Below are 57,671 nucleotides of genomic sequence, written 5' to 3' on the forward strand. Positions count from 1 at the left end.
CAGCTTGCCATCCACCCCTCTCACCCCAGAGTTTATTCCCTTACTCAGACACAAGCGGGCTTGCTCGCGAATGCGTCAAGTCAGCCAACATCACCGTCGAATGACACACCGCTTTCGTGAGCAAGCCCACTCCCACATTGGCTTTGCGGTGTTTTAAAGGTCGACTTTGTGTCGCGCGGCGTACAGGCAGAGCATTTCCATCGCCAGGGTGGCCGCTGCCAGCGACGTCACGTCCGCATGATCATAGGCCGGCGCCACTTCCACCACGTCCATGCCCACCAGATTGATCCCGCGCAAACCACCGAGGATTTCCAGCGCCTGCAACGTGCTCAGCCCGCCACACACCGGAGTGCCAGTGCCCGGGGCAAAGGCCGGATCCAGGCAATCGATATCAAACGTCAGGTACACCGGGTGATCGCCGACCCGCGCGCGAATCGCCTCGACAATCGCCTCGCAGCCACGCCGATGCACCTGGCGGGCGTCGAGCACGGCAAAGCCCTGATGATCGTCATTGGTGGTGCGCAAACCGATCTGCACCGAGCGCGCCGGATCTACCAGCCCTTCCCTGGCCGCGTGCCAGAACATGGTGCCGTGATCGACACGTTTGCCGCCCTCGTCCGGCCAAGTGTCGCTGTGCGCATCGAAGTGGATGAGCGACAGCGCGCCGTGTTTACGCGCATGGGCCTTGAGCAACGGATAAGTGATGAAGTGGTCGCCGCCAAACGTCAGCATCGCGCTGCCGGCATCAAGAATGAGCTCGGCGTGGGCCTCGATGCTTTCCGGAATGGTGTGCGGCGAGCCGTAATCGAAGTCGCAGTCGCCGTAGTCGATCACCGCCAGATGATCGAACGGATCGAACGCCCACGGCCAGTGGCGTTCCCAGGCGATCCCGGTGGAGGCGGCGCGAATCCCCCGTGGCCCGAAGCGTGCGCCCGGGCGGTTGCTGGTGGCGGTGTCGAACGGAACCCCGCTGACCGCCACGTCGACGCCGCGCAAATCACGGCTGTAGCGACGACGCATGAAACTGGTGATCCCGGCGTAGGTGCTTTCGGCGGCAGTGCCGTACAGGCTGTCGCGGGTCATGGCTTGGTCATTGAGCATCGGCACGTCCATCGGTGTGCTCCTTTTATTATTGATGGCTACGGAAAGTGGTCCACAGACGCGTGCGCTGGCGCATGTCCTTGAGACTCATGCTGCGGTCGGCGTACAGGCGTTCGCGCATTTCGGCGGGCGGATAGATGTCCGGATCGTTGCGCACCGCCTCATCCACCAGCGGCGTCGCGGCCTGGTTGGCGGTGGCGAAAAACAGCGTATTGGTCAGCTCGGCCACCGACTCGGGACGCAGCATGAATTCGATGAACGCCCGCGCCGCTTGCGGGTTCGGCGCGTCCTTGGGGATGGCCAGATTGTCCTGCCAGATCAACGTGCCCTCGCGCGGAATCCGGTAGGCGACTTCGTAGGTTTTGTTGGCCTTGTGCGCCTGATCGGCGGCCATGCTCACGTCGCCGTTGTAGGTCAGCGCCAGACAGACACTGCCATTGGCCAGATCGTTGATCTGCCGGCCGGTGGCGACATACAGCACCGACGGCTGGAGTTTCTGCAGCAAGGCTTCGGCAGCGGCCAGATCATGCTGGTCGGTGCTGTAGGGATCCTTGCCGAGGTAATGCAGCGCCAGACCAATGACTTCCTGCGGCGAATCGAGCACGGCAATCCCGCAGTCCTTGAGCTTGCTGGCGTACTCGGGTTTGAACAGGAGATCGAGGCTGTTCAGCGGCACGTCCGGCAAGCGCTTTTTCACCGCTTCGACGTTTAGCCCCAAACCGAGTGTGCCCCAGGTATAGGGCACGGCGTAGCGATTGCCGGGATCGACGGCGGCGAGTTTTTCCAGCAGATCGGGATCAAGGTTGGCGTAGCCCTTGAGGCCTTGATGCGGGATTTCCTTCAACGCGCCCGCTGCCAATCCTCGGGCCAGCACGCTGGACGACGGCACCACCACGTCATAACCGCTGCCACCGGTCAGCAATTTGGTTTCCAGCACTTCGGAGGTATCGAAGGTGTCGTAGCGCACATGAATACCGGTCTCCTGCTCGAAACGCTGCAGGGTTTGCGCCGGCACGTAATCGGCCCAGCTGTAGAGATTGAGGGTTTTGTCCTCGGCCTGGGCATTGAGGGCCACGGACAGCAACAGCGCGGGAAAACACAGCTTGAACACGGGAGCCATGACGAACACCTGACCGGAGGAAGTGGTGGCAGGATGCGCCGTCGGATACATTGCAGAAATATCAAGTTTGTTAACCTGACTTTATCCCGGAGTAATGCAATGCTCGGTCAGCTTCACGACGTCGATTTGCAGTTGCTGCGCCTGTTTGTGCGGGTCGTGGAATGTGGCGGCTTCAGCGCGGCGCAAGGTGAACTGGGCCTCAGCCAGTCGAGTATCAGCCAGCAAATGGCCAAACTGGAAACCCGTCTCGGCTATCGCCTGTGCAGCCGTGGCAAGGGCGGTTTCAGTGTGACGCCCAAGGGTGAGCAACTGCTGATCGCTATTCGCGCACTGTTCCAGTCCATCGAGACGTTCCGGCATCAATCCAACGGCGTTGCCGGACGGCTGATCGGTGAGGTGCGGCTGGGCTTGTCCGAGGCGGTTGATCAGTCGGTGCTGCTGCGTGTGGCGGATGCGATCCGGCGCTTTCGCGAGCGCGATGAGTCGGTGCGCATCGAGTTGATCAGCGCGATGCCTGGGGAGATGGAGCGCTTGCTGCTGCAACAGCGACTGGATCTGGCCATCGGTTATTTCTCTCAAGTGCAGAGCGCGTTCGATTACCGCGAACTGTTCCGGGAAACCCAGCATTTGTATTGCGCGCAGGGGCATCCGCTGTTCAGCGTCGATGCGCCGGATGACGCGGCGTTGCAGGCCTGCGACCGGGTGGATCATCCGTATCGATTCATGCGCACGGGCGAGCCGTTCCCGGACAAGCGCTTTTCTGCGCGTTCGGAGCAGGTCGAAGGCACCCTCGCCTTCATTCTTTCCGGCAAGCATGTCGATTATCTCCCCGATCACTACGCGCGCGTCTGGGAGGACAAGGGCTTGCTGCGCGCGCTGCGGCCTGGGGAATTGAGTTTCGAAGTGGCGTTTCATCTGGCCCGGCACCGCGCGCAGGTGCCGGGGGATGCGCAGAAGGCGTTTGAAGAGGATTTGCTCAGCGCGTTTACATGACTTCTAAGCTTTTGTGGCGAGGGAGCTTGCTCCCGCTGGGGTGCGAAGCAGCCCTCCGCATTATCCAGTCAATAGTGTTTTACGACTGCTACGCAGCCGAACGGGAGCAAGCTCCCTCGCCACAACAATGTGTGGCAGGGTGCGCGGATTACCGCCAACACCAATAAAACCTGACCTTTCAGGCAATTTTTGCTCGTTGCCCTCGCCGCCCTCTTCCGGCATCCTGCGCCTCCATTTTCTGACCCGGCCCCGCCTCACGGCGCGCAAAACACCATGACCGCCTCTGAAAAAGTCCCGCGCAACAACGATCTGCTCTACGGCCTCAACGACCGTCCGCACCTCACCGCCACCGTCTTCGCCGCGCTGCAACACGTGCTGGCGAGCTTCGTCGGCATCATCACCCCGACCCTGATCATGGGCGGCGCCCTCGGTCTGCAAAGTGAAATTCCGTACCTGATCAGCATGGCGCTGTTCGTTTCGGGCCTCGGCACGTTCGTTCAAGCCAAGCGTTTCGGCCCGGTCGGTTCCGGTCTGCTGTGCCTGCAAGGCACCAGTTTTTCCTTTATCAGCGTGATTCTCAGCGCCGGGTTCATGGTCAAGGCCCGGGGCGGCGGCACCGATGAAATCCTTTCGACGATTTTCGGCGTGTGCTTTTTCGCCGCGTTCATCGAAGTGGTGCTGAGCCAGTTCATCGGCAAACTGCGGATGCTGATCACTCCGGTGGTCACCGGCACCATCATCACCCTGATGGGCCTGTCGCTGATCAAAGTGGCGATGACCGACATTGCCGGCGGCTTCGGCGCGCCCGATCTGGGCGCCGCCAGCCATGTGTTTCTGGCCGCGTTGGTGATCGGCACTATCGTTGTGCTGAACCGCGTCGACGTGCCGTTTCTGCGCCTGGGCGCGATCGTCATCGGCCTGACCCTCGGCTACGTGGTCGCCTGGCTGATGGGCACGGTGGATTTCGCCTCGATGCCCGAAGTGCCGCTGGTCAGCGTGCCGGTGCCGTTCAAGTACGGCTTCAATTTCGACTGGGTGGCGTTCGTGCCGGTGGCGGTGATCTTCCTGGTTTCGCCGCTGGAAGCGGCCGGTGACCTGACCGCCAACTCGATGATCTCGCGGCAACCGGTCAAGGGTCCGCTGTACATCCGCCGAATCAAATCCGGTCTGCTCGCCGATGGCCTCAACTCGGCGATGGCAGCGGTGTTCAACAGCATGCCGATGGTCACGTTCGCGCAGAATAACGGCGTGATCCAGTTGACTGGCGTGGCCAGCCGCTACGTGGCGTTCTTCATCGCCGGCCTGCTGGTGCTGCTGGGGCTGTTCCCGATGATCGGCGCGGTGCTGCAACTGATGCCTAAACCGGTACTCGGCGGCGCGGAACTGGTGATGTTCGGCACCGTGGCAGTGGCCGGGATCAAAATTCTCGCCGAGGCCGGCCTGCATCGGCGCAACATGCTGATCGTGGCGATCTCGGTGGGCATGGGCCTGGGCATTGCCGCCGTGCCGGAAGTGCTGCGCGAGTTGCCGCAAGCGCTGCGTAACATCTTCGAATCGCCGATCACCGTCGGTGCGTTGTGCGCTATCGTGCTGAATATCTTCCTGCCGGAAGAATTCATTGAGCTGGAAGAAGACGATTTCGATCCGGAAGCGTCGATTCTGCAGGTCATGGAAAACCCCGATCTGCCGGCCAAAGCTGAACCTGCAACGGCAGCGGCGGTCGCACAGTTGAACCGCTGACGCTGCGCCATGAAAAAAGGGCTGAGCCGGCAACGGTTCAGCCCTTTTTCGTTGAGAGACTGTTTATGCGCCGCGTCCACGCCGTCATCCTGTCCCTGCTGCTGTTGTCCCTGAGCGCCTGCGCGCTGTTTCCCAACCGCGATCCAGTGAACATCAACGTGGTCGGCCTCGAACCGTTGCCGAGCCAGGATCTGGAAGTGCGTTTCGCGATCAAGTTGCGGGTGCAGAACCCCAATGAGACGGCCATCGATTACAACGGCATCGCCCTGGATCTGGAGGTCAATGGCCGTCCACTGGCCTCGGGCGTCAGCGATCAGACCGGCTCGATCCCGCGCTTCTCGGAAACCGTGGTCAGCGTGCCGGTCAGCGTTTCCGCGTTCTCGGTACTGCGCCAGACCCTCGGCCTGAGCCAGACACAAACCCTCGACAACCTGCCCTACGTGCTGCGCGGCAAACTCGCGGGCGGCGTGTTCGGCACCATGCGATTTGTCGACAGCGGCAAGCTGAGTTTGCCGAAGGCCACTGCTGCGACGTGGTAACCCACTAAACACACAAGTCTCCTGTAGGAGTGAGCCTGCTCGCGATAGCGTCACGTCAGTCAATAAAGGGGTTGGCTGATCAGACGCCATCGCGAGCAGGCTCACTCCTACAGGTTATGTGTCAGTCCCGAAGTTATGCGGTGAAGCGTACGCCCGGTCTGGCCCGCTCATCGACACTCAGCTCAAACACATCCGGCCGCGCATAGTGGCCGACCACGTCATAGTCGTACCGCGCCCGCACCAGCTCATCAGTATCGATCTCAGCCGTCAGCAACCCGGCCTCCCCGCGCAACGGCCCGGCCAGCACATCGCCCATCGGCCCGACAATCACACTGCCGCCGGCAATCAGCGGCCGATCCGCCGGCCAGTTGGCAATCTCCACGCCCAGCTCGTTCGGCGAAGCCTGCACCTGACAGGCGCTGACCACAAAGCAGCGGCCCTCGTGGGCGATGTGGCGCATGCTGACCTGCCACATCTCGCGCTCGTCCACGGTCGGCGCGCACCAGACTTCAATGCCCTTGGCGTACATCGCCGTGCGCAGCAGCGGCATCATGTTTTCCCAGCACACCACCGCGCCGAGTTTACCGACCTGAGTGTCGAGCACTGGCAGCGTCGAGCCGTCGCCCTTGCCCCAGATCAATCGTTCGGTGCCGGTCGGCATCAGTTTGCGATGCTTGGCCACCAGCCCTGCCTGCGGATCGAAATACAGCGCCGTGCAATACAACGTGCTGCCGGCACGCTCGATCACGCCGATCACCAGATTGGCCCCGGTGCGCGCCGACAAACCGGCCAGTGCCTCGGTTTCTGCCCCCGGCACGTCAATGGCGTTGGCGAAGTAGCGGGCGTAGGCCTCACGCCCCTCGGGCAAGCGATAGCCCAACTGCGTGCCGAAGCCCTCACCTTTCGGATAGCCACCGAGCAACGCTTCAGGCATCACCACCAGTGCCGCGCCGGACTCGCTGATCGCGTCTTCCCAGCTCAGGATCTGTTCCAGGGTTTCACCCTTGCCACCGGGCAAGGCGCCGATCTGCAGGGCGGCGACGATTGATTTGGGCATTGCGGTCACTCCATCGGGTTCAAGTGTTGCCGATTCTGCGGCGGCGCGGGATCATGAATAAACACCGACTCACTGCTGAATGATATGAACCAAATGAATATCGCAACCGTCGACCTCAACCTGCTGAAAGTCTTCGAAGCCCTGCATGAGGAGTCCAGCGCCAGCCGTGCGGCGCTGCGTCTGGGCGTGACGCAATCGGCGGTCAGCGCGGCGTTGCGCCGGTTACGCGAGGTGTATGGCGATCAATTGTTCGTGCGCACTGGTCGCGGGTTGGCGCCGACGCTCAAGGCCAATCAACTGAAACCGGTGGTCAGTGAAGCGCTGAACAAATGTCGGCAGAGCCTGGCGATGGTCGATCCGGCGGCCCACCACTATGACGGCCGATCAGTCACCGTCGGCCTGTCGGATGATTTCGAAATCGCTTATGGCCGGCGCCTGATCGAAGATATTGCCCGCCGTGCGCCGAAATTACGCCTGATCTTCCGCCAGACCCACAGCCAGATCGTCGCCCGCGCCCTGATGGAGCGCAGCATCGACCTGGCGATCACCGCCGGTGGGTTCGCCGAGCGTCTGCTCAGTCGTCAAGTGCTGGGTGAAGGGGATTATGCGTGTCTGGTCGATCCGGGCAGTCTGGCGCCCGGCCAGCAGAACATCGATTTGCCGGAGTTCGTCGCCCGCGAGCACATTCTGGTGTCCTCGGGCGGTTTTATCGGCATCACCGATGAAGGCCTGGCGGCGCTGGGTCTGAGCCGGCGGGTCTGCGCCTCGACCACGCACTTTGCCGCGCTGCCGCATCTGCTCAAGAGCAGCGGCGCGGTGGCAACCATCCCCCGCCATGCCGCGCAGGCCATTGCCGAGCTCAGCGGACTGGTGCTGCTGCCCTGCCCGCTGGCGTTGCCGCGTTACCCGATCGAACTGGGCTGGCGCACCAGCACGCAGATCGATCCGGTGGTGATCAAGGTGCGTGAGGCGATTGTCGGATGTTTCAATGCGGACTGAGGCGGGTGTTACTTGTTGGCTGCCATCAGTCGATTGACCTCACTGCGCACCATGTTGGCGAATTCCGGCGGGGACATGCCATCCAGCTCGGCGCGCACCCACTCGGCCCATTTGCCCTTGCGCTTGGAGCGTTCGCCGAACAACCGCGCGGCTTCGCCTTTGGCTTTGCCCAGATTGTTCTGCCAGAGTTCGAACAGACGGGATTTCTCGTCTTCCAGCGCTGCGCGCTCGGCGAGGGATTTGTCGGCCAGATTGAAACTCATGGGGAAATACCTGCTGCGTAAAATGGCGACATCTTACACGCTCGGCGGAAATCTCCCGCGCAGGTTTTTCTTTCGCACCTAAAATCAGTGCAACTTTTCAGTCAGCGCCACACTCCATTGATCACTGTTCATCCATCTGCAAGGAGTCACCCAATGGCCCGCAAATCCCGCGTGCAAGCCGTCGAAGACCAAATCAAGGATCAGGCATTCAGCGAACTTCAGGCTTTGATCGAAGAGTCCGACAAACTGCTCAAGAGCAGCGCCTCACTGGTGGGCGAAGAAGCCGAGACCCTGCGCGGACAAATCGCCCTGAAACTGCAACAGGCGCTGGATTCTGTTTCGAGCGTGCGTGAGCGCACCAAACCGGCGGTCGAGGCCACCGAGAGCTACATTGGCGGCCATCCATGGCAGACCGTAGCGATTTCCGCCGGTTTCGGTCTGGTGGTGGGCCTGCTGCTCGGTCGTCGTTAAGTGACATTTGCCTGATCCCATTCTGTGGGATCAGGCAGTAAACCTGTGGCGAGGGAGCTTGCTCCCGCTGGACTGCGCAGCAGTACCTCTGCTCTCAAGCAGACAACGGGGGGCCGCTTCGCGACCCGGCGGGAGCAAGCTCCCTCGCCACGTTTGTTCTATGCCAATTATTCCCCGGCCAATTCGCGCAACTGCGCCAGCGTCTGCTCCTCCAGCACAATCCCCTCGGCCAGCGACCGCGCGCGCTGCAAATGCCGACGATCACCCGGCAAGCGCTTCAATCCCACCCCATGCATCTGCCGCACCAGTTCTTCGCTGCGCTCGGCAAAACTTTGCCCGGCGGATTTGCTTGGGTCGATGACGATCAGCAGTTGTCCGGTCCACGGGGTCTTGGCCCCGGGATGGTTCGCCCAGTCGAACTCGAAGGAAAAATTGCCCCCCGTCAACGCCGCCGCCATTAGCTCGACCATCATCGACAATGCCGAACCTTTATGCCCGCCGAATGGCAACAGTGCGCCGCCCTCAAGAATGGCCTTCGGATCCTGCGTCGCCTGACCGAGACCGTCCACGCCCATTCCGGCGGGCAGACGTTCGCCCTTGCGCGCCGCGATCTGCACGTCGCCGTGAGCGATGGCGCTGGTCGCCAGATCAAAAACAATCGGCGCACCACCGGCCCGCGGCGCGGCAAAGGCAATCGGGTTGGTGCCGAACAGCGGCCGATCGGCGCCATGCGGCACCACGCAGGTCATGCTGTTGACCACGCTGAGCGCCACCAGCCCTTCTTCGGCAAACGGCTCGACGTCCGGCCACAGCGCCGCAAAGTGATGCGAGTTGCGAATCGCCAACACCGCGATCCCGGCATTGCGCGCCTTCTCCACCAGCAACGAACGAGCAGCGGCCAGCGCCGGCTGGGCGAAACCGTTGCCGGCATCGACTCGCACGAAACCCGAGGCTACGTCCTCGACTTGCGGCACAGCCTGTCCATTGACCCAACCGCTATTGAGGGTCGAAACATATCCGGGGATACGGAACACGCCATGACTGTGCGCACCGTCACGTTCGGCACCGGCGCAATTGGCAGCCAGAGTGCGGGCGACGGACGCCGACGTACCGTGGCGCAGGAAAACCTTTTCAAGCAATTGCGTCAGCGCTTCGAGCGAGAGTGTGGACGCAACGGGGGAAGACACGGAATCGTGTGGCGCAGACATCTGAAGCTCCAGACTAATTATTGGAGGGAACAACAGCGTACGAACAGCTTGCCCAGCGATTAACCACGCCCGGTACGGGTGCTGTCAACCGTTGTGGTGCCGGCTTGTCGCGGCTAGCACATTGCGCTGCCGCTGGTGCGGTAACTATGTACCACCTCTGTTATCGATCCGGTCTTTAGTCTCGTGTCTCAATTTACCGGTGCACCGGACGGTGCCCTGAACGAGACCCGATGATGCCTGCTCCCATTCCTCCCCTGCTGTTCCAGCCCATCCTCAACTCCCCCGGATCGTGGCGCGGACTCGGCAATCTCCATCACTTGTCGACTGCTGACTTCCAATGGCTGAGTCACGTGCAACTGGCGACCCACGCACTGCGCAGTCAGCAGACCCCGCCCATGCTTGCCCAGCGCATCCTGCTCAATACCGCTGGTGTGCCAGCGGTGCCTCTAGCCGGCAGTTTCATACTCAGTGCCACCCCGGATGATCACGGGATCCTGTTGTACACACCTTTCGCCGGGCTGAAAAAACATGCCAGCCTCACCGCCCTGACCGCGCACCTGGAACAGCGTCTGAACAGCGCCAGCGAGGATGACCGGCTGCTGGCGTTCCTCGCCCTTTCCCAACGCAAACGACTGGCAGAACAGCACGGCATCAGCGTGACCTACCAGCTTGTCGAGGGCGATATCTTCGAAGATCAACACGCCGTCATCGAGCATTGCCAGCAGCTCAACACGCAAGCGATGCTTGATGAATTGATGCAACTGCCCGAACTTGGCAGCCTGCTCCAGACCATAGTCGACGCACTGCTGACGCCAACGATGCGCGGCGTCGATCAGACACGCACGCGCGTGAACCTGTACGCGACCACGACTGCCACCGGCCCGGCATCGACCGACCTCGCTTCGCGGCATGGGCTTGAAGCGCTGTCGCTTGGCGATGCGCTGCTGTTGCACTATCGCCACACCGGATGGCCGGTTGGCCAGACCCATGAGTTTTCGCACCCCGACCGGACTTTCCAGGCCAGTGATCAGCAACACTGGGAGACAGCCGTCACCACGGCATCAGGCAAACTGCTGGTGTTGCTGTACCAGCAAATGGAGCGCTACTGGAATGGGCCCAGTGCTGACGGGGCCTCGCGGCGCGACGTATTGGCGCAGATCATTCGGCAGCAGGCGCTGGCGGACTTTTTGCTCAAACGCGAGGCTGGCATCATCGATCAGCGCCAATTCGACAGCCTGCTGACGTCGCTGGGTTTCAGTGAAAGTCTGGCACCTCGCGCGGCCTTGGAAACCGTGCGGTTATGGGAGCACCAGGCAAACTTCGTGGAGCTGGCCGGCGCGCTGATGATCGGCCATTCCGAAAGCTGCCTGTATACCCCGACGCACGGCTTGCAGGTGCTCAAGGACTACGCAGATCTAAAATCCATGCTGCTCGGCAAGTTCGCCAGCCCCGGGCACGAAGACGAACTCTATGGTCTGCTGAGTCTCGACGAGCGCCAGCGCTTCCTCGGTTTCGACCGGCCGCAGGTTTCCGGCAAATCGATCGCCGGAGACGTGTTCAGCGTACTGCTCGAATTGATCATCACCAAGCAACGACAGAACATCGACTATGCCTTGCAGTTGTCCCGGCACAGCGACGGCGTCGTGGATATCCGCGCACTGTTCGATAAGGCCCTGGACATCCGCTCGATGCTCCACGAGCGCCTTGTCACCCTGGATGCTCGCGGGCGCTGGAGCACCCGGCCGATGCTCACCGGCAACCCATTGCCTTCAAGGGTGCTGGCGGACACCGCCGCAGCCGAAGTGCGCAAGTTCGCCAGCATCATGCCAACCATCGCCGCAGACTTCGCCGCCCAGCCGTTGACCGTCACAGCGCTGCAGCGTACCTACCTGCAAGGTATCGCAGCGAAGCTGGCGCACGCCCTGTCTGTTGGCATCAATGGCGAAGCACGGTTGAGAGTCCTGGACGGAACGCTAAGCCGTCATGCACAAACCCTGGTCGACACCGTGTTCAATCCGGATCACCCGGATCGCAGCCGCCGCAAGGCGCTCAACGGGATTCGGCCGGATGCCTGGTCATTGACGTTACAGGTCGCCGGTGAGAGCGAAGTGCTGCCGCTGGCCAACTGCGTCCTGCTCACGGAACGCGGTGGCCTCGATACGCAGCACTCCGGACGCGCGATCTTGTGGACCCCGGCTCTGGGCCTGGAAGTCTTCCGCTCGATCGAGCACGCCAGACAGGTTTTGAGCCAGCGGCTGCTGGATCCGCAAAAACGCCTGGTGCTGCTGGAAAACCTTTCACCACAGCACCAGAGGTTCCATCAACGCTACACGCTGGGACGGTTACAGCTGATCAGCGGCAATGTCCTGCAGGATCGCACCGAATCAGCGATCGAACACTTTCTCCAGCGCTGTGAACAGGTACGGGGCCGCCATTGGCCAAAGCCACGGGAACATCAGATCCTCAAGACGTTGAGTGAGCAAGTCGTTGAGACCAACCTGCAACGCGCCACCGCTCTGGCGATGGCACTCGGCAAGCAGCATTCACTGCCTGCCTGGCTGGGGATGGCCAGGCTTGAAGATCAGCAGTTGCACCTGGAACTGCTGGAACAGTGGCGGCACAGCGTCATCGACGACGAGGATTATCTCCATGCGCTGCCAACCTTGCGTGATTACATCAGGCAGACGCTTGAAACGCTGCTGAGCACCCGCTTGCACAGGCAGGATCTCGACCCCGAACAGATCACCGTCACCCCGGCGCTACCCCTGATCGGGTCCGCGATGAGCCTGACCGATTTCGCCTTGAACCATGCGCATATTGCCCAGGACACTGCATTCACCCTCAGCTCGAGCACCGACCGGGCGCTGCCGACGGGACTCGACCAGCAAGCGGTCAGAAGCCTGCTGTTGTCCTTGAACGTTGCGACAACATTTGCCAATAAGATCACCACGGTGTTGTCCGCGAATGACGTCGACGCCGAACAACGCAAGCTGCGTTTCATCCAGCAACTACCCTGGCAACTGCTGCAACATGCCCATCAGTTACAACTGCAACAACGCTTGTCGACAAAAGCCTTCGACTTGATTACACAGGTGCTCGACATGCCCGATGCCGTCGCTCGTGCGACCGTGCAAGGGGCCGATGCGATTGTCCGGCCGTTGGCGCTGATCAAGACCGCCGAGGCATCCGCGATCAAGGCGCTGGGGCTGTACTTGATCGGCCCTGCGGAAAAACCCGGCCCTCAGGTGCTTTATGCGCCCTACCATGGAGAACACGCATTCAGTGAGTTCGAGGACGAGGCGGCAGTGATCGCCGCGCTGAATACGCCGGGCTCACTGCAGGACCTGCTGCTGCGCCGCTTACCGGAAGGTCAGCGTTCGATCTTCAGCGCGTTGTTCAAGGCGAGCAGCGGCCAGACGAGCGAGATGACCCTGGCCACCACCCCGATCAACGGCAACTTGCTGCTGCAGTTGTTCGACGACAATCTGGCCTTGTTGCCGCACTTGCTGAGCAGCCATTCGCTGCCATCGGCGCAGGCGGATTGGGACGCCGCGAAGCACCTGTTCAGTTCCGGCATCCAGCAGATCCGGGGCCTGCTGCCGGGTAAACTCGCCTATGTGCAGTTTCTCTGGCAAAGCTACAAGGACTTCATGGGGTCGGCCGAAGCGTTGCAGGATCACCACTGGAAACGTGCGCTGGAAACCTTTGTCGCCGGCGCAGCGGAGATGATCAGTCTCGGGCGACTGGCGCTGGAGTCACGTCTGGAATCTCAAACCGTGGCAGCGCCGCAACCACCGCAGCCAACCACGCTGAGCACCCCCGTCCTTGCGCAGACAAAGCCGACCGATCCGCTGCGCACCTCGCTGCAGACGTTCGAAGCTCCGACTATCGCCCTGAAGGATCTGACTCACGATGCTGCCGAGGGCACGTATCAGGATCTGACAACCAAAGCGACTTACGCCCCTATCGCCGGCAAAGTCTATCCCGTGGAGCGGCCGGGAGCCGTCTGGCAGATCAAAGGCGCCGAGCAGCCAGGCCCGGTGTTGCAACACACCGCTTCCCGGCAACTGGTGCTGGATCCGGATCGCCATACCGTGCATTTCGGCAAGGCCATGTCGACGATGTTCAACCATTACGCCACCCATCGCCAGGCGCGGTACATGCTGAATATCGAAGCGCAAGGCATGGAAGAAATCCGCGCCCGCCATCCGGAAAAAGCCCGCATGTTGATCGAGGCAATTGATCTGGCCCGGCATTACGCGTTCAACAGCCTGCACAATCTTGCGCAACTGAGAAACTATGTGCCGGGCACCCGCCTCGATACTTTTCTCAAGTCTTTTTTTGACGTGCAACGGATCGATGCCGACATTCTCGACAAGCTGAAGCAGGCCATCGTGCCGATCTGTGATGCCTTGGTCGATCCAACAGAAGACCTGTTGAACACCAGTCGCTTTGTGGTCGGCTCGAACAGACACAGCAGCTCGGGTGTAATAGCCTTTGTACTGGGTGGCGATTTACTCAAGAAAGTCCATTTCACCGAAAAGTTCTTCAATCAAGGGCTGGATTGGTACAACACAGGCCTGACCGAACCGTTCAACGTTGACGGGCATGCACGGGCAGCGACGCTGATCCACGAGTTTTCCCATCAGTTCAGCAAGACCGTCGACATTGCCTCCCTGGAAGCGCGGCGCCCGTTTGCCGACTTGATTGCTACGGTGACCGGTTACGGAGCTGCCCGCAAACAGGTACAGACACGATTTCAGCGCGAAGCACTGTCACTGTCCACGCGCCGTGAAGAGCTGTTTTCGCGCTGGAGCGACAACCTTCAGGAGTGGCTCGATATCGACGAGTTTGAGGGCATGGAACATGTGCGCAGGGAAGTTCTCAAGACCACGGGGACGAGGAATCTCGAGGACGCGCGAACGGCGTTTCTCAGCCCGACCAACCCGCATCCACGCATCGACACGATATTGCGCAATGCCGATTCGATCGCCTTCCTGATTTGCGAAATGGGCCGCCAGCTGGATCCGGTAACCCAACCTCACGGAGGGCTCAACTGAGGTAAAAAAAATGCGCAGGCGGTTGGCCTGCGCATGGTGTATCGCTGGGTGAACTCAGTCTTTCTGGTCACGCAATACATTGCCCGAGGCGCCATCGATGCGGAACTCATATACCGAACCGTCGGCCTTGCGCCCCTCGCCTTTCCAGTAGCCGTCATTGTCGGCCTCGATTTCATAGACTTCGACGTAACCGGCCTTGGTTTTCACGATCTCGATAGCCTTTTCAATGGTGACCCAGCCCGCACCGGGACGATCAGCCATGGCGGCACCGGCGCTGAACAAAGCGGCGGTGGCGATTGCAGCGGCTAAGGTTTTTTTGATCATTTTTTCACTCCATTTGTGGATGATGTTCCTCTGATGTCCTGTTTTTGGGCGTCTGCCGGAAAAATAAGTTCCACTTTGATGGGCAATTGCCATGACGGATGTTCTCGGCACCCGGCTCGCAAGGTTAGAATGCAGCAAATCAGGACGAGTCAATGACCCAAGAATCCCTCTCGGAAGCCGAATACGATGCGATCACCGATGCCGCCGCGCACTGGTGCATGCGTCTGCACGCCGTAGACTGCTCCGCCGAGGAGCGTCTGGCTTTCGAGCAATGGCGCGATGCGCATCCGCTGCATGCATTCGAATACGAAGCGATGCTGGAGATCTGGGACGTTGCCGAACATCTGCCACGTCCGCAGACGCCGCCGAGTGTGCCGCTGAATAAACCGCTGCCCGCCTGGCGGCGCTACGCAATTGCCGCGAGCGTCTGCGCCCTGGCCTTGCCACTGGCGGCGTACGGTGGCTGGAATCTGGGCTGGTTGCCCAACAGCTATCAGCATTTCGCAGCCACCGACAATGTCCGTCAGGTCACCTTGAGGGATGGCAGTCAGGTCGAGCTCAACCTCAATACTGAGTTGACCTTCAGCAATTACAAGGACGAGCGGCGGGTCACCCTGAAAAAGGGTGAAGCGTTTTTCGAAGTCAGCCATGACCTCTCCCACCCGTTCGTGGTCAGGGCCGGCGAAGGCAAGATCCGCGTGACCGGTACCCGCTTCAATGTCTGGCTCTACGAAGATCAGGTGCGGGTCAACCTGATCGAAGGCTCGGTGCTGGTAACCAGCAACGCCGCCCTGCCCGGCGACGGTCTGCGCCTGGGGCCGGCCATGCAGGCGCAGTACCGGCATGGCGACTACACGCCACAGATCAGCCAGACCTACGCCAACGATAACGCCCTCGCCTGGCGCAGTGGCAAGCTGGTGCTCGACAACCTGGCACTCAACGAAGCCTTGCCGCTGATCAATCGCTACCTGAGCAAACCGCTGAAACTGGCCGACGCCAGTACCGGCGCAATCCGTGTCGGCGGTGTCTACAACATCAAAGAGCTCGGCGGCCTCGTCAACACCCTGCCCAAGGTGCTGCCGGTCTACCTGACGCGCAATACCGAGGGTGATCCGGTGATCAACTCGATGCCGCGGCAGCCACCAAAAACCTGAAACCGGGCACCACCTGCCACGGTTAACTCAGGGCAACAAAAAAGCCGCTGTTCCCGTCAAGGAGCAGCGGCTTTTTCGTTCAGCCTGACTTACTGCGCAACCACCTCGGTGCCCTTGCCCGCCACCTCGCGAACCGTTTGCACCTGATACTGCGGATCGGCAGCGATCTGCTGCTCAGTGAACGGCAACACACTCCACTGCTTTTTCGAAAACGCCTCGGTCTGATCCCGGGAGTATTTCGACTCAGGGTCACTGGACAGCGAGAACGCCAGCAACCCTTGAGCGTGCGGGCCTTTGTCGTCGAAGGTCACCACTTGCAGGTAGCTGGTGCCGCTGACCACTTCGAGTTTGCCGTCTTCACGCGGCACGCTCTGGATCGCGTTGTAGATCCCCAGCGTTCCCGGCCCGCCGTGAATTGCGGTTTGTTGAGCGCCGCTGCTCGCCACCTGAATATCGCCCCAGCGGGTTTCAGGTTTGAGACCCATTTTCTGCGCAGTGGCAGCCGACGCCAGCAGCGCTTCACGCAGTGCCTTGCTCACCGCCGGTTGCTCGATCGCCAGACCGCGTGGCGTGTGCTGCGGGTCTTTTGGATCGAACGGCACACGCCAGACATCCGGCGACGCTTGCAGCGCCTGCATGATGTTCTGGAAATGCACCAGACCAATGCCCGAATCCAGATTCGCCCGGCCATCCCAACCCTTGAGACTGGCACAAACCGGCTTCAACGCGGCCGCGTCCGCACCCAGATCCGCAGCGCAGAACTTCAGCAGATCGGGCAGCACCTGAGTCGCCAGATAGACGTTGTCATCCATCACCATCTGTTGCAGATCCTTCACCGCCAGCGGCCCTTTTTTGCCGAGTGTGTTCAGGCGCTCCAGCGCAAATCTTGATCGCAGGCCCAGCGGCTGGCCGTCCTGACTGATCAGCGGCGAGAACCCGGTCAGCGGTTGTGCCGGGTTCGCCAGCCACGCGGAATCGTTGGAATGCTGGACGAAGTCCTTGCGCAACAGTTGCGGCAGCTGGCTGGCAGCATAGATACCCTTCTGCGCAGCTTGCGGATCGATATCCCAGGCGCAAGTGCTGTTGGAGCCGTCGAGCACGATCATCTGCAAGCCGATGCGCGGGTCGCTGCACTTGGCCAGTTTGTCGGCGCTGACGTTCGGCACCACCGACAGGTTCATGTACAGCGTCTGCCCCTTGTCATCCACGGCCAAGGTGTTGACCCAGGGGATGCCCTGAAGCTTGTGCACCGAATCCTGCAGAGCCTTGAGGCTCGACGCCTGGTTCATCGCGTACCACTGCGTCAGCACGCGATCATTGTCCAGGTTGGCGTCGCGCAGGCTGTAGGCGTACTGATGATCCCAGTCGAGTTTGCCCGGCCATTGCACGATCGGGCCGAACTGCGAGCTGTAGACATCGCGCGAGACCGGCACCACCTGACCGTCCGCCTGTTTGACCTGCACAGTGACCGTCTGCTTGTTCAACGGCAGCGACTTGCCGTCGAGCAGGTAGCGGGTCGGGTCTTTCGGGTCGAGTTGCAGACGATACAGGGTGAAATGTTTGGATGAATCCACCGTGTGGGTCCAGGCCAGGTGCTGGTTGAAACCGATGTTGATCATCGGCAACCCCGGCAAGGCTGCGCCCATGACGTCGAGTTTGCCCGGAATGGTCAGGTGCATCTGGTAAAAGCGCATGCCGCCAACCCATGGAAAATGCGGGTTGGCCAGCAGCATGCCGCGTCCGTTGAACGAGCGTTCGCTGCCGACCGCCACGGCATTGCTGCCGCGATCCAGAGCGAAGCGCTGCAGGCGCGCGTCCGCCAACTGATAGGCCCGGGCATCGCTGCCGAGCTGCGCCGTGGCCTGCGGCGGCGTCGCGCCAGCCAGGGCTTCGGCGAACTGCCCGACACCGCCCTCGACCAACAGGCGCCGAGTGAGTTTGACCAGATCTTCGGCGCGGATATCACGCACCCACTCACCCTGGCACTGTTGCGGCAGACCCTGCTGGCGGCGTTCGGCGAGATAACGGTTATAGCCCGCGGCATAACCTTCCACCAGGTCGTGCACCTGCGCCGGTTGCGCGTCCCAGAAGGTTTTCACCGCTGCGGGAGTGTTGAGCCAGGTGAAGAACAGGTCGCTGACGCGATTCTCGCGTTGTTCGACGGTGAACTGCTCCGGCCCGAAATAACGCGAGCGCTGGCCATTGACCGTGACGATCTCGTTGGCCAGCAGGCACAGGTTGTCCTGCGCGTAGGCGTAACCGATGCCGAAACCCAGTCCGCGTTCATTTTCCGCGCGGATGTGCGGCACACCAAAGGAGGTGCGGCGGATATCGGCACTGGCTTGTGCAGCGGGACTGAACGCATGGGCAGACAGACTGAGTCCGAGAAACGCACCGGCGAGGGCCAGTCCGGTTAACTGTCGGGAAATAATCACACTCGCTCCTGAACGACAAGACAAGGATCGGCGCTTGCGCCGGATCCACTCTGAAATTGATTCATGCGCCTGGGCGCAAGACGGCTGTTCAGGAAACGAATGCGAGAAAAAAAATTTAGCCCGATTGAGGAAGGTGAAATTCACTGATTACGGGAAAACAACGAATAACCGACAAAATTTCTACATATTTCCTTTCATGATTTGTCGTGCTGAAACGTCTTGTTTACTGAGAGCAGTCAAAACGTTTCCTGATCGGGCTCTGAAAAGGAGTAACCCCATGTACAACTCGCAACTACCAATGGACGGTAGCCAGGCGTCACAAGGAGCTTCCATGAGTTCCCGCGCGAGCAGCTTCGCCCCCAGCCCCGAGCGTCAGGGCAATGAGCGTATTCGTCTGTTGCTGAAAAGCTTCGGCCTGCGCACCAGTCTGATTCGTCTGAAAGTCATCGACGCCCTGCTGGTCGCCGCACAAAGCGATCGACGCCTGGGCGTGCGCGGCGTGCACAGTCAACTGCTGGACCTGGATATTCCGTTGTCCTTTCTCAGCGTGCGCGAAGTGTTGAAGCGTCTATGCGCCGAAGGTGTGGTCACTTTCAACCCGGACAAGAGTTACAGCCTGCATCCACAGGCTGCTGCCGTGCTCAATCACGATTGAAGCGTCCCGCGATCGCCGTCAGGGCTTGACCTTGCGGCGCATCACCCCGTTGATCACCACCACGACCACCGCCACACCCATGGCGATGTACTGGAACATCTTCTGACTGATCATTCCGGCATTTTGCAGCCAGGACAGGCCGAGCATGATCGCCAGCACCGACAGGGCGATCAGGATCGAGTATTTCAAACGTTGCTTCTGGGTCATTGCGGGTTCCTGAAACTTTCAAATGTATCCGGTTTGTATCCGGTTGCATGCCATGCACATACCGTGTTGCGGGGATGGGCCTGGCCGAACGCGGTCTCATGTTACAGCCGATGAAGAGTTTTGGCTTCATGCCGGCGTAACCATGAGGACCTTTGAAATGTTCCGTCGAATCACCTGGCTGATTCCACTCCTTGCCGTACTGACCTTGAGCGGCTGCATCATTTTCCCCCACGGCGGTTGGCATGATGGCCACCATCGTTATCAGGAAGGCCCCGGTTATTACCATCGATAGAACAGGATCGTTCGCCCGCCGGTGCGCCTGAAATACCGGTCGGGATACCTCACCAGCCTTTTCAATGCCAACCATGCCCGCCCGCCAGCGGGCATTTTTGTTGGCGCGCCAGTGCCTAGCCAATGCCTTTTCGATCAGCCTGCGGGGGTCAGTAAATACGCTGTAAGTATTTGAAATTTCATGTCGCAGCAAAGGATTGGCTGCCGCGACAACTCTGCCTCTAGTCTCTGCGAACTTTTCTCGCTTACTGAAACAGGGATGTTTATGCAGAGAACCTTGATCGTAATGGCGCCCGTGCAGATTATCGGATTCTGCCTGGCCATTACCGCTTTTGAACTGCTCACCTATATGGCCAGCGACATGATCATGCCGGCCATGTTGACGGTGACCGGCGAGTTCAACGCCGATACCCGGCATGTAGCCAACGCCTTCAACCTGTATCTGATTGGTGGCGTGTGCCTGCAATGGCTGATCGGCCCCCTTTCCGACCGTTACGGCCGGCGTCGCTTGCTGTTGCTCGGTTGTGCGCTGTTCGGCCTGGCGTGCAGCGCCGCAGTCATAACGCAGCGCATTGAAGCCTTTAATGCGTTGCGCCTGATCCAGGGCATGGGCCTGGGCTTTGTGGTCGCCGTCAGCTACCCGACCCTGCAGGAAGTGTTCTGCGAGGCCGATGCCGTGCGCCTCATGGCATTACTGGGCAACGTGGCGCTACTGTCGCCGCTGCTCGGCCCTTTACTCGGCAGCCTGCTGCTGGAATGGCTGAGCTGGCGACAGATGTTTCTGGGGCTGGCGGTAACGAGTGTGCTTGTCTGGCTCGGTCTGTTTGCCTGGATGCCGGAAACGATCGACGTCGTGCGCCGTGACGGCCAGCGACAGGCTCCAGCGGCGTTTTCGCTCAGGCAGATCGGCCTGGGTTACCTCGCGCTGCTGCGCAACCGCCGATTCATCGGCGCCAGTCTGACACTGGGCCTGATGAGCCTGCCGCTGATTGCCTGGATCGGACTGGCGCCGGTGCTGCTCATGCAACGCCTTGAGCTGTCTGCGCTGGAATATGGCCTGTGGCAAATCCCGGTGTTTGCGGCGGTGATCCTCGGTAATTTACTACTGGATCGATTGCTCGTCGGGCACACGCTCGCCCAGGTGATCGGTCTGGCCCTGTGGCCGTTTTGCCTCGGACTGCTGGGGCTGATCGCTGCTGCCCTGAGTTCGGCTGCGCTGCCATTGGCCGTTTGCGCACTGGCCGTGTATGCACTGGGGCTTGGTATGAGCAACGCCGCGCTGTACCGCCTCGCGCTGTTCTCCAGCGATGCGGGCAAGGGGCTGGTCTCGGCCATGATCGGCATGCTGTCGATTGCCGTGATGGGCAGCGGCGGCTCGCTCATCGCCATCATCGGCGGTGGCTCGAACCTGCAATCCTTTTCCCTGCTCGCCGGCCTCGGCGGCCTGCTGTGCCTGCCCCTGCTCTACCGCCTTCTGGGGCACCCGCCGCGTCCACCCCACATCAATAAGGATATTCGATGACTCTGTTCCCCCACAGCGATGCGCTTTGCGCATTGCCGCAGCCCTATTGCCAGGAGGCCGTCCCCAAAGGGCTGTTCAATCTGGCCATGAGCGAAATCACCCGGTTTCACGCTCACCATACGCCCGGTTATGGCCACTGGTTGAACGCCCATGCAATCGCTGTCGATGACCTGGACGAGCTCGACGACTGGTCGCAATTGCCACCGATTTTCGCCAGTTTCTTCAAGCAAGAGATGCTGCTCAGTCCGACGGGCGAAGACGCCCTGGAACTGACTTCCTCCGGCACCAGCGGGCAGAAGAGCCGCATGCGCTACGACGCGCGCAGCCTCGGCGCCGCGCAGTACATGGTCGAACGGATTTTCGCCCAATATGGCTGGATTGCCCCGCATGCCCCGTGCAACTACCTGTTGCTCGGCTATGAGCCGGAGCAGAAAAACACCTTGGGCACATCCTTCACCGATCAATTCCTGTGCGGTTTTGCTCCCGCCAATCGGGTGGTTTACGCCCTGCGTCGCAATGGTAACGGCCACCAGTTTGATCTGTTCGGAGTGATCAGCGCCTTGCAGGCCTTTGCCGAAGAAGGTCTGCCGGTGCGCATCTTCGGCTTTCCCGCCTTTCTCTGGGAAACCCTGCAACGCATGCGCGCCACCGGCGTGGCGGACCTGCAACTGCCAGCTGGATCGCTGGCATTTTTCGGCGGCGGCTGGAAAACCCGCGCCGCCGAAGAAGTCCCCAGACAAGCCCTGTATGCACGGATCCAGCAACAACTGGGCATCGCTACCCAAGACTGTCGCGACGGTTACGGCGCCGTCGAACACGCGGTGCCTTACGTCGAATGCGCCCACCATCACTTTCATGTACCTGTCTACGCAAAGGTGTACGTACGCAGCCCAGTGGATTTTTCGGTCTTGCCCTATGGGCAGCGCGGCCTGCTGAGTCTGGTCTCGCCCTACATTTCCTCAAGCCCGGCCCATGCCGTGGTCATGAGCGATCTGGCCACGCTGCATCCCGGCACCCGTTGTGCCTGCGGTCTGGCCAGCGACTGGTTCCAGTTGCACGGCCGCGCCGGCACCACAGCCGCGAGGAGCTGTGCCATGGCCGCGTCCGAACTGCTGGGGAGGCACTGATATGTACCTGATCAACGGTCAGTTGCACACCGAGTGCAGCCTCGACAGCGCCTTGCACCAACTTCAGCGGGAGTTGCCACGAAGGTTACAGCTTCCACTGCAAACCAGCACGCTGCTCGCCACTGCCAAGGCCTTCGCCGAACGTCTGCAACAAGAAGAAACGGAACTGCCACTGGCTCCCGGTCAGCGCGAAGCACTTATCGATTTCTGCCAGCCTGCCGCCCTGCAAGCCAAATTGGATCGTGAACTGGGCCTGCGCCCGGAATCGCTGCGCCGTATCGACTATCGACAATCACGCTTCGAGCGCTGGAGTCCGCTGGGCCTGGTGGTGCATATCACTCCGGCCAACGCGCCGCTGCTGGCGTTCTGTGCGGTGATCGAGGGTCTGCTGAGCGGCAACGTCAACTGGCTGCGGCCCAGCAGCAGTGACGCTGGCTTCACCGCGCGCCTGCTTCAGGCGTTGGTTGCATGCGACCCGAGCGGACAACTCAATGGTTACGTGGCGGTGCTGCCGATCCGCACCGAACAGATCGGTCAGTTGTGCAAGCACGCCAACGGTGTCGCGGCGTGGGGCGGCGAAACCGCGCTGCAAGCCATCCGCCAGCAGATCCCGCCAGGCTGTCGCTGGATCGACTGGGGGCACCGCATCAGCTTCGCCTACCTGACCCCGGACGCGGCATCGCCCGCCGTCCTCGATGCGATTGTCGATGAAGTCTGCCGCCTCGATCAGCAAGCCTGCTCCAGCCCGCAGTGGTTGCTGGTGGACAGCGACGACGCGAGCGTACTGAACGATATCGGGGAGCAACTGGCCGCCGCGTTCGAACGCCGTGCCGGACAATGGCCGGCCCTTGCGCCGACGCTTGAAGAGGCTTCGCAAATCACCACCTGCACGGCGATGGCCCGGCTGGCCCAAAGTTTTGCCGGGCAGACCGGTCGGGTCTGGAGTGCGTCGGGCTGGCGGGTGATCTGGAGTCATGATCGCCAGCTCGAACCTTCTGCGCTGTTTCGCAGCCTGTTGCTCAAACCCCTGCCCCGCGAGCGGCTCAGCGCCACGTTGCTGCCCTGGCGCAACGTGCTGCAGAGCTGCGCCTTGCTGTGCCCCGAGGCGCAGATCGCCGAACTGGCACAAACGCTGATTGCCGCCGGTGTGACGCGCATTACCCCGATCGAGACTATTCACGATGGCTACGACGGCGAACCCCACGACGGTGTTTATGCGCTGCAGCGCCTGAGTCGACGCGTGTCGGTCAGTCTGCCGGCGAACGTGCTGACCCGCCACTCCACGCTCGACCAGCCGCCAGCCCCACCACCACTGACCGGGCTGCCAATCATGGACAAGGCACAATTCGTCCGCCAGCCGCCGACTTCAGCGGCGCAGCTGTTCTTTCGCTCCGGCGGCAGCAGTGGCGCACCCGTGCTTTCCGGCTTCAGTTACCACGACTTCCAGCGCCAGATGCAGGCGGCCGCCGATGGCTTGCTCGCAGCCGGACTGGACCCGGCGCAGGACAGGGTCATGAACCTGTTTTTCAGCGGCGGACTGTACGGCGGCTTTTCCAGTTTTGCCAAAGTACTGGAACAACTGCAGGCCCGACACTGGCCGATGGGCGCCCCGGCGGACGACGATTACCACGAGATCGCGCAGATGATCGAGGCTCAACGGATCACCGTGCTGATCGGCATGCCCGGCACCCTGCACCGGTTGTTTATCAACGAACAACAAATACTGCGGCGCTATGGTGGCGTCGCCAAGGTCTTTCTCGGTGGCGAACACCTGAGTGAGCAAACCCGCGAGCTCTTGCAAAGTTGCGGCGTCAGCCTGATCCGCTCGGCGATTTACGGCAGCGTCGATGCCGGTCCCCTGGGCCATGCCTGCCGGGCCACGGCAGATGGTGTGTTCCACCTGATGAGCGACATCCAGCACCTGGAAATTGTCGATTTCGAGCATGACGTGCCGGTCGGTGACGGCGAATCCGGTCGTCTGCTGGTGACCTCCCGCGAGCGTCAGGGTCAGTCCGTGCAGCGCTATGACATTGGCGACAGCGGACGCTGGTTACCCGGCCCGTGTGCCTGCGGTCTGACTTCGCCGCGCTTCGAACTGCTGCAACGCCACGGCAACCTGCTGCGCATCGGCACCGATTTCATTTCGCTGGCGATCCTGGAGCAGCACCTTCAGGTGCCGTTTCAACTGGTCCTCGATCACGGCCCTGACGGCCTGGAACGCATGCGCCTGCACTGCCCTCTGGAGCCGGCCGAGGTACACCGCCGACTGCAGAATTATTCGACGCTGATCACGCTGGTGCAGACCGGTTTGCTCACGCTCGACGTCGAGCAGTGTGCCGTCGAGCAGTTCGCCCGAAACCGGCACAGCGGCAAGACTCCCCTACTGATTGATACGCGCCGCTGACAGCAGCGACCTGCACGCGGCCCATCGCCACTTCATACAAGAAAAAATCATGAACACGATCGTTGAATTGAACAATTTGCTCGGTTACACCCGCCAACATTCGGCCTATTGCCGCGAACACTTCAAAGATGTCACGGCACCCATCAGCGCTTTGACCGAACTGCCCCTGATCGACCCTGAACAATACTGGCGTGACAGTCAGCATCCGCACCATTGGCCAGTGTTGTCAGGCCCGCTGGAAGACGCGATGGTCTTCAAGACCGGGGGCACCACCGGCTCAGGAAAACTCTCGCTGTTCACCCGCGCAGAATGGCAAACCCTGGTGCGCGATTTCGGCAGCCAACTCACGGCGCAACTGAACCCCGGCGACCGGGTCGCCAATCTGTTCTTCGTCGGCGACCTGTATGCCAGCTTCATTTTTCTTCACGACGCGCTGGCACATGTCCAGACTCCCGTCAGCGAATTTCCCTTCACCGGGGCCGTCGACAGCGCCGTACTGGCCGAGTCGATCGTTGCGTACCGGATCAATGTGCTGGCCGGTCTGCCGGCGCAAATGCTCAAATTCGCCGCCTGGCTTGAGCGCCAGTCACGGATCCTGGAGGGCGTCGAAACCCTGCTCTACGGGGGCGAAAGCCTGTTCACCGCCCAGCTGCAAACGCTGAAGCGGGTGTTCCCGAACGCACGCATTGCCTCCATCGGCTACGCCAGCGTCGATGCCGGACTGATCGGCGTCAGCACTCGCGATTGCAGCCTGGGCGAACACCGGATGCTGGAGCGGCACAGCGTGCTGGAGATCATCGATGAGGTGAGCGGTGCCGTCATCGAAGAGTGCAATCGTAATGGCAGGCTGGTCCTGACCAATCTCACCCGGCGCCTGATGCCGGTGATCCGCTATCCGGTCGGCGACCTCGCCTGCTGGCGTGAACCGGCAGGGACGCCGATGCGCAAGTTCGCCCTGATGGGCCGCAGCATGAACAGCCAGCGCGTGCGGGTCAGCGTGTTGAGTCTGGATACCGGTGACATCGGCGAGCTGGTGCGCAAGATCGCCGCCAGCGATGACTGGCAACTGCTCATCGAACAGCGAGCAAGCAAAGATCTGCTGAGCCTCAAGTGGGTACCCTGCACGCGAACGGCTGACATCAGCCAGGCAAGCTCAACCCTGCACCGTGCGCTGATCGACCAATACCCGCTGATCGAGAAGCTGCAGTCCGATCAATTGCTGGAGCTGAACGTGATCGCCTGTGCGAACGATGAACTGACCTGTCATCCACGCTCCGGCAAACATCAGCGGGTCGTGGATCGACGGGTTTATGACCATCCGCAACAGGGGCAAGCGTGATGGACACGACAATCATCCGCCGCTATCGCGTCGCCGATGCGCCGGCAGTCAGCCGCCTGTTCGAAGAAATCTACGGCGTTCATTATCCTCAACCCCACGTGTATCTGCCCTGGATGATCAGCCAGAACCACAGTGACGGTCGCTGGCACTCGCTGGTAGCGGTGGTCAACGAGCATATCTGCGGGCACGCCACGTTGTTTCGTCAATCTGGCCGAAGCGCACTGGCGGAGCTGGCACTGACCGTGGTGCACCCGGACACTCGCGGGCAAAACATCGCCACCCAGTTGGGCCAGCAGCTGCTGATTCATGCCCAGGCGCTGGATTGCCGAGGCGTGACGATCAAGCAGGTCACGCACCACCCGTATACGCAGCGCATGGCCGCCGGCCTGGGGTTTCACAGCTGTGGTCTGTTGCCCGATTACGCGCCTTCGCCGTTCGGTGGAACAGGGCGGGAGACGATTGTTGTGGGTCACTGCAGCATCGACGGTTATCGGCGCCCGCTGCCGGCACTCGCCTGGCCGCAGGATTGCCGCGAGCTGATGTCGCGTCTGGAGGCGGTGTTTGGTACCACCGACCATACCGTGCCATGGAAAGGCCCGAAGATCCGCTTCGATCACGTATCCGGGCGCTACGACCTGCTGCTCAAGGCCCTCGATGACAACCTGCTCGAGCAATTGGGACAACTGCCGGCGCACTGGCTGATTTCGATCAGACTCAGACTCGCCCAAGGGTTTTCCAGCTCGCTGCGCAAACTGGCCGATGCCGGTTTCGCTTTCACCGGGATTGTCCCCGATGACCACAGCGACGGCTGGCTGGCCCTGTTTCATCGTGGCTACCAGGCCTCCACGCTGAGCCTGCACTGTCCACACATGCAGCACCTGCAGGATCAGGCGCAGCAGGCCGGCGAAAGGTATCAGGACTAAAAACGAAAACGGCCCACCCAATCAATGGGTGGGCCGTGGGTGACCGGCTCAGGCCTTGGACTTGACGCCTTGATCCACCGGTTTCGCCGCGTTGCCTTCACCGTAGGTTTTCAGGTTCTGCAGCACATAGATCGCCTTTTTGTATTCAGGGATCAGGTTCTTGCCGTAGGCATTGCCATTGAGGCCATTGTTCTGAATGGCGTCGAGCTGGGTGGCGAAATACTCCAGCGCATTGAATTTTGCATCAGGGTCTTTGGTCACGCCGAAACGGTCGAACTTGTCGCCGGCATTGAGCAATGTAAAGGAGGTGATGTCGGAAATCAGCCCGCGCTCACGCAGGAAAACACTCAGATTGCTCAGTTGCTTGACCGAGACATTCGCCGGATCGAACCCCTTGATATTTTTGCGCAGGCCCTGCTTGTCCATTTCGGCAGTGTTCAGCGCGGTCGGATTGGTGCCGACCTTGGCGAGCATCTGCTGCACCTTGAGGCTTTGCTTGACCTCCTTCTTCGCGCCTGTATTGCGAACCAGCACCCCTGCCTTGCTCTCCCAGCCGCCGACAATGCCGATCGTCATGAGAAGACTCCCTGTGAAATAACCATGAAATGTCCTTGCTGGACTACTTGAATGCCGGGAAGTATCTACCGGCGAACTGGTGGCACCAACCCTTTTAGTGCAGCCGCTTACAATTTTTGTACATTCTCGATACAAATTGCCAGAAGCTCACGGTGCCGCGGTTTCATGGCAGTTTGACGATTGCTCGCGAAGCTTTTTTTTGCGCTGGCTGACAAGAGGGTCAAGCCATTTGTATCGGAGTCGACACGCACCTTCCGTCAGCCCGACACTTTCTTGCACCAAAGTACTTAAAGCTTCCCCGTTCGCCGACGATACGCTGGTGTGACCCCGCCGTTTTTCCCTCGACCCCACAATAAGAATCGCAGCTCAAGGACCGGTATCCATGCCCGCATTCCGCACCATTCAGGCTCGCTACACGTTATTTCTGGTTCTGTTCATCCTGCTGCTGTCGGTGCTGACCGTGGTCGGTATCAGCCAATTGGTTGCCCCCAAGCTGCGGCATACCGAAGAACAGGTGGTGCTCAACCGGATTGCCGAAGTCGCCGAACAGATTCAGGGCGAACTGAACAAAGTCCAGGCGCAACAGCGCAGCATCACCCAGACCATTCCCCTGCTCGACAGCGCGGCCATCGACACAGTGTTGCCGGGCCTGGTGGATCAATACGGCGAGCTGAAAGTCTTCGGTGGCGGGATCTGGCCACTGCCGGGTCAGCGTGAGGCCGGGCGCAACAAGTTCAGCACGTTCTGGCACCGCGACGCCTCGGGCAAACTGGCGGTGAATACCTTCTGGAACAGCGACGCGGCGCCCAACTACTACGACCAGAGCTGGTACAAGGGCGGCATGCAGACTCCGCGCGGCCAGTGCGCCTGGGCCGCTGCCTATAAAGATGACGCGAGTGCCGAGCCGCGCACCAACTGCGCCATGGCGATCCAGAAAAACGGTGCAGCGTGGGGCGTGTCGACCATCGACGTGACGCTGGGCTTCTTCAACGATCTGGTGGCGCGCAAGGAAAAAGACCTCAACGCCGAAATGCTGATCGTCGAGGCCGACGGCAAGATCATCAGCAACAGCTCGCGCATCAGCGGCCCGATCGTGCTGAAGAACATCAGCGAACTCGCAGCCGGCTCGACCTTCGCCAGTCAGGTCAAGGCTGGCCTGCAGAACCGCGATCAGGCGCAACGCGTCGAGTTCGACAACAACGGCGAAGCCAGCACCTTCTTCATGCGCCCGATCGAAGGCACGCCGTGGTTCCTCGCCACCGCCCTGCCAACGAAAATGCTCACCGCCCAGCGTGACGACGTGCTCAGCAGCCTGAGCCTGTTGCAGATTCCGCTGGTGATTCTGCTGGTGTTGTTGCAGGTGTATGCGATCCGCCAACTGGTGTCGCGGATGAAAGCGCTGAAAGCCAACATCGACTTGCTGTCCAGCGGCGATGCCGACCTGACCCGGCGCATCACCATCCGTGCCGAAGACGAACTGGGCGCCATCGGCCACTCGGTCAACACCTTTATTGCCTACCTGCAGAACATGATCGGTGAAGTCACCCAGGCCACCGGCGCCATGGCTTCGAGCCTGGACGACCTGCAGCGTACGTCGGCCAACACCAGCCAGATTCTGCTGCGCCACGCTTCGGAAACCGATCAGACCGTTACCGCCATCACCGAAATGAGCTCGACGGCCGAAAGCGTCGCACAGAATGCCGCTGAAACCGCTGCGTTCACCCAGCGCGCCAACGAAAACGCCGATCGCTCACGGGTGGTGGTCGGTGAAGCGACCAACAGCGTGGTGGCCTTGATCGACGAAGTGGCCAGCGCCACCCAGAAAGTCGAGAGCATGCAGCAGGACGCGCAGCGCATCACCGAGATTCTCGGGGTGATCGGCGCAATCGCCGGGCAGACCAACCTGCTGGCGCTCAACGCCGCCATCGAAGCCGCCCGGGCCGGTGAACAGGGTCGCGGTTTTGCCGTGGTCGCCGACGAAGTCCGCGCCCTCGCCGCTCGCACCCAGGCCAGCACCTCGGAAATCAACGAGATGTTGACCCGCCTGACCCAAGGCGTGAGCTCGTCGGTCAGCGCCATGGAAAACACTCAGGCCAGCTGCCAGTCCGCCGCTGACGCCACGGCGCGGGTCAACTCCGGTCTGGATGAAATGGCCGGTTCGGTCAGCCACATCAACAGCCTCAGCACCCAGATCGCCACCGCTGCCGAACAGCAGAGTGCGGTCACCGAAGAGATCAACCGCAGCATGGTGCAGATCCGCCACATGGTCGAAGAACTGGTGCACAGCGGCCAGGCCAGCGAACTCAACACCCGCCAGCTGCTGGAAGCCAACAACCGGGTGAGCGCGATCATGGGGCGGTTCAAGGTTCGGTGAGTCCCCTACCAGTCTATTGTGGCGAGGGAGCTTGCTCCCGCTGGGTCGCGAAGCGGCCCCAACTCTGGCAGCGCAATAAACAGGAAGCCGAAATTGACCGATTGGCGACTGCTGCGCAGCCGAGCGGGAGCAAGCTCCCTCGCCACAGAGCGCATCTCCATTCCGCCTGACAGATTTGTAATCTCCCGCTCAGCAGGCTGTCAGGCTTGATCCATGATCATCCTGCCAGCCTGCCTTGTATCAACTTGAAACACTCCGTTGATGCCCGGCAGGATAATCCGGTCAAAATACTTTCCTTTTTGACCGTCATCCTTGTCGAGAGCCCACCATGCGAACCTCCCTGCGACTGGCCGCCCTCAGCGCCCTGCTCCTGTCCTCCCTGGCCCAGGCCGCCGAGCTGATCCCGATCGAAGTGCACCGCGACGCCAATTGCGGCTGCTGCAAGAAATGGATCAGCCACCTCGAAGCCAACGGCTTCAAAGTCGAAGACCATGTCGAAAGCGACATGAGCAGCTTCAAGCAGCAACACGGCGTGCCACCGCGCCTGGGCTCGTGCCATACCGCGCTGATCAACGGCAAGTTCGTCGAAGGCCACGTGCCGGCGGAACAAGTGCTGGCCCTGAGCAAGCGTGACGATCTGCTGGGTATCGCCGCACCGGGCATGCCCATGGGGTCACCGGGCATGGAAATGGACGGTATGGGCGATGCCTATCAAGTGATCGGCCTGAAAAAGGACGGCACGGATGTGGTGGTGGCAGACTACCCGGCCCACTGATGGCTGCCGGTTACGTCGGGCTGTTCGCGGCGGCGTTCGGCGCTGCGACGCTGTTGCCGCTGCAATCCGAAGCGCTGCTGGTCGGGCTGATCGCCAGCGACCGTTACTGGCTCTGGGGCCTGCTGGGCGTGGCGACGCTGGGCAATGTCCTTGGTTCGCTGGTCAACTGGTGGCTGGGGCGCGGCCTCGAACGCTTTCAGGATCGACGCTGGTTTCCCGTCAGCCCAAAAAACATGGCCACCGCGCGCAAACACTACGAGCGCTATGGTCACTGGTCGCTGCTACTGAGTTGGCTGCCGGTGATCGGTGATCCGCTGACCCTGATCGCCGGCGTCATGCGCGAGCCGCTCGGGCGCTTTCTGCTGATCGTCACGCTGGCCAAAGCTGCGCGTTACACCGTGGTGGCGATGCTGACCCTGGGCTGGCTCGGTTGAACATTCCGGCCATGGCGTTGCCTGTGGTTAACGTCGCCCTAATCCGGGCGTTCCAGCATCGGCCGATTTCCATGGAGTTTGCCCTTATGTCCGTCACGCTATCCCGCTGGCTGCCCGGCCTGGTCCTGACTGCTGCGCTGCCGCTGTTCGCCCACGCTGCCGCGCCCACTGAAACTGCACCCGCCGATGGCCAGACCTATGGCCCGGAGCTGCAAGGTTTCCAATACCCCTACACGCTCAAACACTTTGCCTTTCAGTCCCAAGGTAAATCCCTGCAAATGGGCTACATGGACGTCGCCGCTCACGGCAAGGCCAACGGGCGCACCGTGGTGCTGATGCACGGCAAGAACTTTTGCGCCGCCACCTGGGACATTTCGATCAAGGCCTTGAGCGAGGCCGGTTACCGGGTCGTCGCGCCGGATCAGATCGGCTTCTGCACCTCCAGCAAACCCGATCACTACCAGTACAGCTTCCAGCAACTGGCGACCAACACCCAACAGCTGCTCAAGGCCCTCGGCATTCAGAAAGCCACCCTGCTCGGCCATTCCACCGGCGGCATGCTCGCCACTCGCTACGCGCTGCTGTTCCCGGATCAGGTCGAACAACTGGCGCTGGTCAATCCGATCGGCCTGGAAGACTGGAAAGCCCTCGGCGTGCCGTACCGCACCGTTGATCAGTGGTATCAACGTGAACTGAAAGTCACCGCCCAAGGCATTCGCGACTACGAGCGCAACACCTATTATGACGGCCGCTGGAAACCCGAATTCGACCGCTGGGTCGACATGCTCGCCGGCCTGAGCAATGGCCCGGGCAAAACCCAGGTGGCGTGGAACTCGGCGCTGATCTACGACATGATCTTCACCCAACCGGTGTACTACGAGTTCAAGGACCTGAAGATGCCGACCCTGCTGTTGATCGGCACGTCCGACACCACGGCCATCGGCAAGGACCTCGCGTCCCCCGAGGTCAAGGCGAAAATCGGCCACTATGAGGTGCTCGGCAAGCAGGTCGCCAAGCTGATTCCACAATCGACACTGGTGGAATTCCCCGGCCTCGGCCACGCGCCGCAGATGGAAGAACCGGCGAAGTTTCACCAGGCCTTGCTCGGCTGGCTGAACAACACCAATCCCGTTCGTTGATGAGGTAAGGCTGATGGCGGTGCAGATTGCAGTGATCGATGACTGGCAGGACGTGGCACGGGACGTGGTCGACTGGTCGGTGCTCGACAGCATTGGCGAAGTGACGTTTGTGCATGACTACCCGGCAGACAACGCCACACTGGCCGAGCGACTGGGCCAGTACCAGGTGATCTGCGTGATGCGCGAGCGCACGCGTTTCGACCAGGACCTGCTGCAGCGCCTGCCCAACCTCAAGCTGCTGGTCACCGGCGGCATGCGTAACGCAGCGCTGGACATGCCGGCGGCCGCCAGCCTCGGGATCAAGGTCTGCGGCACCGACAGCTACAAACACGCGGCGCCGGAACTGACCTGGGCCTTGATCATGGCGGCCACGCGCAATCTGCTGAACGAAGCCAATTCCCTGCGCGCCGGTGGCTGGCAGCAAGGGCTGGGCGGTGACCTGCACGGCAAGACGTTGGGCATCCTCGGTCTGGGCAGCATCGGCCAGAAGGTCGCGCAATTCGGCCAGGTGTTCGGCATGCGCGTGATTGCCTGGAGCGAAAACCTCACCGCCGAGCGCGCACAGCATGTCGGCGTGACCTACGTCAGCAAGCAGGAATTGTTCGAACAGGCCGACGTGCTCTCGGTGCACCTGGTACTCAGCGAGCGCAGCCGCGGGTTGGTCGACGCACAGGCGCTGGACTGGATGAAACCCACCGCGCTGCTGGTCAACACCGCCCGTGGGCCGATCGTCGATGAAGCGGCGCTGATCAAGGCGTTGCAGAAACAGAAGATCGCCGGCGCGGCGCTGGATGTGTTCGATCAGGAGCCGCTGCCTGAACTGCACCCGTTTCGCACATTGGACAATGTGCTGGCCACGCCACATGTGGGGTATGTCAGCCGGCAGAACTATGCGCAGTTCTTTGCGCAGATGATCGAGGATATTCAGGGGTGGGCCGCCGGGCATCCGCTGCGCCTGTTGAATTGATCGCAACATTTCGATTGCGGTGAATTGACTGACGCCTTCGCGAGCAAGCCCGCTCCCACATTGGAAATGCGTCGTACACAAATCAACTGTGGGAGCGGGCTTGCTCGCGAAGGGGCCTTAATAGACAACACATCAACAAATTGACCGCACCACAACAGTGCACCCTGCCATTCCACCAGCACAAAATCGTGACCAACCAGTCACCGTTTTAGCCCTCTCCCTCAAAAAAACCTGCCCTTCGTCGGTGCGTTCCTGCCTGCACACCACGGATTTCGCTGCCTGCCAACCGATTGTCGAACAATTTATCCGTTTGCTCTCGCCCGCTCTAGGATCTGGCCTAGACTGACTTTCGCGGATTAAAACCGGCCAGTCACAAACCCGAAAAATTGTCGAAACTTTTGCAGATGGCGGCGGGTCATCTGAAAGGCAGGGTCAACGCGACTGGTGCAATCCTTGCAACGGCCCCTTCACCCATTCTGCTTGCACGTGTTGGGTAGCGTTTGCTCACCGATGCGTGGCGCGTTTGCGCCCGGCCACAGGATTTGGCCATAGCTTGTTCGATACAAGAATCAGATCAACGACACGGGAGATTCATATGATCAGTGCGGCATTGGATATTCAGGGAGAGCGTGCTCAGCAGGCGGTTGGTGAATCGAGCACGGTGAGTCTTCCCGGCAGCCGGTCGATCAACGTCCCGGGCACCAAAACGCTGACGCCGGTCGCCAGCCAGAATCCCAACAAGAAGAAAGTGTTGTTCGTGACCTCGGAAATCGCCGATCTGGTGAAGACCGGTGGTCTGGGGGACGTCTCCGCCGCCCTGCCCCGCGCCATGGCGCACCTGCACGATGTGCGCGTGTTGATCCCCGGTTACCCGCAGGTGATGCACAGCGAGAACCCGATCCACATCATCGGTGAGCTCGGCGGGCATGCCGCATTGCCTCCGTGCAAGATCGGGCGTATGGACATGCCGGACGGGCTGGTGATCTACGTGCTGATCTGCCCCGAGTTGTATGAGCGTGAAGGCTCGCCGTACGGTGCCAACAACGGCCGCGACTGGCCGGACAACCATATTCGTTTCGCCCGCCTGGGCCTGGCCGCTGCCGACATCGCCGCCAACCTCGCACAAATTCACTGGTGCCCGGATCTGGTGCACGCCCACGACTGGCCCGCCGGTCTGGCCCCTGCCTATATGCACTGGCGCGGGCAGCGCACGCCCACTCTGTTCACCATTCACAACCTCGCCTACCAAGGCGTGACCAGCCTCGGCTCGTGCCCGGAGCTGGGTATTCCGACCCACGCCCTGCAACAGGAAGGCATGGAGTTCTACGGCAAGATGTCGTTCCTCAAGGCCGGCATGGCCTATTCGAGCCACATCACCACCGTCAGCGCGACCTATGCGCAGGAAATCACCACCCCGGATTTCGGCTGCGGTCTCGATGGCTTTCTCGCCGCCAAGACCCAGCAAGGCTTGCTCAGCGGCATCCCCAACGGCATCGACGAGAGTTGGGACGCGGCCACTGATCCGCACCTGTTCGCGCCGTTCGCCATCGGCGACTGGGAAGGCAAAGCGATCAATGCCGCCCATGTACGTGAACTGTTTGGCTTGAAAGATTCCAGCGGCCCGCTGTTTGCCGTGGTCTCGCGTCTGGTTTATCAGAAAGGTCTGGACCTGACTGAAGCCGTCTCCGAATACATCGTGCAGAACGGCGGCCAGATCGCAATCATCGGCCGTGGCGAGCCGGAAGAAGAACAGGCCATGCGTGAACTGGCGCTGCGCTTCCCCGGGCAGATCGGCGTACGCATCGGCTTCAATGAAACCGACGCCCGGCGCATGTTCGCCGGCAGCGATTTCCTGCTGATGCCGTCGCGTTATGAACCCTGCGGCCTGAGCCAGATGTACGCCCAGCGCTTCGGCTCTTTGCCCGTGGCGCGCAATACCGGCGGCCTGGCCGACACCATCGAGAACGGCGTCACCGGTTTCCTCTTCGACGAATCCACTGTCGAGAGCTACCGCGAAGCCCTGAGCCGCGCGTTCAAGGTCTTTGCCTTTCCCGAACTGCTCAATGCCATGCGTTGCCGAGCGATGGCCGCGCCGTTCAACTGGTGCAAAGCGGTCGAACCCTACGCCGAACTCTACGAACAACTGGTCGCCAAGGCGCTGGGTAAAGCCGGCCACAAATAACTCAGGGAGCTTTTCACCATGCCGTTACGGACCCAAGAAAACTGGCCCCACGGCGCGATCATGCAGGACGCCGAACACACTCAGTTTGCGCTGTGGGCACCGGATGCGTTTTACGTCAGTGTCGAACTTGAAGACGGCCAGTCCTTGCCGATGTTACCGCAGGCCGATGGCTGGTTCGTGATCAAGACCCGGTGCCCGGCGGGCACCCGCTACCGCTTCAACATCGATGGTGAACTGGAGGTGCCCGACCCGGCCTCCCGCGCCCAGGATGGCGACCTTGACCGCCACAGTGTGGTGGTCGATCCGCTGGCCTATGACTGGCGCCACACCACCTGGAACGGCCGGCCGTGGAGCGAAGCGGTGATCTACGAGCTGCATGTCGGCGCATTCGGCGGCTTTGCCGAGGTCGAACAGCATCTGGCGCGCCTCGCTGAACTGGGCATCACCGCCATCGAACTGATGCCGCTCGCGCAATTCCCCGGCACGCGCAACTGGGGCTACGACGGCGTACTGCCCTACGCCCCGCAAGCCTCCTATGGCACCCCGGAACAACTCAAGCACCTGATCGACAGCGCCCACGGCCATGGTCTGGCGGTGATTCTCGACGTGGTCTACAACCACTTCGGCCCCGACGGCAACTACCTCGGGCGCTACGCCAAAGGTTTTTTCCGCGAAGACAAGCACACGCCCTGGGGCGCGGCGATCGATTTCCGCCGCCGTGAAGTGCGGGACTTCTTCATTGAAAACGCGCTGATGTGGGTGCTCGAATACCGCTTCGACGGACTGCGCCTGGACGCGGTGCACGCCATCGAAAGCCCGGACTTCCTGCCCGAACTGGCGCAGCGTATTCGTCAGCAGATCGATCCAAGCCGTCACGTCTGGCTGACCGTCGAAAACGAGCTCAACCAGTCGAGCTTGCTTGAAGAGGATTACGACGCGCAGTGGAACGACGACGGCCACAACGCCCTGCACGTGCTGCTGACCGGCGAAACCGACGCCTACTACGCTGACTATGCGCTGCAACCCACCGAACAACTGGTGCGCTGCCTAAGCCAGGGCTTCGTGTTTCAGGGCCACATCACCCGCCACGGCGAACCGCGCGGCGAGCCGAGCGAACACCTGCCCTCCACCGCTTTCATCCTGTTCCTGCAGAACCACGACCAGATCGGCAACCGGGCTTTCGGCGAACGTCTGCATCACCTGGCCGATCCACGCGCGGTGCAGGCCGCCACCGTGCTGTTGCTGCTGTCACCGATGATTCCGCTGATGTTCATGGGCGATGAGTACGCGGCCGAGCAACCGTTTCTGTTTTTCACCAGCCACCACGGTGAACTGGCGGATCTGGTGCGCGAAGGTCGGCGCAATGAATTCGCCGGGTTCAGCGCCTTCGCCGATCCGCACAAACGCGAAAAAATTCCCGATCCGAATGCCGAGCAGACCTTCCACGCCTCGCAGCCTCGCCTGGTCGGCAACGGCAGCGCAAAACAGCAGGAAACCCTCACGCTGTACCGGCAACTGCTGCAATTGCGCCACCGCTACATCATTCCCAATCTATCCGGCACCCAGGCGCTCGGGGCGCACATGCTCGGCTTCGGTGCGGTCAGTGCACGCTGGCGCCTGGGCGATGGCAGTGAGCTGCGAATTGACCTGAACCTCAGCGATACGCCAGTGGTCAACCCTGCACAGACCGACGCCGTGTGGCTGTTTCAACAGCCGCCCGCCGTTGCCCTGTCGGAACCGGGCGTACTGCCCGCGTATTGCGCGCTTGTCAGCCTCACGGCCGCAACCCCCTTGCAACCTCTGGATGGAGAGCGCCTATGAGCGATGCGCAACTGGAAATACTCGCAAGCCGCGCCGGCCTCGCCGTCGACTGGATCGACGCCAACGGCCGCCCGCAGAAAGTCGCCCCGGCGGTGCTGCGCAATGTTCTCACCGGCCTGGGTCATCCGGCCAATACCGCGCAGGAAATCGACGCCAGCCTGCTGCAACTGCAACAGGTGCAACAGGATCGCCACCTGCCGCCGCTGTTGACCGCAGATGTCGGAATCAGCGTTGATCTGGCCCGCTATTTCGAGCCTGAAACGCCTTGCGAAATCCACCTTGAAGACGGTTCACGGCTTAACCTCAAACTCGACGCCGAAGCGAAACTGCCCGGTTTGATCCCGGTCGGTTATCAGCAGGTGCACATCGCCGACCAATATTTCACCCTGGCCGTGGCCCCCGAGCGCTGCTTCAGCGTCGGCGATGCGGTAGACAACCCGATCCCTCGCGTCTGGGGGTTGAGCGCGCAGTTGTACAGTCTGCGCCGCCCCGGCGACTGCGGCTTTGGCGACACACAGGCGCTGGAAGAACTGGCGCGGGTGGCCGGCGAGCGCGGTGCCGATGCGCTGGCAATCAGTCCGTTGCATGCGATGTTCAGCGCCGACACCGGACGCTACAGCCCCTATTCGCCGTCCAGCCGCCTGTTTCTCAACGCCTTGTATGCCGCACCGGGCGCCATCCTTGGCGAACGCGCCCTGCGTGATGCGATCGACGCCAGCGGTCTGGCCGAGCAATTCCGGCAACTGGAAGACTTGAAGCTGATCGACTGGCCCGCGGCCGCCGACGCCAAACAGAAATTGCTGCAAGCCTTGTACGATGGTTTCGTCGCGGGCGAGCACCCGTTGCATCCGGACTTCGCCAGTTTCCGCCATGCCGGTGGCGAAGCCCTGGAAAACCACTGCCGCTTCGAAGCTATTCAGGAAATGCGCGCCGCCCGTGGCGAAAGCCTCGACTGGCGCGAATGGCCGGCACACTGGCATGAGCCGCGCGGCGCCGCCCTCGAAGCCTTTGCCGAGGAATACGCCGAACGCATCAGTTACTTCGCCTTTTGCCAGTGGTTGATCCACCGCTGCCTGGAGCGCGCGCAAACGGCTGCGCGCAGCGCCGGCATGGGCATCGGCCTGATCGCTGATCTCGCGGTCGGTGCCGACGGCGCCGGCAGCCAGGCCTGGAGCTTTCAGGACGAACTGCTCGCCTCGCTCACCGTTGGCGCGCCGCCAGACATTCTCAACCGCTCCGGTCAGGGTTGGGGGATTTCCGCGTTCTCCCCCGAAGGCCTGATCCGCAACGGCTTTCGTGCGTTCATCGACATGTTGCGCGCCAACTTCGCCCACGCTGGCGGGCTGCGCATCGACCATGTCATGGGCCTGCAACGCCTGTGGGTGATCCCCAACGGCGCGGCGCCGGCCGATGGCGCTTATCTGTATTACCCGTTTGACGATCTGCTGCGCCTGCTGACCCTTGAGTCCCATCGGCATCAGGCGATCGTCCTCGGCGAAGACCTCGGCACCGTGCCCGACGGTCTGCGCGAAAAACTGAGTGCGCGGGCGATCCTCGGCATGCGCGTGCTGCTGTTCGAACAGGACAACACGTATTTCAAACCGATCCTCGACTGGCCGGACAACGCGCTAGCGACCACCAGCACCCACGATCTGCCGACGCTCAACGGTTGGTGGCATGGTCGCGATATCGACTGGAACGCGCGTCTGGAATTTGTCGACGCCAACGGTGAAATCGAATGGCGCCGCCATCGCCAGCGCGAGCGCGAAGGCCTGCGCGGGGCCTTGAGCCAAGACCCGCAAAACTTCCGCGAAGAATCCCACGAAGCCGATCAAGTGGTCGATGCCAGCGTGCGTTTCCTCGGTCATACCCGCGCACCGCTGGTGTTGCTGCCGCTGGAAGATGCGCTGGGCATCGACGAGCAGGCCAACCTGCCGGGCACCATCGACAGCCACCCGAACTGGTCGCGACGCCTGCCCGGCAACAGCGAAGCCTTGCTTGATGGCGCCGATGCCGCGCGCCGTCTGGAACTGCTGGCCTGTGCCCGCCTGCAAGCTGCCGAGCGTGACCAATGAACCAGACCCTCATCCAACCCCTGCGTGCCACCCTGCGCCTGCAATTTCACAAGGGTTTCACTCTGGAACAGGCGGTGCCGCTGGTGCCGTACTTTGCCCGCCTCGGCATCAGCCACATTTATGCCTCACCGCTGCTCGCGGCCCGCGCCGGCTCGATGCACGGCTACGACGTGGTCGACCCGACGCAAGTCAATCCGGAACTCGGCGGCGAACCGGCGCTGCGGCGTCTGGTCAGCACCCTGCGCGAACACGGCATGGGCCTGATCCTCGACATCGTCTCCAACCACATGGCCGTCGGCGGCGGTGACAACCCGTGGTGGCTCGATCTGCTGGAATGGGGCCGACTGAGCCCTTACGGCGAGTTCTTCGACATCCAGTGGCACTCACCCGACCCGTTGATGGAAGGCCAATTGTTGCTGCCGTTTCTCGGCAGCGATTACGGCGTCGCGCTGCAAGAAGGCACGCTGAAACTGCGCTTTGATGCGCAGCAAGGTCGCTTCCACGTCGAGCATTACGAGCACCACTTTCCGATCTGCCCGAATGACTACGGCGAGTTGCTCAAACCGCTCGAAGCGCTGAAATCCCTGGCCGATCGTTTCAGCACCCTCAGCTACCAGACTGACGCCCATGCGCTGGCGATGCCGCTCAAGGCTGAATTGAAGGAGCTGGCAAGCGATCCGCAAATTCTCGCCGCGATCGAGGAAAGTCTCGCGCATTACGACTCCACGACTGCAGAAGGCTTCGACAAGCTGCACCAGTTGCTCGAACGCCAGAGCTACCGTCTCGCCAGTTGGCGCACCGCTGCGGACGACATCAACTGGCGGCGCTTTTTCGACATCAACGAACTCGGCGGTCTGCGCGTCGAGCGTCCGGCCGTGTTCGAAGCCACTCACGGCAAGATCTTTCAGTTGATCGCCGAAGGCCTGGTCGACGGTTTGCGTATCGACCACATCGATGGCCTCGCCGACCCGCGTGGCTATTGCCGCAAGTTACGCCGGCGCCTCGATTTGCTTGCGCCGGGTCGGCACTTGCCGATCTACGTCGAGAAGATTCTCGGCGAAGGCGAAACCCTGCGCACAGATTGGGCGGTGGATGGCAGCACCGGTTACGAGTTCATGAATCAACTGTCGTTGCTGCAACACGACCCGGCTGGCGAACACGTCCTCGGCGACCTCTGGCAGCGACGCACCGAGCGTCCGGCGGCGTTCATTGAAGAAGCGCAACTGGCGAGGCAACAGATCCTCAACGGCTCGCTGGCCAGCGATTTTGAAAGCGTCGCCCAGGCGCTGCTGCAAGTGGCGCGCGACGACCTGATGACCCGTGACCTGACCCTCGGCGCAATCCGCCGGGTGTTGCAGGCGCTGATCGTGCATTTCCCGGTGTATCGCACTTACATCAATGCGCTGGGTCGTGCGGCTCAGGATGAACAGTTCTTCCAGCAGGCCATGGACGGCGCGCGGCAGACGCTGGGCGAAGGCGACTGGCCGGTGCTTGACTGTGTGGCGGCCTGGCTCGGTGGCACGCCCTGGCGGCAAAAGCCGCGCGGGCGCTCGCGCAAGATCCTCAAGCACGCCTGCGTACGCTTCCAGCAGCTGACGTCGCCGGCAGCGGCCAAAGCCGTGGAAGACACCGCGTTGTATCGCTCGGCGGTGCTGCTGTCGCGCAATGACGTCGGCTATAACACCGAGCAGTTCAGCGCGCCGGTCAGCGACTTCCATGCGGTCAATCAGCAACGCCTGGACGCGTTCCCCGACAACTTGCTGGCCACCGCCACCCACGACCACAAACGTGGCGAAGACACCCGTGCACGACTGGCAGTGCTCAGCGAACGCAGCCACTGGTATGCCGAACAGGTCGAGTTGTGGCGCGCCCTCGCCCGGCCGCTGCGCGACGATGATCAAGTGCCGTCGTCCGGCGATGAACTGATCCTTTATCAGGCGCTGCTCGGCAGCTGGCCGCTGCAATTGCGTGATGAAGATCAGGCAGGTTTCAGCGACTACGCCGAGCGCATCTGGCAGTGGCAACAGAAAGCCCTGCGCGAAGCCAAGTTGCAAAGCAGCTGGAGCGCGCCGAACGAGGCCTACGAAAACGCTGCGCAGACGTTCACCCAACGCCTGCTCACCGGTGCTGAAGGCGAGCTGCTGCGCGCCGCGCTGAGCAAGACCGTCAACAGCATCGCGGCGGCCGGTGCCCTCAACAGTCTGGCGCAAACCTTGCTGCGCATGACCGTGCCGGGGGTGCCGGATCTGTATCAAGGCAACGAGTTCTGGGACTTCAGCCTGGTCGATCCGGACAACCGCCGGCCGGTGGATTACGCCGCGCGCGCGCAAGCTCTGGACGGACACGCGCCGCTCCCGGAGCTGCTGGCGAACTGGCGTGACGGGCGCATCAAGCAAGCGTTGATCGCCCAGGTGTTGAACCTGCGCGCCGAACACGCCGAGCTGTTTCGCCGGGGCACGTATCAGGCCCTGGAGGTGCTGGGCGAGCAGGCGCACAACGTGCTCGCATTCGCCCGTGAGCACGAGGGCCGCTACGCCATCGTGATCTTGCCGATCCGCTGCGCGACGTTGCTGGAAAACAGTGCCGTGCCACAGGTGGATGCGCTGCGCTGGGGCGATACACGGGTGGTTTTACCGTTCGCCGCCTCTGACACAAACCTGAAGGGACTTTTTCACAGCAGCGCAGTCACAAAAAACAGGGAGCTGAACGTCAGCGCCGCGCTGGGGGATTTCCCGGTCAATCTGTTTACCCAACTCTTTACGTAACGACGAGTTCAGTTCAGGAGCATTGCGATGAGTACCGACGATAAACGCATCCGCGAGTTTGCCTATCAGATCTGGGAATCGGAGGGCAAACCTGAAGGTCATGAAGCGCGTCATTGGGAAATGGCGCGCAAACTGGCCGAAGCCGAGGCCCTCGCGCCGAAGAAGTCGCCAAAGGCTGCGGGCAGCAAAACTGCCGGCAAGACTGCGACCGGCAAAGCCACCGAAAGCAAGACCCCGGCGGCCAAGCCCAAGGCGCCTGCGGACGCCAAAGCCAAGCCTTCCAGCGCCGCCAAAGTGATTCCACCGGGCGAAAAAGCCGCCGAGAAAAAGCCGCGCGCCCCACGCAAGCCCCCGGCCAACTGACACACCCGGATTATTGAACTGAATGACCGTGTGGCGGGTTCGCTCGCCACCGAGGACTCACTCGTCCTCAAGAAACATACAACCTTCCTGTAGGAGTGAGCCTGCTCGCGATAGCGATGTATCAGGCGAAATCGCGATTGAATGTCAGACCGCTATCGCGAGCAGGCTCACTCCTACAAGGTTTTGTATCAGCCGAGAATTTCCCCGATTTGCAGGAGCAATCATGACCCGTCCAAAGAATGCCGAGCCCGCAGCGCACGCTGAACCTTCGAGAATCCGTGAAGGCCTGCCCTTCCCGCTCGGTGCGACCTGGGATGGTCTGGGGGTTAACTTTGCACTGTTTTCCGCCAATGCCACCAAGGTTGAACTGTGCATTTTCGACGATGCCGGCGAAGTCGAACTCGAGCGCATCGAACTGCCGGAATACACCGATGAGATCTATCACGGCTATCTGCCCGATGCCCATCCCGGGCTGATCTACGGCTACCGCGTGTATGGCCCGTATGACCCGGCGAACGGCCATCGCTTCAACCACAACAAACTGTTGATCGACCCGTACGCCAAACAACTGGTCGGCGAGTTGAAATGGTCCGAGGCGCTGTTCGGCTACACCATCGGCCACCCCGACGCCGACCTCAGTTTCGATGAACGCGACAGCGCGCCGTTTGTGCCCAAGTGCAAGGTCATCGACCCGGCGCACACCTGGGGCAACGACCATCGGGTCAGCGTGCCGTGGGACAAAACCATCATTTATGAAACCCACGTACGCGGCATCAGCATGCGTCACCCTTCGGTGCCGGAGAACGTGCGCGGTACCTTTGCCGGGTTGATGGTCGACGACGTGCTCGAACACATCCGCAAACTCGGCGTGTCGAGTGTGGAACTGCTGCCGATCCATGCCTTCGTCAACGACCAGCATTTGCTGCACAAGGGCATGACCAACTACTGGGGCTACAACAGCATCGCCTTCTTCGCCCCGGACCCGCGTTACCTGGCCAGCGGCAAGATCGCCGAGTTCAAGGAGATGGTCGCGCACCTGCACGAGGCCAATCTGGAAGTGATTCTCGACGTGGTCTACAACCACACCGCCGAGGGCAACGAACAAGGTCCGACCCTGTCGATGCGCGGCATCGACAACGCCTCCTACTACCGCCTGATGCCGGACGACAAGCGCTATTACATCAACGATTCCGGAACCGGTAACACCCTCGACCTCAGTCACCCGTGCGTGTTGCAGATGGTCACCGATTCGCTGCGCTACTGGGCCAGCGAGATGCATGTCGACGGTTTCCGCTTCGATCTGGCAACCATTCTCGGGCGCTATCACGACGGTTTCGACGAGCGTCACAGCTTCCTCGTCGCCTGCCGTCAGGACCCGGTGCTGCGTCAGGTGAAAATGATCGCCGAGCCGTGGGACTGCGGCCCCGGTGGCTATCAGGTCGGCCACTTTCCGCCGGGCTGGGTCGAGTGGAACGACAAATTCCGCGACACCGTGCGCGCGTTCTGGAAAGGCGACGACGGCCAGGTTGCCGACTTCGCCAGCCGCATGACCGCGTCCGGCGAGATGTTCAACCAGCGCGGACGGCGGCCGTACTCGTCGGTGAACTTCATCACCGCCCACGACGGTTTCACCCTCAACGATCTGGTGTCGTACAACGACAAGCACAACGAAGCCAACGACGAGAACAACCAAGACGGCAGCAACAACAACCTGTCGTGGAACCACGGCGTCGAAGGCCCGACCGACGATCCCGAGATCAATGCGCTGCGCCATCGGCAGATGCGCAACTTCTTCGCCACGCTGCTGCTGTCGCAGGGCACGCCGATGATCGTTGCCGGCGACGAATTCGCCCGCACGCAGGACGGCAACAACAACGCCTATTGCCAGGACAGCGAGATTGGCTGGGTCAACTGGGACCTGAGCGAGGACGGCAAGGCGCTGCTCAAATTCGTCAAACGCCTGATCAAGTTGCGTATGGCTTATCCGATCCTGCGTCGCGGGCGTTTCCTGGTCGGCGAGTACAACGAGGACATCGGCGTCAAGGACGTCACCTGGCTGGCGCCGGACGGCACCGAGATGACCACCGAACACTGGCACGACGCGAATAACCGTTGCCTGGGCATGCTCCTTGATGGTCGCGCACAGGAAACCGGGATCCGCCGCAAGGGTGCCGATGCGACATTGCTGTTGGTGGTCAACGCCCACCACGACATCGTCAACTTCAGCCTGCCAGAAGTGCCGGAAGGCAGTTTCTGGACCTGCATGATCGACACCAATCAGCCATCAATTCGCGGTCAGGAACGCTTCGAGTTCGGCCATGAATATTCGGTCACCGGGCGCTCGCTGCTGCTGTTCGAACTGCAACGCGAAGAAGAAGACTGATATGGACCTGCACAGTTATCTGGCGCGCCGCCCGCCGGACTATCACGACACCGCCGCACTCGGCCATTGCCTGCGGGCGCTGGTCGAGGCCGGCCTGGATCAGTTGCCGTTGCCCGGCAGCGGCCGCACGCTGGAGCGCTTTCAGCGTCTGGCCGAAGTCGGCGGACACGATCTGGGCTTGTGTAAACTCTACGAAGGCCACACTGACGCATTGGCGATCATCGAACAGCTCGGTGGCTCGCCCACACCGGGCAGCACTTGGGGCATGTGGGCGGCTGAACCACCGCAGGCTCGGGTGCAGGTGCGACCGGCCGGGCACATGGTGCGCCTCGACGGGCGCAAGGCCTGGTGCTCGGGGGCGGCGGTGCTCAGCCATGCGCTGCTCACCGCGTGGGACGCCGAAGACCATCAGCAACTGGTCGCTGTGGCACTTGATCAACCGGGCGTGACCATCACCGATCAGGGCTGGCAAGCGGTCGGCATGGGAGCCACCGGCAGCGTCGAAGTGTTGTTCGACGGCGCCGAAGCCCAGGCCATCGGCGAACCCGGCAACTACCTGAATCGTCCGGGTTTCTGGCAAGGCGGGATCGGTATTGCCGCTTGCTGGTACGGCGCGGCACGGCAGATCGCCGAGGCGCTGCGTCAACACTGCGCGCAACGTGAGGAACCGCATGCCCTCGCCCACCTCGGCGTGGTCGATTCAGCACTTTACTCAGCCGCCAATGTGCTGCGTTTCAGTGCGCTGCACATCGATGCGCATCCCGAAGCCGATGCCGAACTGTTGGCCCGGCGCGCCCGCGCTGTGGTCGAGCAATCGGCTGAGCAAGTGATGCGCGAGACCGGGCGGGCGCTGGGTGCGGGGCCGTTCTGCAAGGACCGGCACTTCGCCCGGTTGAGCGCCGATCTGCCGGTGTTCCTGCGCCAGAGCCATGCCGAGCGTGATCTGGCCGCTCTCGGCCAGTCGCTGGCTGAACACCCCGAGGAGGCCTGGACGCTATGAATGTCGCCAATAAACCCGATCCGATCATCGGCCACCAGGGCACTTCACTGCTGCAATGGCAACATTCGCGGCACCTGGCGGCACTGGACAGCGTCGATGTCCTCAGTCTGGTGCCACCGGGCGCGCGGGCGGTGATCGTCGCCCCGCACCCGGACGACGAAGTGCTCGGCTGCGGCGGTATGTTGCAGTTGCTGGCCGCCGCCGGGCGTCAGTTGCAACTGATTTCGGTCACCGATGGCAGCGCCAGTCATCCCGGCTCCGAGCGCTGGCCGGTAGAACGGCTGAGCGTAGTGCGGCCGCAGGAATCGGCCGAAGCCCTGCGCCGCCTCGGCGTGCCGTTGCACCGGATGAAATGGCTGCGCGGCGGTTTCAGCGATAGCCAGGTCGCCGCAGATGAGCCGTCTCTGGTCGCGTTCATCGAACGCCACCTGCGCCCCGGCGACGTGGTGTTCAGCACCTGGTGCGAGGACGGCCACTGCGATCACGAAGCCGCCGGGCGCGCCAGTATCGAGGCCGCAAGGCGGGTCGGCGCCACCTGCCACGAATTGCCGGTATGGACCTGGCACTGGGCCTCCCCCGAAGACGCTTCGGTACCGTGGCAGCGCGCGCGCAAGATTCTGTTGTCGCCGGAGCAAGTGGCGCGCAAACGCCACGCGGTGCATGCGTTCGCCAGTCAGTTGGAGGGCGATCCGCAAGCCGGGCTGCAACCGGTATTGGCGCCGTACGTGCTGGATCGTCTGCTGCAACCGTTCGAAGTGGTGTTCCTATGAGTGTCGATGATCGTTACTTCGACGGATTGTTCAGCGCTAACGATGATCCCTGGGCCTTCCGCGAGCGCTGGTACGAACAGCGCAAACGCGCGATCACCCTCGCCGCCCTGCCTCGCGCGCATTATCGGGCGATCTTCGAACCCGGCTGCGCCAATGGCGAACTCAGCGCCGAACTCGCCGAGCGCTGCGACCGCCTGCTGTGTTGCGACACCGCCAGTGCCGCGGTGAATCTGGCGCGTACCCGATTGAGCCTGTTTGACCACGCCGAAGTGCGCCAAAGTCGCCTGCCCGGTGACTGGCCGGAGGAAAAATTCGACCTGATTGTATTTAGCGAAATCGGCTACTACCTCGATGCCCAGGATCTGACAGAAGTGATCCGCCGCATCAGTGAATCCCTGACGGCTGACGGCCAGTTGCTGGCCTGCCACTGGCGCCCGCCCATCGATGGCTGCCCGCTCAACGCGCGGCAGGTACATGACCTGATTCACGAGCAATTACCGCTACCGCGTCTGGCGCTGCATCAGGAGTCCGACTTTATCCTTGAAGTCTGGAGCCGTGAGCCGCGCTCGGTGGCCGCATTGGAGGGCCTGCGATGATCGGCATTCTGATTCCCGCGCATAACGAGCAAGACCTGCTGGAACAGTGCCTGACGGCCGCCGTGCGCGCCAGTAAACACGGGCTGCTGGCCGGCGAGCCGGTCGAAGTGCTGGTGGTGCTCGACAGCTGCACCGATCGCTCGGCACAGATCGTCAGCAACTTTCCGGTACTGAGCCTGCACATCGACGCCCGCAACGTCGGCCAGGCCCGGGCCGCTGGCGCGCAGGTGTTGCTGGAGCGTGGCGCGCGCTGGATCTCCTGCACCGACGCCGACAGCCGTGTGGCCGAGGACTGGCTGGTGGCACAGTTGGGGCTGGGGGCGGACGCGGTGTGCGGCACGGTAACTGTCGAACATTGGGATCCGACATTCGACGAAAGCGCGCAAATCCGCTATCACAGTCACTATCAGGCGCGGGACGGGCATCGCCATATCCACGGCGCCAATCTCGGGGTCAGTGCCGATGCTTATCGTTGGGCCGGGGGGTTCGCCCCCTTGACCTGTGATGAGGACGTGCAACTGGTGCGGCAACTGGAATTGCTCGGTGCCGACATCGCCTGGAGCCATCGCCCGCAAGTGCATACCAGCGCCCGTCTGGACAGCCGTGCCCGGGACGGATTCGGGGACTACCTGCGAAAATTGGTACAGTTAGACATAAAAAAAGCGGATCAGATTGATCTGTGACGCGACGAACCGGTTTTCATGAGCAATACTCTGCTGCGCGGCAATCCAGGGTTCGGAGCGTCGCACAGCAATCCATTCGCCTTCACGGGTCGAGCGCACCTGCCTTTCTACGGTGCAGATTCGATTGAGGGCCTGACTCGACAAGGACGTAGCACCCATGAAACCGTTATTCCTCAACGAAAACCCGCCGCCGGTACAGATCTGGAACAGTTCCCCCCAGCTGGACAACATCCCCGTCATCAACACCCATAGCCTCGTTCCCCCCGGTGCTCGCGCCGTCGTCGTCGCCCCGCATCCGGGTGATGAAGTGGTGACCTGTGGCGGGCTCCTGCAATTGCTCTCCAGCCTCGGTCATCCGCTGCAACTGCTGTCGATCACTGATGGCAGCGCCAGCCATCCCGGCTCGCGACAGTGGTCGGAAAAACGCCTGAGCGTGTTCCGTCCGCAAGAGAGCGTCGAAGCCCTGCGTCGGCTCGGCCTGCCGATGCACAGTCTGAAATGGGTGCGCGGCGGGTTCACCGACAACGCGCTGCTCGAGCGCGAGACGGAAATCAGCAGTTTCATCTCACGTTATCTGCGCCCCGGCGACGTGGTGTTCAGCACTTGGCGCAACGACGGCAACGACGACCACGAAGCGGTCGGACGTGCCAGTGCCAACGCGGCGGCGCAAGCCGGAGCCACCTATCACGACGTGGCGGTCTGGGCCTGGCACTGGCCGGAGCGCGAGCAGAGCCTGATCCCTTGGGATCGTGCACGCAAACTGCGCCTCGACACCTGGACCGTGGCGCGCAAAAGCCACGCCACCCACGCCTATGCCAGCCAGCTCAAGGGCGAACCGGCGATCGGCATCGCGCCGATGCTGCCGCCGGTGATCCTGGAACGGATGCGCCTGCCCTACGAAATTGTCTTCATCTGACACACCCATCCCCCGTGGGAGCGGGCTTGCTCGCTAAAGCGTCGGTTCAGACACCAGTGATGTTGAATGTGCCGGCCTGTTCGCGAGCAAGCCCGCTCCCACAGTTGGAATGAGTGCATTCAGGTGGGAGGTTGGTCGGCTGGTAGGCCGCCATCGCTGGCAAGCCAGCTCCCACAATTTGACCGAGTGTATTCAGTTGGGGATTGGTCGACTGTTAGGCCGCTTTCGCGAGCAAGCCCGCTCCCACAGTTGGAATGCGTGCATTCAGTTGGGAGGTTGGTCGGCTTGTAGGCCGTCATCGCTGGCAAGCCAGCTCCCACAATTTGACCGAGTGCATTCAGTTGGGGACTGGTCGACTGTGAGGCCGCTTTCGCGAGCAGGCTCGCTCCCACAGTTGGAATGCGTGCATTCAGGCGGGAGGTTGGTCGGCTGGTAGGCCGCCATCGCTGGCAAGCCAGCTCCCACCATTTGATCGAGTGTATTCAGTTGGGGACTGGTCGACTGTGAGGCCGCTTTCGCGAGCAGGCTCGCTCCCACAGTTGGATTGCGTGCATTCAGGTGGGAATTGGTCAGCGGGTAGGCCGCCATCGCTGGCAAGCCAGCTCCCACCATTTGACTGAGTGCATTCAGTCAGGGATTGGTCGACTGTGAGGCCGCTTTCGCGAGCAGGCTCGCTCCCACAGTTGGAATGAGGACGAAATACAGGGACGGGTTCATGACCCGTCCCTTTCGATTTTTGCACTTCAGGCACAAGCCCGGCCAATCAGCTCCGGCAATCAGTCCCGCGCCAGCGCCTCGATCGGGTCCAGGCGCGATGCATTGCGCGCGGGGACGAAGCCGAAGACGATGCCAATCAACGTCGAGCAGATCACCGCCGTCACGACCGAGGCCATGGAGAACACCATCTCCCATTCCTTGATGAACAGCGAAAACAGGTGGCCGATGGCATACGACAGGGAAATGCCGATGGCCCCGCCGAGCAGGCAGACCATCACCGCCTCCACCAGAAACTGCTGACGGATGTCCGACTGCCGTGCGCCGACCGCCATGCGAATGCCGATCTCGCGGGTACGCTCGGTGACCGACACCAGCATGATGTTCATCACGCCGATGCCGCCGACCACCAGCGAAATCACCGCGATCAGCGACAGCAGCAAGGCCAGCGAGCGGCTGGTTTTCTGCACGGTCTGCATCACGCTGTCGAGGTTATTGGTGTAGAAGTCCTTGATGCCGTGGCGTTGCAGCATCAATTGGGTGACGTGATTTTCCACCACTTTGCTCGACTGGCCGTTCTTGATCCGTACGCTGATGCTGTCGAGGAAGCGTTGGCCCAGAATACGCCCGGCGGCGGTTTCGTAGGGCACCCAGACGTTGAGAGTCTTGCCGGAGGCAAACAGGTTTTTGTTCTCGGCCGCCACGCCGATCACCGTGCACGGCAGGTTGCCGATCAGGATCACCTGGCCCAGCGGATCGACGCCCTCGGCGAACAGCCGATGCCGGGTGTTGTAGTCGATCACCACCACCTGCGCCTGACGCCGGGCGTCGGTTTCGCTGAAGGTGATGCCCGCCTCCAGTTTGATTCCGCGAACCTGGAAATACTGATCACTGACACCGTTGATCTGCGCATCGAGGTCGATGTTGCGATAACGCAGAAGCATGCTGCGACCGACCACCGGGGTGGCGCTGTCGACGTAATACAGCTGATTCAGCGCGGTGACGTCGGCCGGCACCAGTGTCTCGATCGACGCGGCGCGTTTGTCGCCGAAACTGCTGCCGGAATAGATATCGATGGTATTGCTGCCGATCGCCGAAATGTCCTTGAGCACGTAATTTTTCGCGCCCTCGCCGATCGCCGAAATCGACACCACCGAGGTGATACCGATGACGATCCCGAGCATGGTCAGCAAGGTGCGCATGCGGTGCGAAATCAGCGCCACCCAGGCCATGTTGAAGGCTTCCTTGAACAGCCCGAGGCTGGCGACCAAACGGCGTGTCGCCGGTGGTTTGGGCGGCACCTCCTCTTCGTCCGACAGTTGCCCGGTGTCGCGCTGGTTGCGCCGGTCGCTGAGGATTTCACCGTCGCTGACTTCGATGATGCGTTCGGCGTTGGCCGCGACTTTCGGGTCGTGGGTCACCAGAATCACCGTGTGCCCGGCCGCGTGCAGCTCCAGCAGAATACGCATCACCTCTTTGCCGCTGGCGGTGTCGAGGGCGCCGGTGGGTTCGTCGGCGAGAATCACTTCACCGCCATTCATCAAGGCCCGGGCGATACTCACCCGTTGCTGCTGACCGCCGGAGAGCTGGCTCGGGCGATGCGTCAGGTGCCCATCAAGGCCCAGCCGCGCCAGCAATTCGCGGGCGCGGGCGTGGCGCTGCGGTGCGGGGATGCCGGCGTAGATGGCCGGCATCTCGACGTTGTGCATCGCGCTCAGGTGCGGCAGCAAATGATAGCGCTGGAAGATGAAACCGAAGTAATCGCGGCGCAGTTCGGCCAGCGCCTGATCGTCAAGGTCGCGGGTCTCCTGGCCGTTGATCCTGTAGCTGCCGGCAGTGGCGTAATCGAGGCAGCCGAGGATGTTCATCAGGGTTGATTTTCCGGAGCCGGAGGCGCCGATGATCGCCACCATTTCTCCGGCGTTGATCGTCAGGTTGATGTTCTTCAGTGCGAGAAATTCACGGTCGCCGGCGGTAAAACTGCGGGTGATGCCGGTCAGTTGCAGTAACGGCTGCGTCATGCTCAAGCCCCCGCCACGGCGGGCAACGGATCACCGATCACCACCCGCTCGCCTTCGCTGAGGCCCTGATTGATCTGCACTTTGACGTTGTTGTTGATCCCGGTCTGCACGTTGCGCGACTGCGCCTGGCCCTTGGCGTCCAGCACCCGCACCGGAAAGCTGCCATCGGCGTTGCGTGGCCCGAGCGCGGCCACCGGCACGGTCAGCACCGATTGCGCGGTATCGAGGACGATACGCACCTGCGCGGTCATCGAGATGCGCAAGCGATGGTCGGGATTGGGCACCTCGAACAGCGCGTTGTAAAACACTGCGGTATTTTGTTTCGGGGTGCCGGCCGGCGGTGTTTCGAGGAAGTTCTGCGGCGCCGGCTCAGTGCCGCGCAGCTTGCCGTAATAGCGCTTGTCCTCGCCGAGAATAGTGAAATACACCTGCTGCCCCGGCGCGATATGAATCACGTCGGCCTCCGACACCTGGGCCTTGATGGTCATGGTGTCCAGATCCGCCAGTTTCAGCAGGATCGGCGCCAACTGGTTGGCGATCACGGTCTGGCCTTCCTGGGTGACGATGCCGACCACGTCGCCATCGATCGGCGCGACGATCCGCGTATACGCGAGGTTGACCTTGGCGGTGTCGATCTGGATGTGCGCACTTTTGATCTGCGCGTCCAGCGACAGCAGATTGGCCTGCTGCACCTCGTAGTCCGATTGCGCGGTTTCGAAGTCCTGACGCGAGATCGACGCATCTTCCTGCAGGTTCTGATAGCGCTCGTAGATCGCTTTGGTCTGTTTGAGCTGGGCCTGCGTGGCGCGCTTTTGCGCCTGCAGATTTTCCTCATCGACCTGCGCCTGACGCAGGGTGTTCTGCAGCACCAGCGGATCGATCTCGGCCAGCCACTGGCCCTTCTTCACCTTGTCGCCCACCTTGACCTTGAGCGACTTCAACTGCCCCGACACCTGGGCACCGACATCCACCTGCTTGACGCCTTCCAGCAAACCGGTGGCGAGCACGGTGTTTTCGATATCCGAGCGTTCGACCGGGGCGGTCTGGTATTTCGGCGCTTCGGCGGGTGCCTGCACCGTGTACAGCACCAACCCGGCCACCGCCGCCAATGCCAACCCCATACCGACTTTGCGCAACTTCGACTTTTCCATAAATAACCACAAGTCCGTTCAGGGATGAACCCGGCCAGCGGCCGGGTCTTGATAGAACAACCACACTCAGGACAGCACTTCGCCGACCGCCAGCGCCAGACCGTCATGCCACCATGCGGCGAAACTGAAGACGTTGGGCGCCTTGAGAATCGTGAAGTGGTTGCCCGGCCCGTACCACACCGCCAGATCGCTGACCTGCCGCTGCCAGCCTTCAAGCACCGCCGCCTGTTCGCGCTGATTGCCCCACTCGTCCAGCGTCGGGTCATCGACCAGTACCAGCCGCACCGGCCCGGTATAGGCCAGTCGCGGTTGATAGATCGTGCGCAAGGCGCTGGCGAAGGTGCGTACCGGGCCATGCATCGCGTCCGGCGCCGCGCGCTCCGACAACACCCCGGCGCGCACCATGCCGTCGTGCAGCAGACGCAGTTGCGTGGTGTCGTCGGCGTTGGCGAAGGTCGCAGGATCGATGCCCAGCGATTTGCCACAGGACAACTGCAGGGTGTCAATCAGCCGTTGCAGCGCGGCAGTGGCCGTGTACGGCTTGCCCGCCGTGCCGTCACCGCCCGGCGCTTCGCTGTCGATCAAGGTCAGCGAAGCCACCTCGCGCCCGGCCGCCTGCAACTGCGCGGCCATGGCATGCGCGACCCAGCCGCCGAACGAATGACCGATCAGGTGCAGCGGCCCCTGCGGGTGGATCTGCTCGACGGCTTGCAGGTAGAACGCCGCAGCGGCTTCGACCGCGCTGTGCGGCACACTGACGCCGTCCAGCCCCCGGGGTTGCAGGCCGATGATCGGCCATTCCGGGCCGATCGCCTCGGTCAGGTGAATGAACCCGGTGACACTGTCACCCGCCCCCGGCACGCAGAAAATCGGCGCATACCCCGGCTGCCCGGTCTGAATCGTCAGCAGCGGTTGATACAGCGTCGGTTCCGGCGTCACCAGGGTTTCCAGCGCCTGGGTGATGGCTTGGCCGAGTGCCTGAATGTGCGGGTGCTTCATCATGGTCCGGTGATCGCCGGGGATGTCGATGCAACGCAGCAAGCCAATGTTGAAGCGCTCTTCCCAGCCGCGCGTCGGGCTCGGCAATGACTGGCCGTCCATCAACTCTTGGGCACGGAACAAGTGGATCGGCTGGCTCGCCGGGCTGACCCGGTAATGCGCCAGCGCCAGACGATGCGCCGCTTCGCGATCAAAGTAATGCCAGGCGTCCGCCGCGCTGACCGTGGCCAGTTCCGGATCGGTCAGTTGCTGTGCCTGGCAGCGCTTGAACAGCTCGGGGAAATCCAGTTGTTCGACTTGCGCTTCCAGCGCTTGCACCGCCGCCAGCGCCGCCTCGCTTTCGGCACCCAGCATCAGCGAACGCCCTCGGCAATGGCCAAGTAACTGGCGCTTGTCGAGGCCCTCGCCGCTCCACATTGCCTTGTCCTGGGCGAGCGGGTTTGGCGCATAGCTGTCGAGCATGCCGATGAAATCCACCGGCTCATCGAGGCCGAGCAATTGCTGCGCGACCTCATGCGCCAGCACCCCGCCGAACGACCAGCCCGCCAGCCGATACGGCCCGTGAGGCTGTACCGCGCGGATGATCCCGACCATGCGCTGCGCCATGCACTCAAGCGTGCGCAATTGCGCTTGCCCCAGCGGCACACCGGGCAAACCGTAAATCGGGAACTCGCCACCGATGTGCTGGGCCAGCGTCGGGAAATACACGTCCCTGCCGCTGAATTCATGCAGCAGAAACAGCGGCGTACCGTGCGCCCCGGCACGCACCACGACCAGCCCGTCAGGCTGACTGAGCACCTCATCCTGACTGAGCAGCGCGGCGGCAGACTCGATGCTCGGATGCTGGAACAGCTCGGCCAGCGACAGTGGCAGCCCGGCCCGTTGCAGCAGATTGACCAGCTTCACCGCCAGCAACGAATGCCCACCGAGTTCAAAGAAGTTGTCGTGACGGCCCACCTGTTCGACGCCAAGCACCTCGCCCCAGATCTGCGCCAGCGCGGTTTCGACTTCACCCTGTGGCGCCACGTATGGGCGGTTGATCACCGCGTCTGCACCCGGTTCCGGCAAGGCTTTGCGATCAATCTTGTCGTTTGGCGTCAGTGGCAACGCGTCGAGCAGCACAAACGCGCCCGGCACCATGTACTCCGGCAAACGCTCCAGCACATGGCTGCGCAAGGTATCCAACGATGGCGCGTCGATGCCGGCGCGCAAGCTGTACCAGGCCACCAGACGCTCATCGCGCACCATCACCACCGCTTGGCGAACCGCCGGATGTTCGATCAGCCGCGCCTCGATTTCCCCCGGCTCCAGACGCAAGCCACGCAGCTTGATCTGGAAGTCATTGCGGCCGAGGAATTCCAGTTCCCCATGATTGTTGTAGCGCGCCAGATCGCCAGTGCGGTAAAGGCGATCCCCCAGCACAAACGGGCTGTCGATGAAGCGCTCGGCCTGCATCTCCGGCAGTCCGTGATAACCACGTGCCACGCCGACGCCGCCAATGTGCAACTCGCCGCTGACGCCTTGCGGCACCGGTTGACCGTACGCATCGAGCACGTACAAACGCGTGTTGCTCAGAGCCTTGCCGATCGGCACCACGTTGTCCGGCACCGGCATGTCCGGCTCCAGCGTCCAGCCGGTGCTGTCCACCGTGGTTTCAGTCGGGCCGTAAACGTTATGCAAACGCACCCACGGCAGCCGATCACGCACTTGACGGGCCAGCGCTGCGCTGAGTTCACCACCGCCGTTAAGCACATCGGTCAGGCTGGTGCACTGCTCGACACCGTCCTGTTCGATGAACTGCTGCAACAGCGCCGGAACGAACTTGACCACCGTCACCTGCTGCTCACGAATGGTCTGCACCACATACGCCGAATCGCGGTTGCCGTCCGGCCGTGCCAATACCAATCGCATCCCCGAACACAGCGGCCAGAAGATCTCCCACACCGAGCTGTCGAAGCTGAACGGCGCCTTTTGCAGCAGCGCACCGTGTTCGGTCGGCGGCGAAATCTGCGAACCCCAATGCACCATGTTGCAGGCGCTGCGGTGTTCGATCATCACGCCTTTCGGCAGACCGGTAGAACCCGAGGTGTAGATCATGTAAGCGAGGTTCGAGGCGCTGAGACCAGGCACCTGCAAATCATGGTCCGGCAGGTGCTGCCAGGTACTGCGGTCAAGGTCGATCACCGTGGCGGCCGCATCATCGAACAATCCGCGAGTAGCGGTCTGCACCAGCACCGCGGTCGGCGCGCTGTCCTTGAGCATGTACGCCAGACGCTTCGCCGGATACCCCGGATCCAGCGGCACATAGGCACCACCAGCCTTGAGGATGCCGAGCAGACCAACGATCAGATCCAGCCCACGCTCGACGCAGATCGCCACCCGCGCATCCGGCTGCACACCGAGTTCGCGCAGATGGTGGGCCAAACGGTTAGCACGCTGATTGAGCTCGCGGTAGGTCAGGGTTCCTTGCGCGGACTGCAGCGCGACAGCGTCCGGTTTGCGCCGCACCTGCGCTTCGAACAAGCCATGCAACGGCTGCTCCAGCGGACAATCAACGGCGCTGGCATTGAAATCGACCAGCAAACGCTGCTGCTCCTGCGGTGCCAGCAACGGCACTTGCGCAAGCACGGCCTGATCGTCGTTGATCAGCGCCGCCAGCAGCCGCTGGAAGTAGCCGACAAAACGCTGCACCGTTGACTCATCGAACAAGGCCGTAGCGTAGCGCAACGAACCGCGAATCCCGTCGGGCGAATCGCCGAGGCTCAGTGAAAGGTCGAATTTCACAAAGTGGCTGTCGCCGGCCACCCCTTCCAGGGTCAGGTCGCCGAGGGTCAGGCTCGGGCCGTCGTTGTTGTCCCAACTGAGCATGGTCTGGAACAACGCGCTGTGCGACAGGCTGCGGACAGGCTTGCTGATATCCACCACTTGCTCGAACGGCAGATCCTGATGCGCCTGAGCGTTCAGGGTTTGCGCCTTGACCCGCGCCAGCAGCGTCTCGCCGCTCGGTTCGCCCGAGGTGTCGATGCGCAGCGCCAGGGTGTTGACGAACATGCCGATCAGGCCTTCGATCTCAGCCCGGGTGCGGTTGGCCACCGGCGAGCCGATCACCACGTCGTTCTGCCCGGACAAACGACTGAGCAACATCGCCCAGGCGCTCATGATCACCATGTACGGCGTCACCGCGCGACGCTGACACAAGGCTTTCAAACCGGCGCTCAAGTGTTGATCGAACAGCATGTCGACGCGGCTGCCGGAATAGTCCTGCTGTGGTGGCCGCGGACGATCGGTTGGCAGGGTCAGCAGGGCTGGCGCGCCGGCCAGGGTCTGCTGCCAATAATCGCTCTGGCGCTGCAGCACCTCGCCACTGAGCCAGCGCCGCTGCCACACCGCGTAGTCGGTGTATTGCAGCGCCAGCGGCGGCAGCGGATCGTCTTCGCCACGGCTGAAGGCCTGATACAACGCCGCCAGCTCGCGAGTCAGCACGCCCATCGACCAGCCATCGGCGATGATGTGGTGCAACGTCAGCAACAGCACATGATGATCATCAGCCAGACGCACCAGACGTCCGCGCAGCAGCGCATCGTGCTGCAGATTGAACGAGGCGCAGGCCTGTTCCTCGATCAGGCCACGCAAGGCATTGTCAGCCTGTGGGTGCTGACGCAGGTCTTCTACCGCCAGCAACAGACCGCTCTCGGCCGGCAGAATAAGCACCTGCGGCTGATCGTCGATCTGGCTGAAGCGGCTGCGCAGGGTTTCGTGACGCGCGACGATGCGTGCCAGTGCCCGTTGCAGCGCGTCTTCATCCAGCCGACCGCGCAGGCGCAGACCGACCGGGATGTTGTAGGCGCTGTGGCCGCCGTCCATCTGCGCCAGGAACCACAGACGTTGCTGGGCGAAGGACAGCGGCAATAGCTGATCACGCGCCGCCGGCAGAATCTCCGGCAAGGTGCTGCGCCCTGCCCGGCTCAGCACCTCGGCGACAGCGGCCAGCTCGGGGTTGGCGAACAGCTCGGCGAGTGTCAGCTCGACGCCCAT

42 protein-coding genes (1 of these 42 running past the window's edge) are annotated in these 57,671 nt (G+C 61.9%); 30 read left to right on the plus strand and 12 right to left on the minus strand.

From position 1 onward, the window contains the following. Nucleotides 1–153 precede the first annotated feature (153 nt). Both speB and LVD08_RS14425 read right to left on the minus strand, forming a co-directional pair. Complete coding sequence (gene speB / locus LVD08_RS14420; RefSeq protein ID WP_247268470.1) at nt 154–1,113, minus strand: agmatinase; 960 nt, start codon at nt 1,111–1,113, stop codon at nt 154–156. A gap of 16 nt (nt 1,114–1,129) precedes the next feature. Further along, on the minus strand, nt 1,130–2,221 hold the full coding sequence (locus tag LVD08_RS14425) for a polyamine ABC transporter substrate-binding protein (protein ID WP_247268471.1): 1,092 nt from the start codon (nt 2,219–2,221) through the stop codon (nt 1,130–1,132). Nucleotides 2,222–2,320: 99 nt separating this feature from the next. Here LVD08_RS14425 and LVD08_RS14430 point away from each other — a divergent pair, with 99 nt between their 5' ends. The 3 genes from LVD08_RS14430 to LVD08_RS14440 all read left to right on the plus strand — a co-directional run bounded on the left by LVD08_RS14430 (nt 2,321) and on the right by LVD08_RS14440 (nt 5,493). Beyond that, nucleotides 2,321–3,214 carry a LysR family transcriptional regulator gene (locus tag LVD08_RS14430; RefSeq protein WP_247268472.1) on the plus strand — a complete coding sequence of 298 codons (894 nt, stop codon included), beginning with the start codon at nt 2,321–2,323 and terminating at the stop codon, nt 3,212–3,214. Nucleotides 3,215–3,487: 273 nt separating this feature from the next. Beyond that, nucleotides 3,488–4,954 (plus strand): nucleobase:cation symporter-2 family protein, encoded by a 1,467-nt coding sequence (locus LVD08_RS14435; RefSeq protein WP_095135642.1) that lies wholly within the window; start codon nt 3,488–3,490, stop codon nt 4,952–4,954. Nucleotides 4,955–5,019: 65 nt separating this feature from the next. Continuing rightward, on the plus strand, nt 5,020–5,493 hold the full coding sequence (locus LVD08_RS14440) for an LEA type 2 family protein (protein ID WP_086791096.1): 474 nt from the start codon (nt 5,020–5,022) through the stop codon (nt 5,491–5,493). A 133-nt stretch (nt 5,494–5,626) separates the two neighbouring features. On the opposite strand, the gene LVD08_RS14445 is transcribed toward LVD08_RS14440, so the two are convergent. Then, on the minus strand, nt 5,627–6,550 hold the full coding sequence (locus LVD08_RS14445) for a carbon-nitrogen hydrolase family protein (RefSeq protein ID WP_225138875.1): 924 nt from the start codon (nt 6,548–6,550) through the stop codon (nt 5,627–5,629). A gap of 84 nt (nt 6,551–6,634) precedes the next feature. On the opposite strand from LVD08_RS14445, the gene LVD08_RS14450 reads away from it, so the two are divergent. Then, nucleotides 6,635–7,549, plus strand: coding sequence for a LysR family transcriptional regulator (locus tag LVD08_RS14450; protein WP_247268473.1), 915 nt, complete (start codon nt 6,635–6,637; stop codon nt 7,547–7,549). 8 nt (nt 7,550–7,557) lie between these two features. Here the strand turns inward: LVD08_RS14450 and LVD08_RS14455 are convergent, their stop codons facing one another. Then, the gene (locus LVD08_RS14455; protein ID WP_003224595.1) at nt 7,558–7,812 is read right to left on the minus strand and encodes a hypothetical protein; all 255 of its coding nucleotides are present in this window, start codon (nt 7,810–7,812) and stop codon (nt 7,558–7,560) included. Between the two features lie 153 nt (nt 7,813–7,965). Here LVD08_RS14455 and LVD08_RS14460 point away from each other — a divergent pair, with 153 nt between their 5' ends. Further along, a complete protein-coding gene (locus LVD08_RS14460) occupies nt 7,966–8,283 on the plus strand; it encodes a DUF883 family protein (RefSeq protein ID WP_007961870.1) in 318 nt (105 codons plus the stop codon). Between the two features lie 167 nt (nt 8,284–8,450). Here the strand turns inward: LVD08_RS14460 and LVD08_RS14465 are convergent, their stop codons facing one another. Next, nucleotides 8,451–9,491, minus strand: coding sequence for an Ldh family oxidoreductase (locus LVD08_RS14465; RefSeq protein WP_247268474.1), 1,041 nt, complete (start codon nt 9,489–9,491; stop codon nt 8,451–8,453). 233 nt (nt 9,492–9,724) lie between these two features. Between LVD08_RS14465 and LVD08_RS14470 the strand changes: the two genes are divergently transcribed. Then, nucleotides 9,725–14,551, plus strand: coding sequence for a hypothetical protein (locus LVD08_RS14470; protein ID WP_431061465.1), 4,827 nt, complete (start codon nt 9,725–9,727; stop codon nt 14,549–14,551). A 54-nt stretch (nt 14,552–14,605) separates the two neighbouring features. Here LVD08_RS14470 and LVD08_RS14475 read toward each other — a convergent pair whose 3' ends face one another. After that, the gene (locus LVD08_RS14475) at nt 14,606–14,875 is read right to left on the minus strand and encodes a PepSY domain-containing protein (protein WP_007961867.1); all 270 of its coding nucleotides are present in this window, start codon (nt 14,873–14,875) and stop codon (nt 14,606–14,608) included. Nucleotides 14,876–15,027: 152 nt separating this feature from the next. On the opposite strand from LVD08_RS14475, the gene LVD08_RS14480 reads away from it, so the two are divergent. Next, on the plus strand, nt 15,028–16,029 hold the full coding sequence (locus tag LVD08_RS14480) for a FecR family protein (RefSeq protein ID WP_096797502.1): 1,002 nt from the start codon (nt 15,028–15,030) through the stop codon (nt 16,027–16,029). A gap of 89 nt (nt 16,030–16,118) precedes the next feature. On the opposite strand, the gene pvdQ is transcribed toward LVD08_RS14480, so the two are convergent. Continuing rightward, nucleotides 16,119–18,464, minus strand: a complete 2,346-nt coding sequence (pvdQ, locus tag LVD08_RS14485; protein WP_247268476.1) for a bifunctional acylase PvdQ — start codon at nt 18,462–18,464, stop codon at nt 16,119–16,121. A 277-nt stretch (nt 18,465–18,741) separates the two neighbouring features. On the opposite strand from pvdQ, the gene LVD08_RS14490 reads away from it, so the two are divergent. Then, nucleotides 18,742–19,119: a fe2+ zn2+ uptake regulation protein gene (locus tag LVD08_RS14490; protein ID WP_027612026.1), complete on the plus strand. Its 378-nt coding sequence runs from the start codon at nt 18,742–18,744 to the stop codon at nt 19,117–19,119. Between the two features lie 18 nt (nt 19,120–19,137). Here the strand turns inward: LVD08_RS14490 and LVD08_RS14495 are convergent, their stop codons facing one another. Continuing rightward, nucleotides 19,138–19,326, minus strand: a complete 189-nt coding sequence (locus LVD08_RS14495; RefSeq protein ID WP_007961862.1) for a hypothetical protein — start codon at nt 19,324–19,326, stop codon at nt 19,138–19,140. Nucleotides 19,327–19,483: 157 nt separating this feature from the next. Here LVD08_RS14495 and LVD08_RS28050 point away from each other — a divergent pair, with 157 nt between their 5' ends. The 6 genes from LVD08_RS28050 to LVD08_RS14520 all read left to right on the plus strand — a co-directional run bounded on the left by LVD08_RS28050 (nt 19,484) and on the right by LVD08_RS14520 (nt 26,932). Beyond that, the gene (locus tag LVD08_RS28050) at nt 19,484–19,618 is read left to right on the plus strand and encodes a hypothetical protein (protein WP_256214187.1); all 135 of its coding nucleotides are present in this window, start codon (nt 19,484–19,486) and stop codon (nt 19,616–19,618) included. Nucleotides 19,619–19,882: 264 nt separating this feature from the next. Next, nucleotides 19,883–21,139, plus strand: coding sequence for an MFS transporter (locus tag LVD08_RS14500; RefSeq protein WP_247268477.1), 1,257 nt, complete (start codon nt 19,883–19,885; stop codon nt 21,137–21,139). After that, entirely contained in the window at nt 21,136–22,266 is a 1,131-nt protein-coding gene (locus LVD08_RS14505; RefSeq protein ID WP_247268478.1) for a LuxE/PaaK family acyltransferase, read from the plus strand. The genes LVD08_RS14500 and LVD08_RS14505 overlap by 4 nt, the downstream gene beginning before the upstream one ends. A gap of 1 nt (nt 22,267) precedes the next feature. Next, a complete protein-coding gene (locus LVD08_RS14510; RefSeq protein ID WP_247268479.1) occupies nt 22,268–24,670 on the plus strand; it encodes an aldehyde dehydrogenase family protein in 2,403 nt (800 codons plus the stop codon). Between the two features lie 49 nt (nt 24,671–24,719). After that, entirely contained in the window at nt 24,720–26,009 is a 1,290-nt protein-coding gene (locus tag LVD08_RS14515) for a phenylacetate--CoA ligase family protein (RefSeq protein WP_247268480.1), read from the plus strand. Continuing rightward, complete coding sequence (locus tag LVD08_RS14520) at nt 26,009–26,932, plus strand: GNAT family N-acetyltransferase (protein ID WP_150370497.1); 924 nt, start codon at nt 26,009–26,011, stop codon at nt 26,930–26,932. Before LVD08_RS14515 ends, LVD08_RS14520 begins: the two co-directional genes overlap by 1 nt. Nucleotides 26,933–26,980: 48 nt before the next feature. On the opposite strand, the gene LVD08_RS14525 is transcribed toward LVD08_RS14520, so the two are convergent. Beyond that, nucleotides 26,981–27,508, minus strand: a complete 528-nt coding sequence (locus LVD08_RS14525) for a hypothetical protein (RefSeq protein ID WP_027612032.1) — start codon at nt 27,506–27,508, stop codon at nt 26,981–26,983. A gap of 382 nt (nt 27,509–27,890) precedes the next feature. Here LVD08_RS14525 and LVD08_RS14530 point away from each other — a divergent pair, with 382 nt between their 5' ends. From LVD08_RS14530 to LVD08_RS14605, 16 genes are all read left to right on the plus strand, one after another. After that, complete coding sequence (locus LVD08_RS14530; protein ID WP_027612033.1) at nt 27,891–29,882, plus strand: methyl-accepting chemotaxis protein; 1,992 nt, start codon at nt 27,891–27,893, stop codon at nt 29,880–29,882. A 328-nt stretch (nt 29,883–30,210) separates the two neighbouring features. Then, complete coding sequence (locus LVD08_RS14535) at nt 30,211–30,657, plus strand: DUF411 domain-containing protein (protein WP_247268481.1); 447 nt, start codon at nt 30,211–30,213, stop codon at nt 30,655–30,657. Then, nucleotides 30,657–31,091, plus strand: a complete 435-nt coding sequence (locus LVD08_RS14540) for a YqaA family protein (RefSeq protein ID WP_247268482.1) — start codon at nt 30,657–30,659, stop codon at nt 31,089–31,091. The genes LVD08_RS14535 and LVD08_RS14540 overlap by 1 nt, the downstream gene beginning before the upstream one ends. 86 nt (nt 31,092–31,177) lie before the next feature. Continuing rightward, a complete protein-coding gene (locus LVD08_RS14545) occupies nt 31,178–32,230 on the plus strand; it encodes an alpha/beta fold hydrolase (protein WP_115989868.1) in 1,053 nt (350 codons plus the stop codon). Nucleotides 32,231–32,243: 13 nt separating this feature from the next. Next, entirely contained in the window at nt 32,244–33,197 is a 954-nt protein-coding gene (locus tag LVD08_RS14550; protein WP_247268483.1) for a D-2-hydroxyacid dehydrogenase family protein, read from the plus strand. Nucleotides 33,198–33,792: 595 nt separating this feature from the next. Further along, nucleotides 33,793–35,379, plus strand: a complete 1,587-nt coding sequence (gene glgA / locus LVD08_RS14555; RefSeq protein ID WP_095135607.1) for a glycogen synthase GlgA — start codon at nt 33,793–33,795, stop codon at nt 35,377–35,379. Between the two features lie 18 nt (nt 35,380–35,397). Continuing rightward, nucleotides 35,398–37,200, plus strand: coding sequence for a malto-oligosyltrehalose trehalohydrolase (gene treZ, locus LVD08_RS14560; RefSeq protein ID WP_247268484.1), 1,803 nt, complete (start codon nt 35,398–35,400; stop codon nt 37,198–37,200). Continuing rightward, complete coding sequence (gene malQ / locus LVD08_RS14565; RefSeq protein WP_247268485.1) at nt 37,197–39,275, plus strand: 4-alpha-glucanotransferase; 2,079 nt, start codon at nt 37,197–37,199, stop codon at nt 39,273–39,275. Before treZ ends, malQ begins: the two co-directional genes overlap by 4 nt. Further along, nucleotides 39,272–42,040 (plus strand): malto-oligosyltrehalose synthase, encoded by a 2,769-nt coding sequence (locus LVD08_RS14570; RefSeq protein WP_247268486.1) that lies wholly within the window; start codon nt 39,272–39,274, stop codon nt 42,038–42,040. The genes malQ and LVD08_RS14570 overlap by 4 nt, the downstream gene beginning before the upstream one ends. Nucleotides 42,041–42,067: 27 nt before the next feature. Further along, nucleotides 42,068–42,403 (plus strand): DUF2934 domain-containing protein, encoded by a 336-nt coding sequence (locus LVD08_RS14575; protein ID WP_047602241.1) that lies wholly within the window; start codon nt 42,068–42,070, stop codon nt 42,401–42,403. Nucleotides 42,404–42,626: 223 nt separating this feature from the next. After that, nucleotides 42,627–44,786: a glycogen debranching protein GlgX gene (gene glgX, locus LVD08_RS14580; protein ID WP_247268487.1), complete on the plus strand. Its 2,160-nt coding sequence runs from the start codon at nt 42,627–42,629 to the stop codon at nt 44,784–44,786. Between the two features lies 1 nt (nt 44,787). Next, complete coding sequence (locus LVD08_RS14585) at nt 44,788–45,786, plus strand: acyl-CoA dehydrogenase family protein (protein WP_247268488.1); 999 nt, start codon at nt 44,788–44,790, stop codon at nt 45,784–45,786. Next, a complete protein-coding gene (locus LVD08_RS14590; RefSeq protein ID WP_247268489.1) occupies nt 45,783–46,556 on the plus strand; it encodes a PIG-L deacetylase family protein in 774 nt (257 codons plus the stop codon). Before LVD08_RS14585 ends, LVD08_RS14590 begins: the two co-directional genes overlap by 4 nt. After that, nucleotides 46,553–47,152, plus strand: coding sequence for an SAM-dependent methyltransferase (locus tag LVD08_RS14595; protein WP_097089609.1), 600 nt, complete (start codon nt 46,553–46,555; stop codon nt 47,150–47,152). Before LVD08_RS14590 ends, LVD08_RS14595 begins: the two co-directional genes overlap by 4 nt. Beyond that, nucleotides 47,149–47,835, plus strand: coding sequence for a glycosyltransferase (locus LVD08_RS14600; RefSeq protein WP_247268490.1), 687 nt, complete (start codon nt 47,149–47,151; stop codon nt 47,833–47,835). The genes LVD08_RS14595 and LVD08_RS14600 overlap by 4 nt, the downstream gene beginning before the upstream one ends. A 157-nt stretch (nt 47,836–47,992) precedes the next feature. Further along, nucleotides 47,993–48,751, plus strand: a complete 759-nt coding sequence (locus LVD08_RS14605) for a PIG-L deacetylase family protein (RefSeq protein WP_027612047.1) — start codon at nt 47,993–47,995, stop codon at nt 48,749–48,751. A gap of 776 nt (nt 48,752–49,527) precedes the next feature. Here LVD08_RS14605 and LVD08_RS14610 read toward each other — a convergent pair. The 3 genes from LVD08_RS14610 to LVD08_RS14620 all read right to left on the minus strand — a co-directional run. Next, entirely contained in the window at nt 49,528–51,486 is a 1,959-nt protein-coding gene (locus LVD08_RS14610) for a MacB family efflux pump subunit (RefSeq protein WP_247268491.1), read from the minus strand. Nucleotides 51,487–51,488: 2 nt separating this feature from the next. Further along, on the minus strand, nt 51,489–52,637 hold the full coding sequence (gene macA / locus LVD08_RS14615; RefSeq protein WP_098968301.1) for a macrolide transporter subunit MacA: 1,149 nt from the start codon (nt 52,635–52,637) through the stop codon (nt 51,489–51,491). Nucleotides 52,638–52,703: 66 nt separating this feature from the next. Then, nucleotides 52,704–57,671: the 3' portion of a non-ribosomal peptide synthase/polyketide synthase gene (locus LVD08_RS14620; RefSeq protein WP_342453889.1), read on the minus strand. Its footprint extends 12,855 nt past the window's final position; 4,968 of the gene's 17,823 nt are visible here — the last part of the coding sequence; the start codon falls outside the window, past its right edge; it ends in the stop codon at nt 52,704–52,706.

This window comes from Pseudomonas sp. YL2 (genome assembly GCF_023063025.1).
GTDB lineage: Bacteria > Pseudomonadota > Gammaproteobacteria > Pseudomonadales > Pseudomonadaceae > Aquipseudomonas > Aquipseudomonas putida_A.

Bases quoted from the DNA above. Each gene is read 5' to 3' on its own strand.
- LVD08_RS14475 (WP_007961867.1), bottom strand. From the start codon at position 14,875: ATGATCAAAAAAACCTTAGCCGCTGCAATCGCCACCGCCGCTTTGTTC.
- LVD08_RS14495 (WP_007961862.1), bottom strand. From the start codon at position 19,326: ATGACCCAGAAGCAACGTTTGAAATACTCGATCCTGATCGCCCTGTCG.
- LVD08_RS14570 (WP_247268486.1), top strand. From the start codon at position 39,272: ATGAACCAGACCCTCATCCAACCCCTGCGTGCCACCCTGCGCCTGCAA.
- LVD08_RS14425 (WP_247268471.1), bottom strand. From the start codon at position 2,221: ATGGCTCCCGTGTTCAAGCTGTGTTTTCCCGCGCTGTTGCTGTCCGTG.
- LVD08_RS14435 (WP_095135642.1), top strand. From the start codon at position 3,488: ATGACCGCCTCTGAAAAAGTCCCGCGCAACAACGATCTGCTCTACGGC.
- glgA (WP_095135607.1), top strand. From the start codon at position 33,793: ATGATCAGTGCGGCATTGGATATTCAGGGAGAGCGTGCTCAGCAGGCG.
- LVD08_RS14480 (WP_096797502.1), top strand. From the start codon at position 15,028: ATGACCCAAGAATCCCTCTCGGAAGCCGAATACGATGCGATCACCGAT.
- LVD08_RS14575 (WP_047602241.1), top strand. From the start codon at position 42,068: ATGAGTACCGACGATAAACGCATCCGCGAGTTTGCCTATCAGATCTGG.
- LVD08_RS14500 (WP_247268477.1), top strand. From the start codon at position 19,883: ATGCAGAGAACCTTGATCGTAATGGCGCCCGTGCAGATTATCGGATTC.
- LVD08_RS14550 (WP_247268483.1), top strand. From the start codon at position 32,244: ATGGCGGTGCAGATTGCAGTGATCGATGACTGGCAGGACGTGGCACGG.
- LVD08_RS14595 (WP_097089609.1), top strand. From the start codon at position 46,553: ATGAGTGTCGATGATCGTTACTTCGACGGATTGTTCAGCGCTAACGAT.
- LVD08_RS14600 (WP_247268490.1), top strand. From the start codon at position 47,149: ATGATCGGCATTCTGATTCCCGCGCATAACGAGCAAGACCTGCTGGAA.
- LVD08_RS14610 (WP_247268491.1), bottom strand. From the start codon at position 51,486: ATGACGCAGCCGTTACTGCAACTGACCGGCATCACCCGCAGTTTTACC.
- LVD08_RS14430 (WP_247268472.1), top strand. From the start codon at position 2,321: ATGCTCGGTCAGCTTCACGACGTCGATTTGCAGTTGCTGCGCCTGTTT.
- LVD08_RS14605 (WP_027612047.1), top strand. From the start codon at position 47,993: ATGAAACCGTTATTCCTCAACGAAAACCCGCCGCCGGTACAGATCTGG.
- LVD08_RS14590 (WP_247268489.1), top strand. From the start codon at position 45,783: ATGAATGTCGCCAATAAACCCGATCCGATCATCGGCCACCAGGGCACT.
- LVD08_RS14510 (WP_247268479.1), top strand. From the start codon at position 22,268: ATGTACCTGATCAACGGTCAGTTGCACACCGAGTGCAGCCTCGACAGC.
- LVD08_RS28050 (WP_256214187.1), top strand. From the start codon at position 19,484: ATGTTCCGTCGAATCACCTGGCTGATTCCACTCCTTGCCGTACTGACC.
- LVD08_RS14445 (WP_225138875.1), bottom strand. From the start codon at position 6,550: ATGCCCAAATCAATCGTCGCCGCCCTGCAGATCGGCGCCTTGCCCGGT.
- LVD08_RS14505 (WP_247268478.1), top strand. From the start codon at position 21,136: ATGACTCTGTTCCCCCACAGCGATGCGCTTTGCGCATTGCCGCAGCCC.
- macA (WP_098968301.1), bottom strand. From the start codon at position 52,637: ATGGAAAAGTCGAAGTTGCGCAAAGTCGGTATGGGGTTGGCATTGGCG.
- treZ (WP_247268484.1), top strand. From the start codon at position 35,398: ATGCCGTTACGGACCCAAGAAAACTGGCCCCACGGCGCGATCATGCAG.
- LVD08_RS14540 (WP_247268482.1), top strand. From the start codon at position 30,657: ATGGCTGCCGGTTACGTCGGGCTGTTCGCGGCGGCGTTCGGCGCTGCG.
- malQ (WP_247268485.1), top strand. From the start codon at position 37,197: ATGAGCGATGCGCAACTGGAAATACTCGCAAGCCGCGCCGGCCTCGCC.
- speB (WP_247268470.1), bottom strand. From the start codon at position 1,113: ATGGACGTGCCGATGCTCAATGACCAAGCCATGACCCGCGACAGCCTG.
- LVD08_RS14535 (WP_247268481.1), top strand. From the start codon at position 30,211: ATGCGAACCTCCCTGCGACTGGCCGCCCTCAGCGCCCTGCTCCTGTCC.
- LVD08_RS14440 (WP_086791096.1), top strand. From the start codon at position 5,020: ATGCGCCGCGTCCACGCCGTCATCCTGTCCCTGCTGCTGTTGTCCCTG.
- LVD08_RS14460 (WP_007961870.1), top strand. From the start codon at position 7,966: ATGGCCCGCAAATCCCGCGTGCAAGCCGTCGAAGACCAAATCAAGGAT.
- LVD08_RS14490 (WP_027612026.1), top strand. From the start codon at position 18,742: ATGTACAACTCGCAACTACCAATGGACGGTAGCCAGGCGTCACAAGGA.
- glgX (WP_247268487.1), top strand. From the start codon at position 42,627: ATGACCCGTCCAAAGAATGCCGAGCCCGCAGCGCACGCTGAACCTTCG.
- LVD08_RS14450 (WP_247268473.1), top strand. From the start codon at position 6,635: ATGAACCAAATGAATATCGCAACCGTCGACCTCAACCTGCTGAAAGTC.
- LVD08_RS14515 (WP_247268480.1), top strand. From the start codon at position 24,720: ATGAACACGATCGTTGAATTGAACAATTTGCTCGGTTACACCCGCCAA.
- LVD08_RS14520 (WP_150370497.1), top strand. From the start codon at position 26,009: ATGGACACGACAATCATCCGCCGCTATCGCGTCGCCGATGCGCCGGCA.
- LVD08_RS14465 (WP_247268474.1), bottom strand. From the start codon at position 9,491: ATGTCTGCGCCACACGATTCCGTGTCTTCCCCCGTTGCGTCCACACTC.
- LVD08_RS14585 (WP_247268488.1), top strand. From the start codon at position 44,788: ATGGACCTGCACAGTTATCTGGCGCGCCGCCCGCCGGACTATCACGAC.
- LVD08_RS14545 (WP_115989868.1), top strand. From the start codon at position 31,178: ATGTCCGTCACGCTATCCCGCTGGCTGCCCGGCCTGGTCCTGACTGCT.
- LVD08_RS14525 (WP_027612032.1), bottom strand. From the start codon at position 27,508: ATGACGATCGGCATTGTCGGCGGCTGGGAGAGCAAGGCAGGGGTGCTG.
- LVD08_RS14470 (WP_431061465.1), top strand. From the start codon at position 9,725: ATGCCTGCTCCCATTCCTCCCCTGCTGTTCCAGCCCATCCTCAACTCC.
- LVD08_RS14530 (WP_027612033.1), top strand. From the start codon at position 27,891: ATGCCCGCATTCCGCACCATTCAGGCTCGCTACACGTTATTTCTGGTT.
- LVD08_RS14455 (WP_003224595.1), bottom strand. From the start codon at position 7,812: ATGAGTTTCAATCTGGCCGACAAATCCCTCGCCGAGCGCGCAGCGCTG.